The following is a 57,671-nucleotide window of genomic DNA, read 5'->3' on the forward strand; positions in this document are numbered from 1 at the left end:
GTTTCGCCGCAGCCGAGTTTTCGTTCGGCTGACGCTTCTTCTTCAGAAAGCGGCGCGGCGGCCGAGATCACTGACGAACGCAGGCGAGCGATCGTCGCGGAGATCCCACGGCTGCGTGGTTATGCGCGCGCGCTGTTGCGAGACCGCGATGCCGCCGACGACCTTGTGCAGGACAGCCTCGAACGGGCGCTGTCGAGGATGGCGAACTGGACGGCCGGCGATACGCCACGCCGCTGGCTGCTCACGATCATGCACAATCTGTTCGTCGACCAGTTGCGGCGCGCCAAACGCCATGCCCAGGCAGTGATCACGATCTCAGAAACGATAGATGCGATCGCGACGTCGCCACAGGCCGACAGGCTCGTATTCGTGGACGTATTCTCGGCGCTTCAGCAGATCAATCCCGAACGACGCGCAGCACTCGTGCTAGTCGCGGTCGAAGGCCTCTCCTATGCCGATGCCAGGAAGGCGCTGGGCATTCCCGTGGGGACACTGACGTCGCGGATCGCCAGGGGCAGAGAGGAGCTGCGATCGATCCTCGAAGGTGTCTCGCAGCCAGGCCAACCAGGGTGAGCAAAGAATGAACCGTCACCGTTTTCAATGATGAACCAAGGCCCCTGCCGTCCACACCGGCGCTGCGTCACGGGGTCATATCCGCCGAACGGCGGAGGGTCGAGAACCGCTGGAGCGAGCGGGCGGAATCGATAGATTTTCGCGCGATACCGGATGACGACTTTGCCATAGCTATTGATTTGCGCTTCGAAGGCCCAACCGTTCTGCAATCCGTACCAGGTCGGGCAAGGTCCGCACCGCCATCTTCCGCATGAGATGCCCGCGATGGATCTTGACTGTAATTTCGCTAAGGCCCATCTCGCCCGCGATCTGCTTGTTCATCAGGCCCTTGGTCACGAAGAACATGACTTCCTTTTCACGAGAGGTCAAAGTTTCGTACAGGGCTGATATCGTCGCCGCTTCCTGGTCGGATTCCCACCTTATGCGGTCGTTTTCGAGCGCGCCGAAGACCGCATCAAGCATGTCCTGGTCCCGGAACGGTTTGGTCAGAAAATCGATCGCTCCGGCTTTCATCGCGCGCACCGACATCGGGACATCCCCGTGTCCAGTCATGAAGACGACGGGCATTTGAATGTTCGACTTTGCAAGGTGAGCCTGGAAATCGAGGCCGCTCACGCCGGGCAACCGGATATCGAGCACGAGGCAGCTTGGCGTTTCCGGCAGCTTGCCCTGCAGGAATTGGCTGGCGGAGGCGAACAGTTCGACATGCAGCCCCACGGATCTGAACAGCCCACTCAGGGCATCGCGCACAGCGTCGTCATCATCGATGACATAGACTGTCGGCGCAAAAGCGGTCGACGCGGTTTGGCCTGGATTGGAACCTGCTGTCACGATAGCAATCCGCTCTCACGATTCCTGCTCCGCACGGCCCAGGAATGGCACAACGCCATCTTAGCATATTAATTTGGCAACGAGCCCCGCCACTAGGCGAGACGTGGTCGCGACTGTCGGTAATGCCGAGGGGGCTGGGATGGCTTCCGCGCGCTACACCATCAATATCACCAATCCACCCATCGGCGCATGTGCGCTGATGTTTCTGCAGTCGCGCCCTCTTGTGCAGCGGGGCTAGGCAGGCGATCGCCGAAACCTGCCTGGAATTCAACCGCACAGGCTGACGGCAATCTTCCCGGAACGAACGCAAAATTCCGATTTGGAACGCACGCGACTTCGTTCCGAAAGCAATGGCGGTGGCAGCGCTCGGCTCATCACGAAGACGTCATTCCGGCTTGATTTCGCGTGGCCAGTTCAGCGCATCTTCGATGCACCGGATCATGGCGGCGGCGTCAAAAGGCTTGTAGAAGAAGCCTGCCGCCCCTGCAGCGAGGGCATTTTGCCGGGTCCGTTCGTCAGGATAGGCCGTGATAAGAATCACCGGAACGGTGTGGCCACGTGCCAAGAGCAACGTCTGCAGTTCCAACCCGTTCATTTCCGGCATCTGCACATCGGTAATGACACAGCAGGCGTCGGCGAGCCGTGGCGAACGCAAGAGTTCCTCGCCAGAAGCAAACAGGTTCGCGGCAAAGCCGCAGGAACGTATCAGATTCGCGGTGGACGTGCGGACCGCCTCGTCGTCGTCAACTATGGCAACCATCGGAATTTTCGACACATCGGTGTCCCCCGGAGACTGTGTCGCCCGGCGTCGCCCGGCGCGATCTCATCTCGGCGCCAGCATACGAACGTAGAGCCAAGACCGAAATCATACAGAGGTTTGACTAGCCTGAGGTTCGCAGGCAGCGATGCCGCGACCTGGCGACCGGTCGGAGAACCGTACGGCTACACAGCGGCGTCAACGTTCAACCGCACGGTGGGATCATTGTCGCACGGCACCGGCGACCTCCCTGCACAAGGTTGCCGACATCGCCAGACGCGCCCAAGGCGCCGCCGCCAATAGTAGATACCATCGTATACGCAGCATAGCTGATGATATGATTCATTCAGACGGCCATTCAATGGAGCAGATTTCCCACCCGTGTACCTTGACCAGCAAGCAGAAGAAAATTCTGAGGCTAGAGGAGCACGGGCCCAATGCAGTTCCACTCATTGTCTGCATCCGAATATTACGATCGGCAACCGAGAGAAGATCGGCCCGTCCTTCCTCGACGCGACGGCATGGTCCGAGCGATGCATGTCGCCGACCCGCCTCGAACGCCTGAGGTCGGCTCGTCATTGTTCGACCCATTCGACGCAGGCAACGGCGCCTACCCGGTGGCGCCAGACTGCCGCATGATTTCGATCCCCCTCACTCATATGAATGTGGTTCTCTCGGTGTCCGCTGCAGCGATGCCGCAACCCCGTCGCGGCGGTCTAACGATGCATGCAAATGCGGCGACAGACCCTGATCCTACGGCGGCGCCCAGTGGGGCCATGGCGCAATTTGCCCAAGCAGGCCAAAGCGCGATCGACGGTCTGAATGTTTTCCACGCGCCTCGGGACCTAGGCCTTGCCGAACTGGTCCCGGAACGGCACTCCTCTGATCCGGTCGTCCAGCGTCTTTCCAGGGCGCTCGAGGCGGCAGAAGACAGCCATGATGGATTTGGCAACCTCTATGCCGATGCAGTCCGCCTTGCCATCGTAACCCGCTTGCTCACGCTGCGCTCAGATCCGCAGCCAGACCCGGATGAGCCGGCGGCACGCTCTACGGCCGCCCTGTCCAAATGGCGATGGAAGCGCGTCGTCGAATACGTCGATTCACATCTAGATGAGACGATTACGCTCGCCGACATGGCAGCAGTGGCGGGGCTCAGCCGAATGTATTTCGCCGCACAGTTCCGGGCGGCCACCGGCATTCGCCCGCATGAATTCCTGCTGCGGCGACGGATTGACCGTGCCAAGCAGATGCTCATCGAGACCGAGATGACCCTGGTCGACGTGGCGCTGAGCGTGGGCTTTCAGAACCAGGCCCATTTCACCACGGTCTTCGGACGTTTCGTTGGCGAGACACCCTATCGCTGGCGTTGCGGCAATCGCAGGGATGTCGCAGATCGCCCTTTCGACAGCGATCCCGTCGGTTGGCGCCACCCGCCACGTGGGTCGGACACGCGGCCCATTCAGCTGGCAGCTCTGGGAGAGTTGCCGCCCCGCAGCTCTGCCGGTGCAACATAGTCGACAGCGCTGGCGGCAGCACTGCGATGGAAAGATGTTGCTTGCCGGAAGGCTTCTTGCCCACACAGGATTCTTCAGCTCTTCGTAGAGGCGTCTCCAATGGCCAATGACATTCGTCCTTACAATGCCCCGGCCGGCGGATGGGGAGCGCTCAAGTCGCTAGGCGAACACCTTGTCGAGCAGGGAATCCCGATCAAGGGGGCGGCCACTCTGGGGCGCATGAACCAGCCGGAGGGATTTGATTGCCCCGGCTGCGCCTGGCCGGACCCCAAGCACACTTCATCCTTCGAATTTTGCGAGAACGGGGGCAAGGCGGTTGCCTGGGAAGCCACGGCGAAACGCTGCACGCCGGAGTTTTTCGCCGCCCATACCGTTGCCGAGCTTTCAAGCTGGAGCGATTTCGATCTCGAGATGGTCGGACGCCTAACCCATCCGATGGCCTACGATGCCGCATCCGACCATTACGTGCGGGTCGGTTGGGACGAGGCCTTTGCAACCATTGCCCGCCACCTCAACGGATTGCCGGATCCCAACATGGCCGAGTTCTACACATCCGGCCGCACCTCGAACGAGGCAGCGTTCCTCTACCAGCTCTTCGTGCGAGAGTTCGGCACCAACAATTTCCCCGATTGCTCGAACATGTGCCACGAGGCTACCAGCGTCGGCCTGCCGCACTCGCTCGGCGTCGGCAAGGGTACCTGCCTGCTTTCCGATTTTGACAAGACGGACTGCATCTTCATCTTTGGACAAAATCCGGGCACGAACAGCCCTCGCATGATGACGAGCCTGCGCAACGCCTCGCGGCGCGGCGCAACCATCATGTCCTTCAATCCGTTCCGCGAGCGCGCCCTGGAGCGCTTCCAGTCGCCCCAGAGCCCGGTCGAAATGGCAACGCTTACGTCGACACCGATCAGCGCCAAGCTTTATCAGGTGCGTGTCGGCGGCGACGTCGCCGTCGTCAAGGGGCTCATGAAAGTGCTCATGGAAGCAGACGATGCGGCGCGGGCGGGCGAGCTGCCGGCGATCCTCGACTGGGATTTCATCAAGGGCCATACGACGGGTATCGAGGCTCTCACCGCCGACCTGCGAGCGACGCGATGGGACGACATCGTCTCTCAGTCAGGGCTCGCTAGCGAGGACATCGAATACGCCGCTCGCGCCTATATGCAGGCCGAACGAGCGATCATTGTCTATGGCATGGGCATCACGCAGCACCGGCGGGGAGCACAAAACGTGCAGCAGCTGGCCAATCTCGCGCTGCTGCGCGGTCATATCGGCCGCGAGGGCGCCGGACTTTGCCCGGTACGCGGCCATTCCAACGTCCAGGGCGATCGCACGGTCGGCATCACCGAAACGCCGACAAAGGAATTTCTCGATCGGCTTGAGCACCGCTTCGGCTTCAAGCCGCCGTCCGAACATGGCCACAATGTCGTGACCGCGCTGGAGGCCATGAAAGACGGGAAGGTGAAAGTGTTCTTCGCCATCGGCGGCAACTTCGTGTCAGCCATCCCGGACTGGGAGGTAACCCGCGCTGCCTTGCGCAAGCTCGACCTGACGGTCCAAGTGTCAACCAAGCTCAATCGCAGCCATCTGGTACACGGGCGCGATGCGCTGATCCTGCCTTGCCTCGGGCGCACCGAAATCGACGTCCAGGCAACGGGGCCGCAGTCGATCACGGTCGAGGATTCGATGTCGATGGTGCACGCGTCGGCGGGCCGCAATGTTCCGGCGTCGGAGCACCTGATGAGCGAACCTGCAATCGTCGCCGGCATTGCACGGGCGACGCTGGGTGCAGGTTCCGTCGTCGACTGGGAAAGCTTCACCGCCGACTACGACCTTGTCCGCGACGCGATCGAAGACGTGTTCCCGATCTTCCAGGGTTACAATGCCCGCATTCGCATCCCGGGCGGCTTCCATCTGACATCGAACGCGCGCGAACGCATCTGGGCGACAGTTTCCGGCAAGGCGAATTTCCTCGTCTTCGACGGCCTCGGCGAGGATCCGCCCCTGGACAGTCTCGACGCTCTATGGCTGACGACGGTGCGCAGCCATGATCAGTACAACACCACGATATATTCGATGTCCGACCGCTATCGCGGTGTCTTCGGTCAGCGCGACGTGATCTTCCTAAACGAACAGGAGATGGAAAGGCGTGGCCTCCAGGCCGACGACCGCGTCGACTTGATCACTCTGTCCACCGACGGCGTTGAACGCCGCCTGTCCAATTTTCGGATCGTCCCGTATGCCTTCCCGAATGGCAGCTGTGCGGCCTACTATCCCGAGGCAAACCCCCTCGTGCCGCTCTATGCGCACGATCCGATCAGTTTCACGCCCTCCTTCAAAGCAATTCCGATTCGCATTTCGCGGTCGCGTACCGAGGCGGTTTGATCATGGGTGAGGTCGAACTCGCGCGCCTTCATGACCAATGCCGATCCTATCCCTGGCGGCTAGACCGCGGCGATCTTCAGGCCGCGTCGCGCTGGGTCGCAGGCAAGTGGTCGGACGGGTTCGGTCGCGACACCGAAGGCGCGAGCGGCAGTGTCGAACTGGCGCAGTTTGGGGTTCTGGAACCCTATCTTGCCGAAGCAATCGTGCTTGAGCGGGGAGCAGACTTCATGTTTGCGAGATGGGGCGCGGCGCTGGACGCGCTTTGTGGCGGGGACCGTGGTGGTCACAGGCTGTCTGCGCTCCCCCAACCCAGCCGCGGGCAGCTGCGCCGGCTGTGTGTGCGGGCCGCTGCGGAGCAGCTGCCGCAGGCAAGACAAGCGACCTGGGCGCTCGATGGACGGATTTGGCAGTGTGCGATGCTGGCGCTGCCGACGGCCGGCGACGAGCTTTCCGCCACGCGACTTCTCGTGGCCCTGCTCTTTGCCCCTCACTCAATGTTTGCCGCCCAGCCTCTTCCACGTGGCGAAGCGTTGCGTTGGAGGCGAAGCTCCCACGCACTCCGCGCACGCGCCATTCTGCCGAACTCCTAAGGCGCCCGTCCCCTCCTCCCGCGGGCGCCTGAACTGGCGGTGGGTCGCATCAGCGATCCGCCGCCCCTTTTTTGGTGACCTTTCGGTCGTTGCCGACGGCGGGCGCGCCCATCACATCGCCATCGGACCTGCCCGTTCGTGCGCGACGAGAAAGGCAGGGGTGTTTCTGAAAGACGCCGAACCGCGAAATCGGGATTGTCGCAACGAGCTGCCTCCGCAAACGCCTAGGCCACGGAGCCGGCCCGCAGGATTTGCTACCGCATCGCTGGCCCTCATCTCGGTCATCGGCGCATTCGATTGTTTGAAAAAGGGAAGGAAGAGACCCGTGCGCGAGATCGTCAATGCCATCGCAATTGCCCTCACTCTTGGCCTGTCGGGAGTCGCCGTGGCGGCTGACAATCCCACGCCCAAGCCCGCGCATACCGTGGCGCGCAACGTCGTGCTCGTGCACGGAGCGTGGGCGGACGGATCGAGCTGGGCCGAGGTGATCCCGCTCCTTCAGGCAGCCGGCCTTAGAGTAACCGCGGTGCAGAATCCGCTGACGTCGCTGGCAGACTCGGTCGCGGAGACGCGACGGGCGCTGGCGCTGCAGGATGGGCCAACCGTGCTGGTAGCGCATTCCTGGGCCGGCACCGTCATCAGCGAAACGGGGACTGATCCCAAGGTCACATCGCTGGTCTATGTGGCTGCACGAGCACCGGATGCAGGTGAGGACTTCGTCGCTCTTTCGGCAAAGTTTCCCGCAGGACCCGTTCGAGCCGGCATCCAGGTGAATGATGGCTTCACCAGATTGTCCGAAGACTCATTCCTGAAATACTTCGCGAACGGCGTCGCGCCCCGGCAAGCCAAGATCCTGTATGCGGTTCAGGAGCCCACCGCTGCGACCATCTTCGGCGGACGAACCACCGAGGCTGCATGGCATTCCAAGCCATCGTTCTATGCGGTGTCGAAGCAGGACAAGACGATCAACCCTGATCTCGAACGGTTTCTCGCCAAACGCATGCACGCGACGACGGTGGAGATCGATGCGGGCCACCTGTCGCTGGTTTCCCATCCCAAGGAGGTCGCCGACCTCATTCTGGCTGCGGCGGGCCGATGACATTGGATTTGCCCCGGCGAAGCTATGCGGACGGGCCTGACGGCCTGGGCGGGCCGTCCCGGCGACGGCCCGCCCGCCGCGCGCAGCATCCACATGCTGCTCGCAATGGTCTCGCCCACTGCACTGATGTTGCCCAAACCAGCCCGCCATCGGGCGCCCGGCGATGAGCTTGGCGACGTCACCGGGCAACGCTCGGCGCCAACGCCTTTTGGGCGCAAGGACCGGACATTCGAGGCAATGGGCGCAAAGTCATTTCGGAGACACTGAAAGAAAATCCGGCAATACGGCGACGTTCATCGCTCGAGCCGTTCCGACTAACGTTGCCAGGAAGGTCATCGGCTGAGGCATGGGTATCGTTCGGTTCGCGTTGCGATTTCCGCACACGTTCTATGTGCTGGCTGCCTTGATTCTCTTTCTCGGCGGCGTCGCAAGTCGCGAGATGCGGTTGGACGTCTTTCCGGAAATCAACATTCCGGTGGTGACTGTAATCTGGAGCTATGGCGGCCTCAGCACGCCGGAGATGGAACAGCGTGTAACCACGTACAGCCAGTATGCGATCAGCTCCAACGTCAATGGCATCAAGAACATCGAGGCGCAGACCTTAGGGGGGCTGTCGGTCCAGAAGATCTATTTTCAACAGGATGTGAATCTCGATCTCGCGATCGCGCAGATCGTTTCGGCCACAAACGCCATTCGTGCCCTCCTGCCGCCGGGTATCCAGGCACCGCTCGTGGTGCAGTTCAATGCCTCAAGCGTGCCGGTCCTGCAGATCAGCCTGAGCTCGGACACCCTCAACGAACAGCAGCTCTACGACTACGGCATCTATCGGATCCGCCAGCAGCTGGCCCCGATCCCGGGCGTCACCCTGCCAACACCCGCGGGCGGAAAATATCGCCAGATCATGGTCGACCTCGACCCGTCGAAGCTCCTGGCCAAGGGTCTGACACCGCTCGACGTCGTCAACGCGGTCAACGCCCAGAACCTGACCTTGCCGTCGGGCACGGCCAAGATCGGCAACACACAGTATGTCGTGCGCACCAACGCCACGCCAGCAACCATCGATGAGCTCAACGATATTCCGATCAAGGTCGTGAATGGCGCTACGGTGTTCGTCAAGGATGTCGGCCAAGTCCATGACGGATGGCTCGTTCAGCAGAACATCGTTCGCGAGAACGGCCGGCATTCGGTGCTGCTCAGCATCATCAAGAACGGCAATGCCTCGACGCTGGAGGTGGTCAATGCCGTTCGGGATGCCTTGAAGACGGCGCGCGCCGCGGCGCCTCCCGGCATGGAAATCAAAGAGCTCTTCGACCAGTCGGTGTTCGTCAAGCAATCGATCGCCGGCGTGCTGCGGGAGGGCGTGATCGCGGCCGCACTCACCGCTCTGATGATCCTGCTGTTTCTGGGATCGTGGCGATCGACGCTGGTCGTCATGATCTCGATCCCGCTGGCGATCCTGTCGTCGGTCGTGGCGCTGTATTTCCTGGGCGAAACGCTCAATACGATGACGCTGGGGGGCCTGGCGCTGGCGATTGGCATCCTCGTCGACGATTCGACGGTGACGCTCGAGAACACCCATCGCCTGCTCACCGAGGAAAGACAGACGCTGCCGCAGGCGACGCTGCATGGAGCCGCCGGTATCGCCGTGCCGACCCTGGTGTCGACGCTGGCCATAAGCTGCGTGTTCACATCAGTGGTCTTTCTGGAAGGTCCGGCAAAATATCTGTTCACGCCGCTCGGTCTTGCCGTGGTGTTCGCGATGCTCGCATCCTATGGCCTTTCGCGAACGCTCACTCCGATCACCATCGGATTGCTGCTCAAAAGCGAGCGCCACGGCGCCTCGACGGGCTGGTTCGGCAGGTTTCACGCCAGGTTCGAACGTGGTTTCGAGGCCATGCGCCTGCACTATGCCGAGCTGCTGGCCGTACTCCTCAGGCGCCGGTTCATCGTTCCCGTCATTGCAGCCCTGGTGCTCGCATTGGGCGCTGTACTGACGATGCTCGTCGGTCGCGATTTCTTTCCTGCGATCGACGGCGGCCAGATCCAACTCCATGTTCGCGCCCCCGCGGGAACCCGGATCGAGGAGACGGAGAAGATCTTCCAGGCTGTCGAGGACAAGATCCGCGAGATCGTTCCTGATCGCGACCTCCAGCTTGTCGTCGACAACATCGGCCTGCCGGCGCGTTCCTACAATTTGGCGTTCACGGATGGATCGACCATCGGCGTGAATGACGGTGTGATCCAGGTCGCATTGAAAGACGGCCACGCGCCGACTGCCGACTATGTGCGCAAGCTGCGCACGGCGCTGCCAAGCGCCTTTCCAGACGTTCTGTTCTACTTCCAGTCGGCCGACATCGTCACGCAGATCCTCAATTTTGGACTGCCGGCGCAGATCGATGTCCGTACGGTCGGCTATGACCGCGTCACCAATCTGCGGGTTGCATCGGAGTTGCGGCGCCGCATCGCCGCCATTCCCGGCGTGGTCGACGCACACCTGCAGCAGGAAGTCGACGCGCCGGCGTTCTATGCCGATATCGATCGCACGCGGGCGGCGCAGCTCGGCCTCAATGCCAGCACGATCGCCAACAACATCAATGTGAGCCTGAGTTCCTCCGAGCAGGTGTCGCCTAACTTCTGGACCGACCCGACCACGGGCATTCCCTACTACCTCGCCGTTCAGACACCGGAAAACAAGATCGCGTCATTGAACGATCTCGGCAACACGCCTGTGTCCTCAACCATCAACACCGCCGGCGCACAGGTTCCCGGGCAACTCAGCAACGTCGCGACGTTCAAGCGCGACAGTCTCCCGACAAACGCCAACCAGGCGAACGTCCAGCCAGTCTACGAAGTCTATGCAAGCGTCCAGGGTCGCGATCTGGGAGGTGTCTCCAGCCAGATCAGCACGATCGTCGCCGACCTGCAGAAGCAGCTTTCGCCCGGAAACACCATCCAGGTCATAGGGCAGATCCAGAGCATGAACGATGCCTTCTGGGATCTCGGCATCGGCATCCTGTTCGCCGCCGTGTTCGTCTATCTGCTGATGGTCGTGAACTATCAGAACTTCGGCGACCCCTTCGTCGTCATCCTTGGCTTGCCGGCGACCTTTTGCGGCATCGTGACGATGTTGTTCATCACGGGCACCACGCTCAACGTGCCCTCACTGATGGGTGCGATCATGGCGGTCGGGGTTGCTTCGGCCAATTCCATCCTGCTCGTGACCTTTGCCCGGGACCAGCAGTTGGCAGGCAAGTCCGCGTTCGACGCGGCGATCGACGCCGGTCATACCCGGATCAGACCTGTGCTTATGACCGCGGCCGCGATGATCGTCGGCATGGTTCCCATGGCGATCGGCGGAGCGGGCGAAGAGCAGAATGCCGCTCTGGCGCGCGCGGTCATCGGAGGACTTTTATTTGCAACGCCCACGACGCTCCTCGTCGTGCCGTACCTGTTCGCGATGCTGCGTAGCGGACAGGACGGCAAGACGGCTCACGGCGTCTTCGAAGAGGAAATCGCATGAAACCGAGGCACCGTTTGGATCAGGACGACGACACGGTGATGGATGATGCAATGAAGCGGCCGCCGCGCCGAGGCGGAGGCCGGCTGCTTGCGTTGGGCGCGCTCGCTCTGCTGATGACGGGATTGGCCTATGGCGCCCAAGGGTACTATTCGCGCAACCAGGAACTCGCGGCTTCGGCCAAACAGGCGCGTGACTTCATTCCGCTGGTGCGTGTTGCGGCGGTAAGGCCGAGCGACGACATCGTGAAAGTCAGTCTGCCCGCCACCACAACTGCCTTCGACGTCGCCGACATCTTCGCGCGAGCCAGCGGCTATATCGAGACGCGCGAGGCCGATATCGGGGACAAGGTCAAGAAGGGACAGTTGCTAGCCAAGATTGCCGTGCCGGAACTCGATGACCAGATTTTGCAGGCCCAGGCAACCTTGGGACAGTTCAAGGCGGCGCTGCAACAAGCACAAGCCAATCTCGATCTCGCCAAGGTGACGTGGCAACGAGACAAACCCCTGGTGGACCAGGGCTGGATCACCAAGGAACAGGGTACGATCGACGTCCAAACCCTCAAGGCACAGGAGGCGGCTGTCGGCGTTGCGCAGGCCAACGTGAATGCGCAGCAGGACCAGTTGCGCGTTCTCGACCAGCAACAGGCCTACCAGCAGGTGGTCGCCCCGTTCGACGGCGTCATCACTCAACGCAACGTCGATATCGGCAGCCTGGTGCAGGCCGACACGACCAACAGCACTTTCCTGTTCGCCATCATGCAGGGGGATGTGATCCGTGCCCAGGTCTTCGTCCCCCAGGACCAGGCCTTTGGACTGACCCCGGGGGTCAAGGCCGTGCTCCAGGTCCCCGAAATCCCCAGCCGTTCCTTCCCCGGCACGGTGACGCGGATTGCCGATGCGCTGGCACCGGGCACACGGACCTTGCTGACCGAAATCGACATTCCGAACCCTGACGGTGTTCTCACGCCCGGCACCTATTGTACTGTCGAGCTCCAGATCCCGCGCAAGACACCCAGCTTTTCCGTGTCCGCAGATGCGATCATCTTCAACGCGGATGGTTTGCAGGTTGCCGTGGTCGAGAACGGCATTGCGCATATCCGGAAAATATCGGTGGCGCGCGATCTCGGAACGGAGGTCGAGGTCCGTGACGGCGTCAAACAGGGCGACCTTGTGATCCTGAATCCGCCGGTCGAACTTGCCGAGGGCAGCAAGGTGCAGATCAGCCCTGCAGCCGTCGGGCCAGCTTAGTTCAGTTCCGGACGCCCGGGGTGCAAATGAAGCCCATTTCCCCCTTGGTGCCGTACATGCATCGCGAATTGGCGGTCCATACTATGTCATACATCGATGATACCTTGATATACTACATATTACTTCCACCACTTGCTAGTTAAGTAATGCAGGACGAGAACGGAAGCGGCGAGATCAACTTCGCAACCCGAAAGTTCCCGAGTGCCTGTGGCTCGGAATGCGCGGTGAACAAATCGCCGCCATCCTCATCGAAAAGGATATCTAATCATGCGTTCTATCCCTCTGAAGGCGGTGCTTGCCGCGATGATCGTCACCGTTCCGCTCACCGGGGCCTTTGCCGCCTCGTCGCACGGGGGAGACCGCGATAGCGGTCGCGACCGTGGCGATCACAGCAGCAATTACAGCGACTTCTCCCAGAATGGGTGGTTTGACGGCATCCATTCGTTCAAGGCCCATCCGGCTGCAGGCAAGGACTTCCTCCAGCAGCTCAAGGGTGAATGAGAGTATCCACCGTCTCGCCGCAGCCCCGCCGTCTCTCAGGAGCGGCGGGGGTCTGCGGTGTGAAGCCTTATGGACATGTCACAGGCGCGCCGCCTGTCGATCAAGGTAGGCATGTTGCTCGAGGCAGGCATGTTTTCGACTTCTCATGCCGCCGAAAGAGATCATCATAATGGAGCGCCGCGAAAAAGCCCTTCGACCTGGCGGTTCGTTCGCATCGTCCGCCGGCATCGACTCGATCCGACTGAGTTTGGCTCAGCTGTCTTTGGGATGACGAATTGGAAAATGCTGCCATGCGGAACATCGGGTGTGGCCCAGAGCCGACCGCCGTGGGCTGCGACGATAGAGCGGCATATCCACAGCCCCAATCCCATGCCCTCGCGCTTGGTCGTAAACAGGGGATCGAAGATGCGATCGATAAGTGCTGGATCGAGCCCTGTGCCCGAGTCCCCGACTGCAACCATCACATCGCCATTCTTGTCGAGTTGGGTGACGATGCGCAGCTTTCGCTGCCGGTCCTGCACCATGCTCATCGCCTCGATGCCGTTCGCGACGAGGTTGGCGACGACCCGCTCCAGTTGACAGCGATCGCCCCTGATCGGCTCCAGGTTCTCAGCGAGGTCCACCTCGACCGCGATGCGATGATGGCGCAGATCGAGGCTCACGAGATTGAGGAGACCTCTGATCAAGTCGTTGATGTCGAGGTTGTTCGGTATGGGCGGGGATTTTCGAGCAAGATCCCGAACGCCTCTGACGACATCGGCGGCGCGAAGGCTGTTGCCGATGATCCGTTCAATGGCCCGTTTCACCTCATCGAGGTTCGCTGGGTCTCTCGTCAACCACCGCAAGGCGGTTTCCGCGTTTGTCAGTATTGCGGTAAGTGGCTGATTCACTTCATGCGCAATGCACACCGCGCGCTCGCCTATCGTTGTCGATTGGGTGCTAAACATAAGCTGCGGACTCCTGCGCCAAGAGGGTTCGATTTGGTCGTGGGCGGTACCTAGGGCTGCGGGCGATCGATCCGCCTGACCTTGCAAACGCGCGCGCCAAGACTATTCCGCTGCCGGGGAGGAAATGTTCCGGAGCGTTCGGTGTGAGGAAGCCACGCGAATGTCCCAATGCTGACTCCCTCCAGCGTGCCGATTGCCTGGTACTCCATGCCTTGGAACTATCCGCTCTATGAGCTGTGAGGCGAGTTCAGCGTTGCAAATAGCTGTAAATATTCGCGCCTAAGACAGGCTGTGAATAGGCACATGCGTGGGGCATCGCTCCAGGCGCCTGGCGCGAGCACGAAAGAGCCACTGGGTTGAAGGCGGACCGCGACTGGCTTGCAGAACTCAGTTGGTCAAGCTCAGTTCGTCGAGAAGTCGGCGCGCGGCAACCAGATCTTGGGTTCCAAATCCCTCTTTGAACCGCTGATAGATGTGGTCGAGCATGGAGCGGGCGTCCCCGCTCCGGCCGTGTTCCCGCCACACACGTGCCAGAGGAATTGCAGCTCTCAACTCCCAGCCCAGGGCGGATTGCTTGCGGGCACGATCGATCGAGCGGAGCAGCGAACCCTCTGCTGCAGGAAGGTCCGGTCTCGGCCGCGCCAGCAGGATTTCGCCTCGGGCTCGCAGCAGGTCGGGCAACCAGAGTATCTCTCCGACTTGCTCCGCATGCGCCACAGCCTCGTCTATGGTGGCCAGCGCTTCCTCCGGCCGACCGGAAAGGGCCAGGCCCTCGGCCAAGGCACGCGATGCCGGCAACGTCACGATGCGGTACCGATTGGCATCCATCGCTTTCAGTCCTGCCCGCAGGATTTCGACGCCCGATGCCGCATCGCCGCGCGCGACCATGAATTCACCTTTCAGCGCGAGGCCAACGGCGTGATAGGGGGCAAGGGAGTATTTGATAGCCTGCTCGATTACGATTTCGGTATGCTCTTCCGCTGCTTTAAGATCGCCACTCCAGTGGAGAACAGGGATGAGATAGATGAGAGCAATGCAAGATGAGACGGGGTGATCGTAGCCTTGCGCAGTCTTGATTCCCTGACGTGCAATTTTGCAACCCTGATCCGCGAAGCCGCACAGCCACAAAGACCTGGCGAGCGTTGCGAGCCCTGATGCACGGTGGTCGTGGCCAAAGAAGCTCACCCTCCCCAGCTTGAAATCTGACGCAAGCCTCATGCCTTGTTTGCAGTGACGCAGGGCAGCCGCCTGATTGCCGGTTAGATGATACGATCCACCCAAGATCCATTCGGTCATTGCGTTTTCGGTCGGGCCGCCGCTCGCCTTGGCAACGGTGTCGCTTCGTTTGGCCGCCGCCAACGCGCCGCTGAAGTCGCCCTGGCGCGTGAGAAAAATGTAGAGTCCAGAAAGCAACTGGAGTTGACGTCCTCCATCCCGCAAAGTCTCGGAGAGGTCCAGGCCGCGCTCGATGCCGGCCCTGACTTCCAAGCTGTTGCCGCGGGCGTACATGGCTGACATCGCCAGAGCTCCCTGGAGCTCCAGTTCCAGTTGCATCCCGTGATCCGTCTCGTGCAGCGAGCCCAGTGCTCGCCGGCACCATTGTTGACACTCGTCCAGCAGTGAAAGCCCCAGGAATAACGCCGCCCCATGCGCAGCCAGCTTAATGGCGATGGAACGGTCGCCCGAGCTTGAAAAACTCCACGCGAGCGCTTTGCGGACGTTGCCAATGTGCGGAGCGTAGGCGGCTACGTTGTGGGCATCAAAAGCCGACCCTTTGGCCAAGCCATGCTCCAGCAAGTCGACGAAGTGGCAAGCGTGACGTCTTTCGGCCGCATCCGCCTCCCCGCCTTCCGCGAGCTTGGCCGCGGCATAGGCGCGTGTTGTGTCCAGGAGCCTGTAGTAAGCAGGCCCGCTTGTCGACAATACCCCCATGAGAGACTTGTCGATCAGGCTGGCGATCGTGTTGGTGACCATTTGCGTCTCGCCATCGCCCCCGGCGACTGCATGCGCCGCCGCCAGCGTGAATTGGCCAACGAATACGGACAGCCTGCAGAGGGTTCTCTGCTCATCCGCTGACAGGAGCCTGAAGCTCCAGTCGAGCATGGCCTGCAGCGTCTGATGCCGGGGCGACGCGCATCGCCGGCCCTGCAGGAACAGCCCGGCGCCGCTGTCCAGGAGATCGGCGGTTCCTTGAATACCGTTGGTGCCCACACGACTGGCAACCAGCTCGATCGCCAGAGCAATTCCATCAAGCCGGCGGCAGATATTCGCAACGATTGGAGCTTCGGTGTCGCTGAGCTCGGCACGGTGCCCGCTCGATCCCGCCCGCTCCATGAAAAGCTGGACGGCGGGCGAAGCCAGCGCCTGAACGGCAGATGGCGTGTCGTTAGGCGGACTGTCGAGATGCATCAGCAAATGCACATACTCGCCCTCAACGCGCAACGACTCGCGACTGGTCGTCAACAAGTGCAGCGACGGCACTGCGCGAAAGAGGCGTTCGCACAGCGGCGCAGCCGTCTCGATCACATGTTCGCAATTGTCAAGAACGACAAGGGTCCGCTTATCGGCCAGGAAGGCGCTTATGTACAGCTCGGGGTCGGGCCCCTGGACAAAGCAGCCGAGTGCCGACGCGACGGCAGCGGGAACGTCTGCTGGAGCGGTGAGCGAACCGAGATCAACGAAGCAAACCGCATCGTCGCCTAATTCCCGACGCAGCGCGTGGCCGACCGCGACGGCGACGGTCGTCTTTCCTATTCCGCCTGGCCCGACCACACTGACGAAGCGTCGCGACAACAGCAGCGAGGAAAGGGTGGCGACGGTCTCGTCCCGTCCGACCAGCAGTTGCAAGGGCGCCGGGAGACTCGGAGGCAGCACGGGACCGGCAGGAGCGACAATCAGGTCGGTGCCGTCCGCGTTTGAGCGCCGAACCGGTGCAACGAAAGTGTAGCCCCGGCCGGGAACATTGACGATGTATCGAGACCCGTCTTTGCCGTCTGCCAGCACTCTGCGAATGGCGGCGATGTGCACACGAAGATTGGCTTCCTCGACGAAGACGCCCGGCCAAACGAGATCGATCAGTTCTCGCCCGCTCACGATCTCCCCCGCTCGGTCGGTCAACGCAATCAGAACGTCAAGCGCGCGGCCGCCAATAGCGACCGGTGTGCCATCCTTGACCAGCAATCGCTCAGCCCCGATCAAGCGGTACGAGCCGAAAGACAGGATTTCGCCGATCCCTAATTCACCGCCACTTGCCATGACAGTCGTCCTGGGCGCTGCCAGCCTCATGCTCGAAGATCCGGGCGATCTTCTTTGCATCTTTTTGCGACCTTTAACTCGCCGGGACCGGCGCTCCGGGATCATATTGGGCCGTGTCCGAAAGACGTGGCGAAACGGAGGCGCCAGCGCATCTTGGTGCCGTGCTCTGCGCGAAGCGAAGAAACCGCAATTCTCTCGGCGGCAGCATGTGCAATGTCATTGTGCCTAGTTCCTTGTTGATGGACTCCATTCGAGGCTGAAAGGCGCGACCGGCGGCAAGGGATCTTGCTCCGGCACGTCTGCATTGGACCGATCCTGTCGCTGGCAGGTCCACTTTCTGACGATGTCTTCGGCGGAAGTATAGGCATTGAGCTTGCCGCGATCGACAAGGATCATGGCAGCGGTCGCGAAAATCGATGTCGATATCGAGAAAATACGGAAAAGCGCGTCCTCCGTGGCCCTGCCCAGCGGAGACGCTTCACTGGCTGAGCCGGAGCAGCGAACGCCGTTTCGGTCACCCACCAAGCCGAAAACGAAGGGCAAATCTCCTTCGGCCACGCTCCAGTCGAGAATGTCCTGCAACATCGACACCGATGATACCGCTCCCAGCCCCCCCTCTATTGCGATCGGGCAGAATGTCTTTCTGCGCGCTGCCGCGGAGAGAAGCGCAAGGATAAAGGAAGCGTGTCCGAGCCTCCATTCTGGCTTGGTACAGTTTCGTATTCGTTCGGCGGGTTGGACCACTACTTAGGTCTATCCAAAATAGCCCTGAGGCTAGTTGTGGGAGCAGGTGCCGAGCGCAGCAACTCGGCCATTCTGACTAAATCGGCCAGGGATTGCGCGCCCATCCTTCTCATGACTTGAGCACGATAAATCTTAACCGTGGATTCTACCACGCCAATCCTTCCAGCAACCTGCTTGTTCATCAATCCTGCTGTCACCAGATCCATCACCTCGCGTTCGCGCTCGCTCAGCGTCTGAAATCGGGTGAACGTCTCGATCGCCCGCCGATTGCTATCGAGGCGCATGCCGTCCAGCTCGATGGCCCTTGTGACGGCATCCAGCATTTCCTGTTCGCGAAACGGCTTCGTCAGAAAGTCGACTGCACCAGCCTTCATGGCTCTCACCGCCATCGGAACGTCGGCGTGGCCGGTCATGAATATGATTGGTATACGGACGCCGGCTGCGACAAGGCGAGCCTGAAAGTCGAGACCGCTGATGCCGGGCATACGAATGTCCAGCACGAAGCAGCTCGCAAGGTCGGGCAGTTCCATGTTCAACAGCTCGGTCGGAGACGAGAAGGCTTGGCTCTGCAAACCGACGGATTCCAACAAGTCGACCAGCCCTTCGCGCATCGCAACATCGTCTTCGACGATGAAGACGAATGCATTTTGGGTAGTCCCGGCATAGATGGGGGCAGCCACCGGACGGGCATATGACTGCGTCGGCTCCAGCAGCAGGCGTTCATAATCTCTGGTCATTAGATCACTTGTCATCATTACTCCCCTTGCGATGAGGCCAAAACGGCCAGGGCGACCGCCGCAAGCAATGCTGAAGCATCGAAGGGCTTTCGAAAGAACCCATGATGACCTTCAGCAGCCGCGCGCCTTTGGTCTGCGGCTTCATGGCGCGCCGTTATGAAAATGACGGGCAAGTCGGGGCGCACAATTCGCGCACGCCGGCGAAGCTCGAAGCCGTCGACAACTGGCATGCCGATATCGGCAATCAGGCAATCTATCTTACGCAACTCGTCGCGTTCGAGGAAAGACTGAGGGGATGAGAACAGACGCACCGAGTGCCCCGCCGACTCCAGGAGATCCTCGATCGACTCGAGGACCCGAACGTCGTCATCGACAACCGCGATCGTTGATTTCCGTACAGTTTTCATTTCGAAGATATTCCTGCGCGCCGAGAATGAGTTACTGGTACTTGCAGCCTTTGGGCGATCCTCACGAGATCGGCCAGCGATGCTGCCTGCATCTTGTGCATGATCTTGCCGCGGTGGATTTGCAGCGTCACCTCACTGATCCCAAGTTCGGCAGCTGCCTGCTTATTGAGCAGACCGCTGACGACCAGTGGCAGAACCTGGCGTTCGCGAGAGGTCAGGGAGGAAAGGCGGCGCTGTAGCGCCACAAGCTCGGCCCGCTCCAGGCGGACGCCGCAATCCCGATCGATTGCCGTGTGGATGGACTTCATCAACTCGGTTTCGCTGAACGGCTTGGTGAGGAAGTCCACGGCGCCGCGCTGGATGGCGCGTACAGAAGATGGAATGTCGCCGTGTCCGGTGATGAAGACGATAGGCGGATGTTGCTCGTGGCCGGTCTGTTTCTGGAATTCCAGCCCGTTGATGTCCGGCAGTTCGACATCGAGGATCAGGCAACCGGGCAGGTCCGGCCGGGGAAAAGCTAGATATTCGGCAATCGAGTTGAAGGCAACGGAAGCCAGGCCTCTTGCCGCCAGAAGGTCGCACAGCGCCACGCATATGCGCTTGTCGTCATCAACGATGAAAATGATACAGTCGTCCTGGGTCATGCCGCATCGCCCGATTGGATCGGCAGCGTAAACGAGAACACCGTTCCCCTTGGCTCGATGCTCTCTGCCCAAAGCCGGCCGTCGTGTGATTCCAGTATCGAGCGACAGATTGCCAGGCCCATGCCCATCCCCTCCGCCTTCGTGGTGAAGAACGGTTCGAAAATTCGTTCTGGTTCGGCAATTCCGTCGCCGTTGTCGCGGACGTCGACCAGGATCGCGTTCTCCCCATAGCGACGTGATCCAAACTTCAGTGATTTCGACACGTCGGTTGTCGACTTCATTGCCTCGATCCCGTTGCGGACCAGATTGACCAGCACCTGCTGCATCTGCACGCGGTCGGCGAGCACCAGCGGCAGCGCCGGATCGAGATCCGTCCCAACGAAGATGTCCTGCGAGACTATTTCGTCGAACAAAAGCTGACGCACCTCGCCGATCACCTCGTTGAGATTGATTGAAGTTCTGGACGAGGCGGTCTGTGTGAAGAGTGCTCGTATTCGGCTGACGACCGCGGCCGCGGCCATGGAATCGCGAACGATTCGCTCCGCGGTAATGCGTGCCCGCTGCAGGTTTGGAGGATCCGCCGACAGCCAGCGTTGGCAGGCATGACTGTCGGTGATGACAGCCGCCAAGGGCTGATTGACCTCATGCGCGATCGAGGCCGACAGCTCGGCGAGGCTCGCAAGCTGCGAAGCGCGCGAAAGCTTTTCCTGGGTCGCACGAACGGCGTCATGTGCTCTCATCTCGTCATCGATGTCGATGATGACGCCGTACCATTTCACGATGCGGCCATCGTCGTCCCGAAGTGGCAGGGCGCGATTGTCAACCCAGCGATAGACGCTGTCGCCCCGGCGGTTGCGGTACCGCATGGCGAAAGGCTCCCCGGTCTTCAATGAGTGCATCAGGTTTCTCTTTACAGCCTCCAAGTCGTCGGGATGCATAAGGCGTCCAAGTGCCCCATCCAGCCTGGAACCCTCCTTGGGCTGACTGGGGTCGATCTTGCGGCCGTAGTAGGTTTCCAACTGCTTGTTGATGTAGGCTGGTTCGCCCTCGGGAGTGACGGACCAGACGAGCGTCGGTATGGTGTCGATAAGTTGCTGGAGTTCATACTGTCTGGCTCGCAATGCCTCCTCGGTCCGCTTGCGATCGTCGATGTCGGTGTTGCTCCCGAACCACTGGACCACAGTGCCGGAGCCATCGCGCACTGGTTCGCCTTGGAAAAGGAACCAGCGGTACTGGCCATCGAAGCGGCGTAGCCGGGCCTCGATCTCGCCCGCCGCACCAGTTGCCAGGAGAGATCGCCAGTATTCGACAAGCCGGTCTCGATCGTCCGAATGTATGGCGGCAGTCCAACCCCAGCCGGCTGCCTGCTCCTGAGACAGCGCCGTGTATTCGTGCCATCTCCGGCTCAGGAATTCGGTGGAACCGTCTGGGCGGGCGGACCAGACCAGTGTCGGAAGGGTGTCGATCAGCCGCTGGAGCTGGAACTCTCTGGCCTCCAAAGCCTGTTCCACTTTCTTCAAGTCATCGATATCGAGCAGGACACCATACCACCCGATGAACTTGCCGTTCCGATCGTGCCTGGGGCGACCCGCGACACGGAACCAGCGATAAGTCCCATCGTGGCAACGAAGCCGGCATGCGCCATGAAATTCCTGGCCATTCTCCAGGCATTGCGACATGAGGCCTGCATTTCGGTCGAAGTCCTCCGGATGAATAACCTGCCGGCAAGGGAGATTGCTGGTGTCGACGGTGCCGAGATAGGCCCGAAGGCTCGTGCTCACCTCGGTTAACCGGCCTTCCGTGTCGACGATCCATGCCGGTCCGGGAATGCTCTCCAAGAACTCATGCGCGTCATACCCAGTGCGATCCAACGCACCCTGCCCTTGCGGCCCTTGAATGAGAAAGCCGGTCAAGATCGCAGTCGCGGCGAGGAGGGTCAAACTCACGTAAATATTGGGTCCGGCGGTCTCAACCAATTCGCTGGACAGCCAGAATACCGACAAGCCGGCGCCGGAAATGGCTATTGTCGAGCCATACTTCCGCAGCGGCGGCTTTGCTTTCATTTTTGGACACCTCCGGACGCAGCTACTGCTGCCGCGTAAATCGGCATCAGGACCTCGCCCTGCCAGAAGACGACACGATCGGTCCCCCGAGATATCGGACTTCTACCACACTATATCAGAACAGCATGCCACCCAGGCATAATGGAAAGATGTGATAGACGGCCGGTCGCCCGCCGCTGCCGTAGGGGTGATAACCGCAAGGAAGGGCCAGCCGCCGCAAAGCAGACAAAGCCGTCCACAAACCAGCGGGTATGCTGCTGTCGAACGCGATGGAAGGCGGCCCAAGAATGGCACGTAGATGAATGTCGGGCTGGCGGCGACCTGTCGGAGTCGGTCACGATGTGAACGTCGACGACTGACGTCTTCCAAGATCGAAGCCACCAATTTTCTGCGGTAGCGGTTGCCGGCGGAATACGAAGAGGAGACTACACAAATGGGCTGCAATCGAGCGCTGGTGCAGATTTCATCCATTGGCGCCGGCGTTTTCTTGTCGATCTGTCTCGCCGGCACCGTAGCGACCGCTGCAGCCAAAGACCAGGACACCGTGGCAAGCGTGGTTGCCGACCAGGTGCGAAGCCAAGGCTTCCCTTGCAGAAATCCAAGTTCTGCCAAGCGCATTGCGGCCGAGTCCGTACCAAATCAGACCGCCTACCTGCTCCGATGCGAAGGGACAACCTACCGGGTGCTCTTGATTCCAGATCAGGCAGCTGAAGTGGCCAGAGTTGACTGAAGCCTTACGCGGGCCTCCCGCGAGGTGACATGTCGACAATCGACGTGGTCGATCTCGAAAGACACTGCGTCGCGCCGCTAGTAGCCTTCGCAGTCTTGCCGACAAAGGCACAAACCGGAAGCAACAAGTACCAGCCTAGTAAATCGGCTTGATCGGAAGCTAATCAGCGAGGCTAGCGCATCCGATCGGCCGTACGCCGGATAGACGGTTCCGCTCGAGGAACACGCCACGGCGCCAGGACCAAAGCCTCGCACGGGTCGCGACCATGTCAACTTTCAACATCCTCCGCAGGCACCGCGCCGTGCTGCTTTTCTCCGCCGTCCTCGTAGCGCCGCTCGTCGCTGGGGTCGCTCTGAACGCGAGTTTGGCCGATACGAAAATGGCCTCCTCCCCGGATGCCTCCGCCAATCGCGCTCCGGCCACCTCCTATGCTCCGATCGTTGCGGCCGACAAACCGGCAGTGGTGACGATCACGTCGATCATGAAAACTTCATCGGCGCCCGATGGCCAAGCCCAGCCCTCGGACAGCGGTCTGTCGTCCGATGAACGGCTGCCTCGATTCTTCAGCAATCGAGGGATTCCGGCGCCCAAGGCACCACCGCAGGGAGCGACGCAACTGGCAGAGGCCCTCGGCTCCGGCTTCATCATCAGTTCAGACGGCACCATCGTCACCAACAACCATGTCATCGACGGAGCTTCGGATATCATGGTGACGCTGGACGATGGAACCGAGCTGCCGGCAACCCTTGTCGGCCGCGACGCAAAATCAGACCTTGCGGTCCTGAAAATAAGGGCTGGGAAGCCTCTTCCCACTGTTGCCTGGGGCGATTCCGACAGACTCAGGGCAGGCGACCCGATTCTGGCGATTGGCAATCCGTTCGGCATCGGAACGACAGTCACTGCGGGAATCGTTTCCGCCCGCGGGCGCGACCTCAACAGTGGTCCCTACGACGATTTCCTTCAGATCGACGCGCCGATCAACCACGGCAATTCGGGTGGACCTCTCGTCGACACCAACGGCACTGTCGTCGGTATCAACACCGCGATCTACTCGCCCAATGGCGGCAGTGTCGGCGTCGGATTTGCGATCCCTTCCAATGAGGCCGAAAAGATCGTCGCCAAGCTGGTGAAGAACGGTTCGATCGAACATGGGCTGCTCGGCATCGAGATGCAGCCGGTCACAACGGACCTCGCCAACGCCCTCGGCCTGCCGACGCCTGAAGGTGCTTTGGTCGCGGATGTCGGCGACGGATCGCCCGCCGCTCATGCCGGCATCGAGACCGGCGACGTCATCACCGGATTTGCCGGTCAAACCATCAACGAGCCCAAGACCCTGTCTCGAGCCGTGGCGGATCTCGTGCCGGGAAAAAGGGAGGTACTGTCCGTTTGGCGCAATGGGAAGACAGTTGCGTTGTCGGTGGTCATCGGCGGCAATGACGCCAGCGTCAAACCGGTGGCCACAATCAACTCTGCACAGCCGCTGCATTCCAGTTTTCCAACACTTGGTCTAGCGCTTGGTGACCTCGATCGAACCGTTCGCCAGGCCTTGAATGTGCCTTCACAGGTTTATGGCGCCGTGGTCGAGGGTGTCGATCCGGACCAGCCGGCAGCCACCTCCGGCATCGAATTGGGCGACATCATCATCTCGGTCAATGGCGTGCCGGTGAAGACGGCGAAGGACACCAGCCAAGCCATTAGTGTCGCAGCAAAATCCAGCAAGAAGTCGGCGCTGCTGCTGGTCAAGCGCGGCGACCAGCAGACGTTCATCGCTGTGCCATGCGGCAATGGTTGAAATGTGCGGATGCCAAAACCGCCGGAATGGTACGTCATATTGACGCGAAACGATTTCAGTCTCCTGAGGGGACGAAATGCGGTCACCGAGTTGCTCGGCGAGAGCGATCAAGCGGAAGTGGCGGATCGGGCGGAGAAAACTCGCCCGTCAATTGCGCCAAGAACCCAGATCTCCGATCAAGGCCGGGGAAGGTGACAGCCAGGACGAAGTCTCGATCGAAGAGCGCCGACTTCAGGGTCGAATTTCAAGAACTGCGCAATTCCCAGCCAGGCCGGGTCCAGCCAGCCGGGCCGTCTGGGGCCTATCCGAGGCTCCGCTGGTAAGCACTCGGCGTCAGGCCGGTCGCCTTGCGAAAAGCGGCCGTGAATGAGCTGGTTTCGCTGTATCCGACAGTCAATCCGATGTCCGTCACCGAATGAGCCCGCGTCGCAAGGAGACCTTTGGCATGCTCGATTCGACGGTTGATATGATACCGATGCGGAGGCATCCCAAAAGAAAGCTTGAAGGCGCGGCAAAAATAACATGGGCTCAACCGGGAAAGCTCCGCGAGAGTGGCGAGCGGTACCGGTTCGCCCAAATGGGCCTCGATATGGGCCTTTACTACCCGCTCCTGCCAAGCCGCAAGTCCCCCTCGAAGCTGAGGTTCGGCTCTCGGCGTCCTCTCGTGGAAACGGACCAACTCATGAGCCAGGACGATGCCCAGTGCTTCCAGGTAACGCCAATTCTCCAGGTTTGGACTTTCGAGCGACCTCATCAGTTTAAGGGCGGTGCCCAAAAGCGTTGCGTCCTCAAAGAAGAGCTTCGCGACGAACGTCACATCGGTCATGCCAGCGTTGAACGGAACTTGCAGCTTGGCAGGATCAAGATAGACAAACATGAGACGCGCAGCCGTCCGCGGCGCATGCCATTCGAGATATTCGCGACCGGCGGGCACCAAGGTAAGCCGGCGACCAAAATCCCGCAGTTTCGACCGGGGCAAACCTTCGACGAAGGTGTCACCGTCGCGGCGCGTGCCCTGCTCGTAGACCACCAGCAAGTGCATGGGCGCGCGAAACCGGAATTCGAATTTGTCATGACCGGCGGCTTGGACCACCTCGGCAACTATCCCATCCGAAATCACCGTGCGACTGCTCACCGCGTCGCCTGAAGATATCTCGACACGGCAATCGGCCCCATCGGCGCTCCGGCGCCCGAACTGCGCATGCGCCACGGAGTTGGTACGCTGTGCCTTTCCGCCGTTGAACGGAGCGCGCCAATCCGCCGACAAGAATGGGTCCGTTTGCTCCGGTCGCCGAGCATTGGCCGCGAAGGCAGCAATCGCGGGTAAATCGATGTCGCGGGAGGCAGGATTCATCAACATGGCTTGGCGCACATCCTTCGGGTTATCCCATCTGATGTCAGGGTAGAGCGCCGGTGATGATTTACTCCATTCTACATCCGTAGGTGGACTTAGAGTATTGGTCTGAACTGCTCATACTTTGGTTTGTGATTGGACGTCGCGATCGATTGTAATGGTGCATGTACCGAGCGGACCAATGGGCCGGTTCTTCAATTGCGGCCGATCCCAGGTGATTGGTCGATTTGGCGCGCGTGTGCGTCAGGTCTTGATGACCTTGAGCGGGGTCCCCTGCTTGGCCTGGGCCTTTTGACGTTCGCGCGAAATCCGCAAGCTGGATGCAAAGCCGGCAAGAACGACGAAGCACCGGCAGCAAAAAACACTAGGTTGTGGGTGGGCGTTGCGATCGGTGGTTTCGATCCGTTTTCGTCACCATCGTGGCAGCGCTCCAACTCGTGCCAGATTGGTTCTCCGGGCCCCCTCCCACGCCCGCCGATCGATTGTGAAGGCGCTCCGCCCCCCCGGGAGCGTTTCTCACCGCTCGAGTTCTTGGGCCGATGACATGTCGTCATCGGCCCATTTTTCCCTCCTGCCTTCGGAGCACGAACCGATTCACGGTCGATCGCCGGAGCGTTGCCGGCGTCGGGACCCTCGGCGATGCGGCTTGCTTGCGGCGCGATGCATCGCGCGGTTTCGGAGACAAGATCCGACGTCGCAACTGGCGCTCGTCTGTCGCAGGTGGGCCAACTCAAGTCGACGGCGCGGTCAAGTCAGCCTCTGCCGCAATCACCGTGTCGCGAGAGGCGCAACACCTCTCATCAAAACCGGTTCATGCCTGAAAAAAGATCGGTCGGGGGATACTTGTCCCCGTCGTTATCGAGCTGCGATGCCGGCTTCTTGGCCGATCTGGTTGTCGGTACTTCACCGTGCCTCGGCAACGAAGTGTGGTTGCCGTTCGTTTTTCGTTCGACACGATCGAACTTTGCCTGCATGCGTCCTGAAGGCGAAGCTGCGGCAGCGGCCCAAGCGGTTGACAGAAGGACTGCCGCGATTGCAGCCCCTATTGAAAGGGAACTCATGTGATTCACCTGTTGTGTGGTTCTGTTGCACAGCGCGGCAAATTCGAATGGGCGATAGAGATATCGCTCATGCCCGAAATCCTTATATAGGTTTCGAAATAAGTTCTGAACCATTATACAGAGCACATTAAACATTGATGCAATTGTTTAGTTACTTAATATTCAAGTATCATTCCACACATAAGAAATGATCTGGTACATAAGGCCAGCAGTTTATTCCTGCCGCCAGCTTTCGCCGATTGGCCCGCGGTCCTCGCGTGGCAGCTTCGTCCCTGGCCGCGGAGACCTGGACAGACTCATGCACGGCGCGGCGCGCGATCAGTCGAAGATCGGCTTTCCGATTCCGTTCGAAAAAATGTTACCGAGATAGAGGTGGAGTTGTGCACGCACGCCGATGTCGCGGCCCGAACTCGCATTGATCGGAACGATCGCCTCCACCCCGAGTTGGGCGTACTCGCCCACCCAGATAACGCCAGGATTGATCGTGCCCGTGGTCTGTCCAGCCGACGGCCCGTTCAGCGGCGTCTGCATTGCGAATTCCACCAGCGGCACCAAACCCTCGGCGAAGCGATGAGCATTACCCTTGTCAGCGGAATGCACATTGGTCAGCAGGCTGTATTCCAGGGCAAAGCCCCATTGCAAGATGTCTGGGTTGTCGACCGTGGTGGCGCCGGTCACCGTGGTGGATTCGGTTGGCAGTGCGACTCCTAGGGTCGCGGTGACGTTGACCGGACGCAGCCATGCCAGCGAATCCGACAGATCGCCGAAGCCCTTGCCGACGTAGAGGGTCGGTGTCAGCGTCGAGAACGACTTGGCACCGACGTCGGACGATCCGGTGCCGCCCAGCGCCAGCGTACCGCCTGCCGAGAACACGAACTCGTCCTCGGCACTGGAATAGAGTTCATATTGGGTGCCGAGCACCAAATCGTCGAAGCCCGAGCGCGTGCTCCCCCGATCGACCATGCGGTAGTTTGCGGTGAACGACACCGACCAATCCGGGGTGATGAGCTTGCTGTAGGAGAAAGGAAAGTCGATCTCGCGCGAGCCGGTGTCGGGCAACTGCATCAATTGGGGAAAATTGACGAAGTCAGCCGGGGTGGGAACCACGGTCGCAAGCGTTGAGGGGAAGAAACGGTCCCCAACGTAGGACGCCGATGCTTCCGAACATGCAACGAGAGGCACCAGGAAGCTGGGCACCACAAGGTACCACGCCCGGTTAGCCATCCCACTCTCCTGCTTGACGCGCCCGACGCCGGTCGCATCGTCGACTATGGGCTTCGCTTGCATCCACTGGCTGTAGGAACTGGGGATGATCATCCCTTTGGCCCTTCACGCATGGAACGATGCGCTTGGGGCGTGGATGAGACCGGGTCGGTTCAGTCCGGGCATCGTCTTTCTCCGCAAACCAAAGCAAGACGATCACCAGGTCTGAATAGATGGCGAAGAAAATCAGAAACGATCTGGCGACCACGTCCGCGGTTGAGCCCGCGAGCACGACGAAAAGGCAGAGCGGTCCCGTCATGGCGAGGAATTCGAACCAGTGCGTCTTACCGATACGGTCGCGCCACGACAACGCATCGATGATCGCCGAGTCGAGTGGGTCGATGCCGGCAGAGATCGCGGAGCCAGGCACCGAAGCATGCCGACGGCGGGCCAGAGGGAAGGAGCATCCGAGTTGGACAGTGCCCGTTGCTCTCGGCCTCCAGGCCGTCGCCTCGCGAGCTGCGGATCCGACTGGTCGAACTGCGATCGCCGTCCAGGGTGGCGTGAGATTCATGTGCAGCAGCGTCGTCGAGCCGCCAATGGCGATGCCCTGCCCAGTGAGGGCTGTTCCGGTCGCCAACAGCGCGCGCCCGCCTCCAGCGGCGGACTCGCAAGGCCGCATCGACTTCCTGGGTGCCATGCGTTCAAATCCTCGGTATTGAGCGCCGAATGTTGCGTCCAAGCAAAGAAATGTCTTTCGCAAACGCCACCCCAATTCGTGTTTCGCCCGTTGCGCCGATTGGCTTCTTCAATTGGTTTCAGGCGAAGCCGGGGACCAGCGTGCCAATTGCGGATCGCGCAGCGACCCCACTGTGTTCGTCGTTCTCGTCAAAAACGGCGTCCGTCAGACGCCTCCCGACAGATCCAAAGTAACTTCTTTGCCATTTGGGTTATGCAGCCATACCAATGGATTATTCATGCCAACGGCAAAATCTATGCATGCTTCCCCGACCGCGAAGGAGCAAAAGAATGAAATGCTTGAACTGCGTAGGCGCGGTGAAAATACCCCACCAGTACTACTTCTGCTCCCAGGAATGTTTCGGAGAGACAACCCGTAACACCAATTGGAGGATGTTGAGCGATGGCCTTCCGCCTACTGGTTTTCCTGCTGGTGGCCAGCCCCGCACTGGCCCAGGACCACACTTCCCACGTCCCCATTGGCCCTCCCGAGGGCAATTACGGCCAGGGGCACGAGAAGTGGCACAGCATCTACATGGGGATGCATAACACGCTGGGTGGCTCATGCTGCAACGGCGGCGACTGTCGGCCAACGGTTGGCAAGTTCGAGGGGGGAAAGTGGTGGGGCAAACTCAACGGAGTATGGACGCCGATCGAGCCATCCAAAAGGGTGCCTGAACACCCGTACTCATGGAACGAAACGGCCCACATTTGCGCGACTGGGAACAGCGTCTACTGCTTCATACCCTCTGACAACGGGACCTGAACCTCTCCCCTAGCCGGCTGGGTGCCTCGTTTCGGAGAAGAGTTCGCCCTGCTCGGGTTCCACAGGCGGTGTTTTTGCGCCTCGCAAGCCACCCAGGAATTTGCCGAGCCGCTCAAGATACAAGTAGACCACCGGTGTCGTGTAGAGCGTGAGAATCTGCGACAGCGCCAAGCCGCCCACGATCGTGTAGCCGAGCGGCTGGCGGATTTCCGATCCGGCGCCAGTGCCCAGCATCATCGGCACGCCACCTAGCATCGCCGCCATGGTGGTCATCAGGATCGGCCTGAAACGTATGGTGCAAGCGCGGTAGATTGCCTCCTGTGGACTGAGACCTTCGTTCCTCTCGACCTCGAGCGCGAAGTCGACAAGCATGATGCCGTTCTTCTTGACGATGCCAATCAGCAGGATAACGCCGATCATGGCGATGACGCTGAAATCCATATGGACCGCCATCAGCAAGAACAAGGCGCCTATAGCGGCTGAAGGCAGCGTCGATAGAATGGTGATCGGATGGATCAGGCTCTCATAGAGCACGCCAAGGATGATGTAGATCACCACCAGCGCCACTCCGATCAAGATTGGTGTGCCTGACAGCGCCGATTGAAAGGCTTGCGCGTTGCCCTGGAGGCTGGTTGCAAGCGAAGCAGGCTTTCCGGCATCGCGTTCGAACAGCTGGATAGCTGCGACCGCATCTCCAAGCGCCGCCCCGGGCTTTAGATTGAAGGAGATCGTGACCGCCGGAAACATGCCTTGATGATTGATCACGATCGGCGCAGCCTTCGTCATGCTGGTCACCAGGGCGCTTAATGGCACCTGCTGCCCTGTCGAAGAATTCAGATAGATATCCTTGAGCGCCTCGGGACCGTACTGGAATTCCGGGCTGACCTCGAGAACAACGTGATACTGATTGAGTTGTGTAAACATTGTGGAGACGATGCGCTGGCCGAAAGCATCGTCGAGCGTGTTGTCGATCGTCGACGGGAGGATTCCGAAACTCGACGCGACTTCGCGATTGACGGTCACATCGAGCAGTGGTCCTGCATTCTCCTGATCGGTGGCCACGTCAACGATTCCCGGCATGGCTCTAAGCTTGTCGAGGAATATCGGTGCCCAATGGTTGAGCTCGTTGGAATCGGCATCGGTCAGAGTATATTGATACTGCGTTTTCGAAACCCGACCGCCGACAGTGATGTCCTGTGCCGCTTGCATGTAAAGCGTTATGCCTTGAATCTTGGCGAGTTGGGATGACAGCCGGCTGATCACCTGATCGGCGCTGACGTCACGTTGGTTGTTTGGCTTCAAGGCAATGTACATTGTCCCGCGATTGAGCGTGCTGCCGCCAGTTGCTCCTATCGAGGCTCCGACCGAAGCTACCGCCGGATCCTTAAGCACAATGTCGGTTACCGCCTGCTGACGCTCGGACATAGCCGGGAACGAAATATCCTGGTCGGCCTCGGTGACGCCGATAATCAAGCCGGTGTCTTGTTGCGGGAAGAAACCCTTCGGGATGATGACGTAGAGATAGCCGGTGACAGCAATCGTTCCGAGCATGACGAGCAGCGTCACGAAAGTGTGCCGCAGGACGATCCTTAGGCCCCGTTCATACAATCCAAGCAGCGCGTCGAAGCCGCTTTCGCAAATATTATAGAGCCGCCCGTGCCTGACGTTGGCCTCATTCTTGAGCAGACGCGCGCACATCATTGGCGTCAGCGTGAGCGAGACCACCAGCGACAGGATCAGTGAAACGCTCACCGTTACCGCGAATTCCTGGAAGAGTTCGCCGACATAGCCTCCCATCAGAAATAGTGGAATGAACACTGCGATGAGCGACAGCGTAATCGAAATGATGGTGAAGCCGATTTCGCTCGAGCCCTTCAGCGCAGCCTCCATCGGAGTGAGGCCATCTTCGATGTGACGGACGATGTTCTCGATCACGACGACTGCATCGTCGACGACGAAGCCGACCGCGATCGACAAGGCCATGAGTGACAGATTGTCGAGGCTGTAACCAAGCACATAGAGCACGGCAAAAGTGCCGACGAGCGAGAGGGGTACGGTTATTGCGGGAATGACCGTTGCCCAGAAATTGCGCAGGAACAGGAATATCACCATCACCACCAGGGCGACGGTCAGCATCAACGTGAACCGCACGTCTGCGACCGAGGCACGGATGGTTTGGGTGCGGTCTGAGACGACCGATACCTTGATGCCGGGCGGGATCGACGCTTGCAGCTGGGGCAGCAGAGCCTGAATGCGGCCAACCGTCTCGATCACATTGGCACCGGGCAGGCGCCGGATAGCCAGCAAGATGGCGGGCTTCTTGTCGTACCAGGCGGCGACAAAGTGGTTCTCCGGCCCGTCTATCGCGGTGCCGATGTCGCGGATGCGTACAGGGGAGCCATTGCGATAGGCGACGATAACATCATTGTAGGCGTCAGGTTTGAGCAGTTGGTCGTTTGTGTTGAGCGTGAAGGTTTGACGCGGGCTATTGAGCGTGCCCTTCGCAATATCGACATTGGCCTCGCCGAGCACGTTGCGAACATCTTCAAGGCCAATGCCGCGGGCCGCGGCCGCTTGCGGATTGACCTGCACACGGATCGCCGGCTTCTGCTGGCCGCCAATGCCAACAAGACCCACGCCGGAGATTTGCGAGATCTTCGGCAGCAGGATGTTTTCCGCGTAGGCATCGACCGTCGTCAGTGGAAGGGTGTCGGATGTCAGCGCGAGCACCAGGATCGGAGTATCCGCCGGATTAACCTTGCGGATGGTCGGCGGATAGGGGATGCCCAGCGGCAGATCTGGGCTTGCGGCATTGATCGCCGACAGCACGTCAACCGCGGCGCTGTCGACGCTGCGGCTGAGGTCGAACTGAACGGTGAGTTGTGTGCTGCCAAGCGCGCTGGTCGAAGACAGCTGGGTCACGCCAGGGAGTTGGCTTATCTGTTGCTCAAGCGGGGTGGCTACCGACGACGCCATGGTTTCGGGATCGGCACCGGGCAACTGCGCTGACACCTGGATCGTCGGAAAGTTGACGTTCGGCAATGATGCGACCGGCAGGAGCCGGTAGGTAGCCAGCCCACACAGCAGCAGACCCGCCATCAGCAGGCCTGTCGCGATCGGCCGGCGAATAAAAGGAGCCGAGACATTCACGGGATTGCCTGCTGCACGGCGCTTTGCAGGGCGGCTTCATCAGCGGCTTTGCCCCGCAGCACTTGAACGGGGACGCCCTCCACGAGCTTGTATTGCCCGTCGACCACGACCGTTTCGTTCGCCTCGAGACCCGAATCGATAAGGGCTTGTCCCTCGGTCAACTGGGCAACAGTGACAGGCCGTATCCGCGCGGTTCCATCAGGTGCGATCACGTAGACATAGGAGCCGTTTGGACCTTGCTGCACTGCCGACCCGGCTACCGTCAGCCCCCCAGTGCGGGTATCAAGAAGCAAACGTACATTCACCAGGGCACCCGGCCAGAGTTGGTTCCCAGCGTTCGGAAACGTGGCTCGGAGGCGGATCGTGCCCGTCGTCTGGACAATCTGGTTGTCGAGAAGCAAAAGTTTGCCTTCGTCGAGCTTGGTCTTGTCGTCCTGGCTGTACGCAAAGACCGTAAGCTGCCCCTTGGCCATCTGCTTCTGGATTTGCGGGAGCGTTTCCTCGGGCAGCGTAAAGATCAACGAGATCGGCTGGACCTGCGCAACGTCGACCAGACCAAAAGTATCGGTCGGGTGAATGATATTGCCTTCGTCGATCTGCCGGATACCCGTTACACCGTCGATCGGCGAGGTCAGACGGGTGTAGCTCAGATTGATCTGCTCGGCCTGTAGCAGAGCCTCGTCTGCCTTGATTGTCGCCTGGAGCTGGATCACTTCGGCCTTCTGCGTGGCTACCAGTTGGGAAGTGGCAAAGCCCTTCGCCAGCAGTGGCGTGTAACGGTCCAGGTCTGCCTGCGCATTGACGAGCAGCGCCTGGTCGCGATCGCGAGTGGCGGTTATCTGATCGATTTGTGCCTGATAGGGATCTGGGTCGATCTGCGCCAGCAGATCGCCTTTTTTCACGGTCTGGCCTTGCGTGAATGTGATCTTCGTAATCGGTCCTGAGATCAGGCTGTGCACGACCACGTTGTTGTAGGCGATCACCGTTCCTACACCGCGAAGGTAGATCGGCACATCGTGACTGGCTACCTTTCCGGCAATGACCGGAACCGCCGAGGCAGGAACGGAGACCGCCGCAGGTTCGGAATGGTCGTAGACGTGTTTGGCTGCAAGCCCAACGCCGCCGATCATGATCAGCAGCGCAGCAACAATGAAGGGTCGCTTGCGCATTGAGGGCTCCTACGACAGCGGCTCTTAAGGGATCAGTTCTTTCAGCAGCCGGATGTCGACGGCGTGCCGCTAATGCCCGTCAGCCCCGTGCTGCCACATGATGTGCCTGATACATTGAGCATAGGAATCGCTACCTGTGGATTTGTTACCGGATCGGCCAACGCGGGTGTTGGAATGCCAATTGGCGAACTCACTCCCAAATTGCTGAGTTCCGAAGACCCAAGCGGAATCCCAACTGCGGCCCCAAGACTCGTGGACGATGTCCCGGTGGTCATCGATGGTGTCGCTGTGGTGCCGAAAGACGACGCGCTCGACGCCGTCGAGTTGCAGGTGCCCGACGCTGTTGAAACCGTCGGGTTCACAAACGACGTCCCGCTCGTGGATGTGGTTGCGTTCATGCCTCCGCCGTCGAAAGTGGAAAGGGCGGAAGTCGCTGCCGCAACTTCGGAACTTGATGCCAAAACACTTGGCGCCAAGACATTGGTACACCCGGAGTTGTTGGAACTATCCCCGATGCCCACGGTGCTACCCGTCAAGCCACCCGGATCGAGCTCGACCGCGCCCAAGGGAATAGCAACCGGATTGAGGGGCGAACCAATTGCAGAAAGCGGCGATGTCAGTCCTGTCGCGGGCGTGGTGCTGATTTGCGCCAAGCTCGGCCCGCTGAACAAGAGAGCGACCGCAACGGTAATCAGCAAGATTGGCATCGCAACGTCATACTCATTTCGCATTGGAACTACCGTCGTTTCATGTGTCTAGGTAGGGGCGGAGAACATCGTACTAATCCCACCGCCCTGACTGCCTGAGGCCAAGGATTTCATATGTGCAGGCAGCACTTCCTCGTGTCGTTTGGGTCGGATTTCGCCCGGTCAGATCGAGATGATGCCAGATGGAGGGGAAGCGCTCTTCTCTAAAGGCGGCTGGATTTCCCTATTCGCACGCCGACTCCGAGCATTTGTGAGATTTGGACAAGGTCGCGCTCCTTGTCGGAATGGGCCTCGCCCTTTCATCAACCCGACGATGCGCTGGCTGCTCAATATGAACGTGCGTTAACCGCGACGGGGCGCGGGGTCGGACCATGGATTGGCGGTTGGAAAGGTCTACTAAAGTGGTGCCGGAGCCTGCCAGCATTCCTTCCGATATCGCGCGACGGTGCCCGGATATTCACGCGGCCACCGCCGACATCGGCGTGGCGGTGGCGGAATTCTATCGATTAAGTTGAATGGATCGGCCGCCTTCGACGCCCAAGGCTGGGAACCAGCTGACGGCCAATGCGATCACAACCAATCTCGGCCCGAGCATTTCGAGACCGATTTTCCAGGGCGGCCGGCTGAATTGGGTTACAGGCAAGAGTGCCAGATACCATTGGATCCGTAGTAACTCGGGTTCACAGCGTCGAACGAGCAGTAAGCAGTGTCGGTGTCGTCGTTCAACCAGAGCTGGTTATCATATTCCCGGTCGCCAGCTTCCCGACCGCCAAAAAGGACCTTGTGGTGCTGGCGGTTGCCAATGGCACCGCTGCTGAAGTGTACGGTAGGACCATCTCCGCCGCCGCTGCGCGCCATGGAGACCGTCGCCGAGCCGGTCGCCAGCATCACGCCCAAAGTAATCTTTGCCAATATTGTTGCTGATTTTCTCACGATAGACTCCTTCGGATTGAGAATTCATGGACTCTTTGAAAATATTTCCAGTCAGGCCGTAGTTCTGCAGACGTGCGAGCCAAAACCTTCAGTGTTCGAATCCGGTCCCCACTCGCACTGTGGAGTCCGGATTCGAAGAGGCCGTGGTGGTTCACGGACAAAATGGGTAAAGGGTGCGATACTCATTGTATGGGTACGGGTAACCGCAGTAGCCGTCGTCATAGAAATCACTGCCGAAACCGCGGTCCCTTCCGAACCTATGACCGTCGCCGACATGGACACCACGGACATGGCCGCCGCCGCCCAAGATTGCGACACGACCGCCATTGGCAAAGCCTACGCCGTGGCCACCGCCAAAGCCTTCGGCATGGCCGCCACCGCCCATGCTCATACCATGACCGCCGCCGCCAAAGCCGCCGCCACCGCCATGGCCGCCGCCACCGCCGTGCGCCATCGAGACCGTCGCTGAGCCAGCCGCCAGCATTGCGCCCATGACGATCGTCGCCAAGAATGATGTTGATCTTTTCATAATACGCTCCTGTAGTTGAAGCTTTCTTAGTTACTGAAAGCAATATTAATATAGATACGGGAGACGCTCTTCAGCATGATACGCTTGTTTGATTTTTGTATATCTTATAACTACAAACAATCTCTCTTGATTGCATGGGAAGCCGTCAGTGCGCTCTGCGGGCAGTCCTTCGCGGCCTAGGATGCAAGGTGTCCTGCGCACTTTTGGGCGACAGGAATTTGGTGCCGGCTTGATTGGCATTGCTCAGCGCCGATTTGCGCTCCGCAGCCGACCCCTCTCCCGTCGTGTCATTTCACACCGACAGCGACCTGGGGGCGTCCCGTTTCGCATAGGTAACCTTCACTGCGTTTTGCAATTTTTCGAAGGCGCGCATCTCAATCTGGCGCACACGCTCGCGCGAAACGCCGAATTCGCTGGAGAGATCTGCCAGACTCCTCGGATCATCCGCAAGACGACGCGCCTCGAGGATGCGCCGTTCGCGTGTGTTGAGCACGCCAAGCGAGTCGATCAGCGCCCTGTGCCGGCCGGAAGCTTCCTCGAACTGAACGAACTTGTACTCCTGGCTGTCCTCGCCCTCGACCAGCAAATCCTGCCATTGGCCCTCAGCCTGGCCTCGCAGGGGCGCATTGAGCGACCTGTCCCCGTCCATGCGACTGTTCATGTAAACAACTTCTTGCTCCGTCACGCCAAGGTTGCTTGCGATGAATTCCACGTGCTCTGGACGCAGGTCACCGTCGTCCAGTGCCGAGAGACGAGCCTTGAGTCGCCGCAAGTTGAAGAACAGCTTTTTTTGATTGGGGGTCGTACCGACCTTCACCAGTGACCAGGAGCGCAGGACATATTCGCGAATGGACGCCTTGATCCACCAGATCGCATAGGTAGCCAAACGAAAGCCGCGCTCCGGTTCGAAGCGATTGACCGCCTTGATCAGGCCGATGCTGCCCTCTGATATCACCTCTGACATCGGCAGCCCGTACCCACGATAGCGCATGGCAATTTTGGCAACGAGGCGAAGATGCGACAACACCAGTTGGTGAGCGGCCTCCGGATCGTTGTCGTCGCGCCAGCGTTTTGCCAGCGCTTGTTCCTGCCCAAGCGTCAGCATGGGGAGATGTTTGATCTCGCCGAGATAACGGCGAAGCCCGTCTTCGTTTGCCAAATTTGTTATTGCTGCGCGCGCCATGAAGCACTCCTTGCCTACCTCGCAGGGGATCAATAGTTTCTCGACGCCCATAGACGTTCGATGTTGACTTCTCTGTTCAGCGCTGCCGCTGCTTGCGGCGTTGTTCGCCTGAAACGCGAAGGTGCATCAGGTGCTGCTAACGCGCGTCATGAAGCGCAGAATCGATACAGTTGATCATGGCCTGGCTGTCCAACGGCTTGCCGAAGAAGCCGATGGCGCCCGTTTCCCGAGCGCGTTTGCGGACACGCTCCTCTGGATAGGCGGTGATCAAAATTGTCGGTATGTGATAGCCATGTTCGATCAAATGATCCTGCAGCTCTATTCCTGTCATTCCGGGCATCTGGATATCGCAGATCAGGCACGACGTAGTTTCCAGATTAGATGACATCAGGAACTCCTCGGCCGATTCGAATGCAAATGCGATGAAACCCAACGATCTGACGAGGCTTGCAGTGGCAAGTCGAACGGACTCATCGTCATCGACGATCGAGATCATCGCGCTGCGGGTCAATTCACTATTCCTCCGTGCTTGCCGATGACCCAAACATTGCTGCTTCAACGACTGTTTCTCGGCGAGATATTGCACCCGCGCTTGCGAAAGCGAAAGTTATACAGAGGTGTAACAAGCTTATTTACCGGGAGCGTCTATCCCCAGGGCGCCGGCCATCTTCACCAGGTCGGCCAGAGTTCTGGCGCCCATTTTCTTCATCAGGCGACCGCGGTGGATTTTCACCGTGATTTCACTGAGTTGCATCTCGCCAGCGATTTGCTTGTTCATCAATCCAGTCGCGACAAATGCCATCACCTGGCGTTCCCGAGGGGTCAGGGTGCTCAGAAGGCTCTGCAGCTCCGACAGCGCCCGGTCTTTGTCTCGCCGTTGCCTGTCGCGCTCCAGAGCGCCGGCGACTGCATCCAGAATATCCTGATCTCGGAAGGGCTTGGTGAGGAAATCGACCGCTCCGGCCTTCATGGCTCGCACGGACATGGGAATGTCGCCGTGACCGGTCATGAAAATGATCGGCAAGTGAATGCCTGCCTTGCTCAATTGCGTTTGAAATTCGAGTCCGCTCACCTCCGGCAGTCGGATATCGAGCACAAGGCAGCTTGGACCGTCGGGAAGCCGACTGTTCAGCAGTTCGGGAGCAGAACCGAAAAGCTCGACACGCGTTCCAACAGATCGGAAGAGGCTGCTTAAAGCTTCACGCAACGACGGATCGTCGTCCACGACCAGAACAGTCGGAGGCATGGCGCCGTTGCCGACTTGTGGTTGAGAGGAAGAGGCGGGGCGTTGGATCATGAGCCGGCATCCTTTTCGACGCGTGGCAGAGAAAATTGGAATATCGCGCCGCCGCCTGGATTGGGCTCGATCCACACACGGCCTCCATGTGACTCGACGATCGACCGGCAGATCGACAGTCCCATGCCCAATCCCTCTGCCTTGGTGGTGAAGAAGGCCTTGAACAACTGACGCGCACTATCGGGATCGATGCCTGGTCCCGTATCCTGGACCCTCACATTTGCCTGGTTCGATTCATCGATCGAAGTCGTAACGAGAATTTCGCGCAAGTCGCTGTTGCCAGAGGCCATTGCCTGAATCGCGTTGATCAAAAGATTGATCAGGAGCTGTTGAAGCTGGATACGGTCGCCAAGTGCGGGCAGCGCCCGGTTGGCTAGATTCAGTTTCAGGGTGATGCGATTTGCAACGAACTCACGATGCACCAACGTGAGCGATTCGTTGACGATCTCGTTCACGTCGACAAGCGCCATCTGGATGTCGCCCTTCTTGGACAACGCCCGGATTCGATGGACAATATCGCTGGCGCGTTGGGCGTCAGCGATGCTCCGCTTGACCGCGCTGCGGACCTCATCCAGATCGGGCTTGTCCCGATCCATCCATCGCAGGCACGCCTCGCCGTTCATAACGATGCCGGCAAGCGGCTGATTGACCTCGTGCGCGATCGAGGCCGTCAATTCACCCAATGTGGTGAGGCGTGTCACATGGGCGAGTTCCGCCTGGGCCTTCAGGACCTCGGTTTCGGCTCGCCTGCGCTCTGATATGTCCGTATTCGTTTCGAGAACCGCCAACGGTCTGCCGTCGGCATCCGTCTTCAGCGACCACCGGCTGGAAACGACAACGACGGATCCGTCGCGTTTCGTGTGCAAGAGCTCACCTTCCCAGCGGTTGGAGCTGAGCAGTTCCCGATTGATCTCGTCGAGCCTGGCTGGAAAGACCGTCTGCAGGAGCTGATGGGTGGACTTTCCCGCCGTGTGTTCGGCCGACCAGCCGTAGATGGCTTCTGCACCACGATTCCAATAGGAGATCAGACCGCCCATGCTGCGAACGAAAATCGCGTCATGCGTCAAATCGAGCAGTTCAGCCTTTTCGGATAGATCGGTCGAGGTCGACTGGTTTTTGAGCACCAGAAGGGCGGTAATGACAATGGTCGCGATGCTCATGACGCAGCGGCTGAGGGCGCCACCACTGGCTTCGTGTCCGTGAACAAGCCAGAAGCTCAGCACGGTGAGCCCAACACAGGCGAGCGAACACAAGACGATGCCACGCCTGCGAAACGCGGTGGACGCAAGCAAAACAACGACCACATAGAGGACCGAGACAGATCCCGCAAATGGATCAAGAGTATCGACGGCGAATATTCCGGCGGCAAGAAGGTTGGCAAGAGGCGCCACCAGCCGCGAATTGCTCGATGTTCGCGGAAATAGTCTATGCCGCATAAGATCTTTGCCCAGCTTCTGGTCGACGCTTGCGTGCTGATCGACCTCCGTGTCGCACCGATGTCCAGGTCCACCTTAAGCAGCGAAATCCTTTCTGCTTGTTCGAAATTGCGGTCGTCGGTGCCTGATTGCACCTTTGTCACGGCAAGCGCGTCGCGAACCAATCCAGGGGATCGAGCGATCCGTCAGCGCCACAGGCTTGAGAGCGAGCCTACAGCATCCGATCCGGCGGAAAGCATGCAGGCAAAACGCAACGCCCAAGCTCTGGCGGCGACACGATGGGTATGACGACACAGGCTCGGGTGAGCCACGGCCACGATCATCGTGCGATTCAGCTATACCATGCGTCAACAGGAAAGACCGCGTCAGCGCCCGATCAATATCGTGTGCCGTGCGTGCCAAGCGGACACTCATGCGGTCCGTGGCCGAACCAATTCGCGCAGTCGAGAAGCCCACCGCAGCAAGGAATGAAGCAAAATGAGCATAGCCACCGATAAGATATCCCGTCGAACCATGTTGGCTGCGACAGCTGCTGGCGGCTTGCTCACGACGGCGACACTGGCCCAGGCGCAAAACGGTGACCCGCTAGCCAACGGCCGCGGAGGCACCAACCCCGGTCCGATGAATCCTTCCCGAATAGCCCAGAATCCGGACCTGATGATCCCACCGAGCACGGATGCGGGCAGCCTGCCGAACCTGCGTTTCTCGTTCGACGATGCCCATATCCGACTGTCTGGCGGCGGCTGGACCCGACAGGTGACCGCACGCGAGCTCGGCGTCTCCAAGGACATTGCCGGCGTGAACATGCGCCTGAATGCCGGCGGCGTGCGCGAGTTGCATTGGCACAAGGCCGCCGAGTGGGCCTATGTCCTCTACGGGAAAGCACGCATCACGGCAGTCGATGCCAATGGCCACAATTTCGTCGACGACGTCGGCGCGGGTGACCTTTGGTATTTCCCGCCGGGCATTCCACATTCGATCCAGGGCCTTGATCCAGACGGGACGGAATTCTTGCTGGTGTTCGATGACGGCGACTTCGACGAGGATAACACCTTCCTGCTGAGCGACTTTCTGAAGCACACTCCTCCCGAAGTGCTCGCCAAGAATTTCGGCGTCCCGGCATCGAGTCTTGCGAACGTCCCCGATCCCAGCGAGCTTTACATGTTTCCCGCGCCGGTTCCGGGGCCGCTCAGCGCAGACAAGATCGCGGGCGCGGTCGAGGTCCCGCAGAGCTTCAGCCACCGCATGACGGCACAGGCTCCGATGAGGATGAAACACGGAACGGTGCGAATTACCGACAGCGCCGTGTTTCCTGTTTCCAAAGCAATCGCCGCGGCCCTTGTCGAGGTCGAACCGGGCGGGATGCGCGAGCTGCATTGGCATCCGAATACAAACGAATGGCAGTACTACATCCAGGGCCAGGCCCGCATGGGCGTGTTCGCGGCGTCGGGCGAGGCCCGAACATTCGATTTCCAGGCCAACGACGTCGGCTACGTACCCTTCGCCATGGGGCACTACATCGAGAACACAGGCAATACGACGCTGCGATATTTGGAGGTATTCAAGAGCACCTACTTCGCCGATGTGTCACTAAATCAGTGGCTCGCCCTCACACCGCCGGAATTGGTCCGCGTCAGTTTGCGCGCCGACCCGCAGTTTCTGCAGGCCTTGCGTAAGGGGAAGTCTCCCATCGTGCCGACCTAAAGCGCGTCGCGTTGAACGGATCCAATCGACGCATCGTCCCAAAACCGCTGCGCACCCCGGTTCGAGAGCGAGCGTATGCTTTTGTGGTCCCTGCAAGTTGATGGCGAGGTAGCCGCCCAGCACCGTCAAAATAGCTGCGCCATGGCACACCGACGTCTCGATATTCACTTGCTTGAGTGATCTTTAAGCCAAGCGTGGGCGCCCTGAAGAGTTCTGAAGTCTTCCAGGCTTCGTGCTGGGATGTCGCGATACGCGCCGACTGCCATTTCGCTCAGCGCCCGCCCGGGCCCGAGTTCGAGGAAGGCCGTTGCGCCGCCTTCGACGCAACCCTGCAGGCAATCGGCCCATTGCACCGTTTGCGATATTTGCGCCGCCAGCTTGTCGAAACCTGCCTTGGTGTCGATGACAGGAGAGCCGTCGACTCCGCTCAAGACACGCGCGCCGTCAGTCGGAGAGCGCATCAGGCGAACATGGCACAGGCTCGCGCGAAACGCGGCAGACGCCCCGGCGAGTCGCCTCGTATGGGAAGCAACCTCCACAGGTAACCCGACAACCCTGGCTGCGTCCGCCTTCGCTTCGTCGGCAAGGGCTTCCAAAGTCGCGCGGCTCCCGCCGAGGACGAAGGCGTTACCCGGATTGACGATAGCGATTGCGGCATTGTGCCGTTCGCATAGTCTCTCGATGGATTTGCGGGAAAGGCCACGGACGAAAAGCAGCCCGTCTCCACCGGGGGAAGCAGCATCCATGGCTTCCGCCCGACGCGCGACGAGGTCCAGCGTATCGGTCGCGCTGAACAGACCTGCAACACCCCAAGCCGCCACTTCGCCGACGCTATAGCCGGCGACGGTCGGCCGGTCGGGCAGCGTGTCCCGCAGCGCCGCCGCGGCTGCCAGCGCCTGCAGCGAGCAGAGGATTTGCCCAATGCGGTTGCGGTGCAGGGCGTCGCCCGATCCGGTCCGCACGATCTCGCGCGGATCCCTGTCGCCGAGCAACGTTGCGGCATGGGCAAATAAACCGGCAGCTTGCGGCGCACCGGCGGTCAGGGCGAACATGTCCGGATGCTGCCGCCCCTGTCCGGAGCAGAGAATTGCAAGGACCATCGCCGCTATGGAAACATAATGGCGATGGCGATCGCCATCGTCACGATGCTCACGATGGTGCTGCCAATGACCATGGAGCCGACCGTCGAAGAGTCGAGCCGATAGCTCACGGCGAAAAAGATGCCGAAGAACCCTGCCGGCAGGGCAGCGAACAGGATCGCCGTCCTGGCGATCTCAAAGGGAACCGGTAGCAGGAGCACGATCGCGACCATCAGGAGAGGTCGAACGATGTCGGCCAATGCGGTCGCGCCCACGATCTTCCAGTTGAACTCGAACGATTGAGCCGACAAGACCAAGCCGGTCAGGAACAGCGCTACGCCGGCTGCGGCCTGCCCTATCACCATCAGACAGGCTTCGATGACAGGATTGAGCGTCACGCTGCATAGCGAGAGCAGGATTCCAAGCGCGGGGCCGACAACAATGGGTTTTGTCAGTGCGCGCCTCAGCGCGTCGAACATCTGAGCGCCTGGCGTCTTGACGGCGCCGTCCTCCTTCAGGCTGCCCATTTCGGCGACAACAAGTGTGATCGGAGTGACCAGGATCGAACCCGCGGCCATGGCAACGGCGACCGAGACCGGCCCCGTCGCTCCGAGCAGCGAGGATGCAATCGGAAGTCCGACACCGCCAAGGTTTGGGAAGGCAACGGTCAGAGCCTGCACCGAAGCGCCCACCTTGCCCGTCGCCAGAAAAAGCCGCGCGATGGAGTACCAGGCGAAATAGATGAGCAGCATGACCCCGCCGAAAATGGCGAAGAGCGGCGCCTGGACAAGCAGCTCGCCACGCGGGGCCGACGCGGTCGCCGCGAACAGCGATGCCGGCAGCGCGAAGCTCATGACGAGCGTGTTGAAGCCGTCGACATGATGGTTTTCGACGATGCCGAATCTTCCGGCTCCATAGCCGAGGGCCATCACGAAAAAGACCGGAGCGAGCGCCAGCAGGATTGTATTGGCCATCAGGCAAGCATCCTTTCCTGCGCGTCGACGAACAAGGTCATGGCAAGGAGGTCCGCTGAGCCCCCGGGACTGAGCCGACGGGCAACGAAGCTCCTATGCACAAAATGGGCGCGGTCTCGCCAGCCGGGTGCGCCGACGCCGCCCTGGTCGAGAAAGCGGCGCGCGGCTCGACGCGCAAAGCCGAGACCGGAGAGGCCGCCGCGGTGCAGCAGAGTGGTGTCCTCGACAACCGCAATGAGCGCGAAACATGTTTCGATGCGTTGGGCTTCGGCGTCGTCGGGAGCCTCAAGGACGCTCTTTCGCAGGGTGGGCAGGCCGACATGATAAATGCTGGGGAATCCGAGGGCAGCCTCGATCCGCGCACCACCCGCGCCGAAGCGGCGACGGGCCAACTGACCGTGGCTCTGCGGAACCATCGGTCCTTCGAATATGCCGCGGGCCCATAGCCGCAGGACCACAGTTCCCAACGACAGCGTGGGATCCACCTGCCCGCCGATCCTGGCGCCGGCGGCCGCGCATAGCAGGCCCAATCCGAATATGGCGCCGCGATGGGTGTTGACCCCCGACGTCGCCGCAAGCATAGCTGCCTCGGCATCGAGACCGATTTCCCTCAAGGCGACCATCGCGCGGCCGGCGGCGCCTGCTTCCGCCAAGGCCTGGAAGTACGGCCCGATGGCCGCGGCGCTGGCGCGAAATGTGCCGGCATCCATGTCTTCATGGCTGCCGGAATCGATGTGGCTGACAAGGCCCGGCTTGGGCCACGTCTCCAGCTCGTCGAGAAGGCAACGCACCGCGCTCGCGGCGATGGCCCCGGCATCCGGAAAACGTGGTACCAGCACCTTTGACGCAAGCGGCCGCTCCGTGCCGAAAGCAAGGGCGACGGTCACGATGGCATCCCTTCAGAAAGAAAAAGCTGGGCGTCGAGCAACGCCACATCGCTGAGGGTCTTGACCAGAACCTCGCGCGGGCCGGCGTGAAGCTCCCGCCAGTTCGCGGCCGCGCCGTCATGGCGGATCAGCTCACCATCCAGCCGCATCGGCGCGGCCGCCTCGATCCGCGCCAGATCGGCGGTCAGGCGGCTAAGATCCGTGTCGCGATTGACCTGCAGCAGGAGGTCGAGATCGGAGCGGTCGGTCAGATAGTCCAATCCTGTGACGACAGCCAAGGCAAGGCTGCCGAACACCCTGGCTTCCACACCATGCCGTGAGGCGAGATCCTCAAGCTTGGCGAGCGTGGGTCGCCAGGCGCGTGGCGCCGACGGGCCGGCGGACCGCAGCGAGGGCGGCGGAGACGTCGACAGGATATCCTCGTGCCGCATGAGAAACGAAAATCGCTTCTTTCCGGCGAAGTACGGCAGCGCAAAGCCCAAAGGCACGCCATGCTCTTCGCCCGGCATGGCACGTCGTCTAATGAGCGGCCAGCCTCTATCGACCCAACATGAGACGAGCGCGTTCGCGGCGACATCGCTGCGTGTCAGCAACAGCGAATGCCACGCCGCCGGCCTGACGAATATCAGATCGTGACGCCGCATCGGCAGTTCACAGAGCTTGAAGTGCGAGTTCACGGACGCGCTCCGCGATGGCGTATGCCTTCGGCCGACCGCCGCGCTCCAAGCCGAGCGCATCTCGGCGGTCGCGCGCATCCGGCATGTTCGCCAGAAGTGTGTCCAGCTGCTCAGCCAGCGGGGTGGCCTCGTCCCAGGTGAGATGAACCGCGCCTGTCTGAGCAAGATTTCGCAAGCCCGGAGCAAACACCGGCGTGGACTTCGCCTTTTCCTGCAAAACCTCGATCGACAACTTCGTCACCCTGGCCATGGATGGCAGATCCATCACCGCCGGATCGGCGGACGGCAGCCCTACCAGCACGCGGGTGGCCAGCGCCGTGGCGAGAAGGGCGCCGGCTGCGGAGTGGCCGTAGAGAAGACCGATGGCGGGTCGCCCGTGCATATCCGCATAGATGAGGGACTTGGCGAGATGAGCTAGGAACTCGTTCAAACCCAAAAGCTCGTCCCGCTTGCTCATGCGCTGGCTGTCACTGTCCGCCAGGACGAGGATCGGGGCGTTTCCGCTTTCAACCGACGCCAGGACGTAGTTCGAAAGGCGGATGGCCTCGTCCACGCCGAGCGCGGTCCGGTCCGCGACGCCGATGACGAGCGCCCGGCCACCCGATCGCAGTGCGCCCGAACCTGACAGAACTCCGCCGCTGTTTTTCACGTCGTGGCCGTCGGGAAACAGCGAGGCGAGAATGTCATCGAGCGTCACGGCTGGACCTCCGGACTTTGTCAGCGAGAGCAATGAACTGGTCAGCGGGCAGCGCAGGAATGGAAGCGGCGTCAGGAATGCCCTCTGCCGTCCAGATATCGACCGCATCCGGACAGGCGCCGAAGCGCTGCAACCGATCTTCAAGGCGAGATTGCTCGGCCTTCAAAGTGTCGATGCCGAAGGCACGGATTGAACTGAGCAGCTCCAGCGCGGCGTCGCGAAAGTCCTGGACAGTATCATCGACGAAAACTTCGGCGCCGCCGAGGAGCCGGCGATGCTTGCCGCCCATGGTCCGCCAGACCAGCGCATGGTCACGGGAGTCGAACTCCTCGACACCGCGATTGGTCTCGATCACCTCGGGACCAGACACCGAAATGCGACCCTGCTCGGAGACCGCCAACGCCGAACAGCAGCCAGCGATCAAACCGCCGCCGCCATAGCATCCAGACCGGCCGCCGATCAGCCCGATCACTTTCACACCCGCGGTTCGCGCCTCGATCACTGCGCGCATGATTTCGGCAATCGCAAGCTCGCCTGCATTGGCCTCCTGGAGGCGCACGCCACCCGTATCGAACAGGATCAGCACCGGAACAGACCCAATATCGCGCGCGGCGCGCAACAGGCCGGTCAGCTTCGCACCGTGAACTTCGCCGAAAGCACCGCCCATGAAACGGCCCTCCTGTGCTGCGACAAACACCGGCGAACCGTCGAGCCTGCCGAGTCCCACAACGATGCCATCGTCGAACTGCTCGGGAAGATCGAAGAGCTTGAGATGCGGACTGACCTCGCGCTTCTCCGGTCCGATGAACTCGACAACGCTTCCGGGATCGAGCAGCAGCCGGACCCGTGTCCGCGCCGAGGACTCGTACCAGCTTGCGGTGCGATCCAGTTCCACCGAAGACTTGGTTCTCTGTGTGTGAGAGGCGCTCATTGGTCGTCCTCCTCCATCAGCCGGGCCGCTTGCGCCAGCCTAAGGGACACGGTGTCGGGACGCGCTCCGCCGTCATTGATGGAGAACCGGAGCCCGCCAGGCGAATAGCCTTTGACGAAGTCTGCGATCACGGCATCCCACACTTCGCCGAAGCCCGCGGCAGCAGTCCTGATCTCCACCAGGCATTCGGAGTCGGGCAGCACGCGTTCGGCCAGAACTTCGAGATTGCCAGACGCAACAACGCCGATGATGGCCAATTTCCTCGTGCCGGCCCCCCGCTGGCGGGTGGTGTGGCGGAAGCTCAGGTCCTCCATGGCGGCTGTCCTTCTCACCAGTTGCGGAATCTTGAGGGCGGCGCGTAGAGCCCGCCCGACCAATGGACAAGATCCTTGATGGAGCGCGCCGCCAGCATGCTCCGGTCGGCGTCGAGCGGATTGATACCGATATCTTCAGGACGGCGGATGGCACCGCGCTCGCGCAGATGCTGGACCATCTTAGCGTCGCGGCCACGGCCGACATCGGTGTATCCTGCCACCCCGCGGATCGCCTGCTCGCGCTCCCTGGCATCACGACAGAGCAGCAGATTGGCGATGCCTTCCTCGGTGACGATGTGCGTTACGTCGTCGCCGTAGATCATCACCGGCGCCAGCTCGAGATTCAGCCTTTCGGCGAGTTCGAGAGCATCGAGCCTCTCGACAAACAGCGGCACGTTCTTTTCGCCGAAGGTCTCGCCGATCTGCACGACCAGCTTGCGGCCGCGGCGCAGCAGCGTTGACCCCTCGGGATCGGCTTCCCTGCCGGCCTGCAGCCAGGGCTCGCTCGGATGTCGCCGCCCGCGCGCATCAGAGCCCATGTTCGGCGCCCCGCCAAAGCCGGCGATGCGCGACGTGGTGACGGTGGAGGAATTGCCCTGAAGATCGATCTGCAGCGTCGAGCCTATGAACATGTCACAGGCATAAAGTCCGGCCGTCTGGCAGAGGGCCCGGTTAGAACGCAGCGAACCGTCGGACCCGGTGAAGAAGACGTCGGATCGGGCGCGGATGTACTCATCCATGCCGACCTCGGACCCGAAGCAGTGGATCTGCTCGACCCAGCCGGATTCGATGGCCGGGATCAACGCAGGGTGAGGGTTTAGCGCGAAATGGCTCGCCACCTTGCGCTTCAGTCCGAGTTTCTCGCCATAGGTCGGCAAGAGGAGTTCGATCGCGGCGGTGTTGAAGCCGATCCCGTGGTTCAATCGCCTGACGCCATAGGGTGCGTAGATGCCCTTGATTGCCAGCATGCCGGTCAGGATCTGCGACTCGGTGATAGCAGCGGGATCGCGCGTGAACAGCGGTTCGACGAAGAACGGCTTGTCGGCCTCGACAACGAAATGCACCCGGTCCCCCGGTATGTCGACGCGCGGAACCTTGTCGACGATCTCGTTCACTTGGGCGATAACGACGCCGTTCTTGAAGGCTGTGGCCTCCACGACGGTCGGCGTATCTTCGGTGTTAGGCCCGGTGTACAGGTTGCCGTCACGATCGGCGCTGACTGCAGCGATCAGCGCGACGTTCGGCGTGAGGTCGATGAAATAGCGCGCGAATAGCTCGAGATAAGTGTGGACCGCACCGAGCTCGATCTTGCCGCCGAACAGCATCTTCGCAATGCGCGCCGACTGCGGGCCGGAATAGGCATAGTCGAGCTTCTTCGCCACGCCGCGGTCGAATAGGTCGAGATGCTCCGGCAGCACGACGCCGGACTGCACCATGTGCAGGTCACGCACCATGGCTGGATCGACAGCAAGGAGGGCGGCGCAGAGCAGATCGGCCTGCTTCTGGTTGTCACCCTCCAGGCAGACGCGATCGCCAGGGCGGACCACCGCTTCCATCAGTTTGGTGGCGTCGCGCGCATCGACGACCTTGCCCTTTGCCAGCCTCGCGCCGGCTTGGATACGGGCGTCGCGCGCTTCCCGGCCACGCTGCCAGGTCGTCATCGTCTTTGCTCCTCCAGCAGGCTCCGGATTGCTGGCCGAAATTAGTCGCGGAGCTCCCTGGAGTATTTCGTCAAGCAACCATGTTTTCGACTTCGCACGCTACCGAACCCGGCAATTGCATGACAGCTCGAACGTTGTCCGGTTCCTCCACTTCGCAACCGTCTTCTGATCGATGCCGCAGCGCTTGGCGATAGGACTGAAGGCCGATCAAAATGCCCTTGTTAGCCTGAGTGGAGCGATCACGGTGGAACCGGCAGCGCTTTCGTCTTGCCTGACAGTCTGGCTCCGATCGCCAGACTTTCGGGAAACCAACTGACGAAAGCCCTCATCGCCGCAGCGGATTGAGGTAGGGCTGCAATGCGTGCCAAAACGGCGGCGGTGCGAATGCGGGTTGCGAATTGTCTGTTCCAGGCCTTTGAGTAGCGGCTGCCGGCGGCAACGCGCGCCTCGCGATCCCACCGGTCAAACCTGGCCAATTCGGTGGCCAACAGCCAGCCGGACTGCAAGGCCATGGAGATGCCTTCGGCGATGATGGGATGGGACTCGCCGGCAATGTTGCCGACCCGAAATATGTCGTCGGCAAAACGCGGACGAATGCCAGGGCGTATAGGCCCAGCGGCCAGCCATTCGCCATCGAGCGTTGCGCTGCCGATGGCGGAAACCGTACCCGGACAGGATGCCACGATGTGCGCGTGAACGGCATGGCCTGCCGACAAGGCACCACTTTTCTCACGCAACCTGGCCAATACGTCGCGGCGTATGCAGCAGGACAGCGACATCCTGTCCTGGTCCGTCCACACCATGCCGCCATAGCCGCCCGGAAACACCAGGAGAGGCATGAGGTCTCGGGCGAGCGAAGCTCCTTTGAAATGAGCCTTGAAGCCAAACAGATCGTGGGGCGCACTGCTTTTTGGGAGGTTGGTTGAAAGCTTTCCCTGCTCCCAAGAGCCATGCGCGGCTATCACGACTGGCGCAGCGAGAACCTTCTGATCGTCTTTGCCGCTGATCCGGACCGCGGCGTTCTCCCCATCGCTGATAATCGTCACCGCACGGCAAGGCTGAAAAACATCGGCTCCGGCATGGCGAGCGGCGTCCAAAAGGATGCCATCCAGAACGTCGCGTCCAAGTGCACGCCCAAAAGCGTCTCCTGCCGCCCGGGGCATGCCCGCGTCTATGCCCGGGCCCGACGCAAACAATGCTACTCGCCTGACTTCCGGGCCTGCCTTGGCGCGAATCGCAGCGCCCGCCCCCAAACGGTCCAACAGCTCCAGATTGACTGCCGACATGAACTCGCCGCAGACTTTTCGGCGCGGGAATTCGCTTCGTTCGATGATGGCAACCGCGCGCCCCTGGCCGCACAAAGCCAAGGCCACCGACGCGCCACTTGGCCCGGCACCTATGACAATGGCATCGTACATCGCGGGAGCGCTTCCTTGGGGATGACGCTGAAAGCGTGGGTAAACGGGCCAATCCTGCGTTCTTCGCAGTGCTGGCTGCAACCCGATGGCCACAGACTGGAAAGTTCATTGCCCGCGAACCCCGCGCGGACGCTCGCTGCTGCATCGTGCATGGTCACCTCGTTTGCGCCAATGATGCGTAGGAGCGAGCACATTCTCAAGGCACTGGCGTTTCGGCTTGGCTCGGTGGCGAGGAACACCGGTGCCCGTGAACGGAGCGCTGCAAACAGAACCTTCAAGTCCGCGTCGGAAAAATGGTGGAGGAACAGATTGGCCGAGACAACGTCGTATGCGCCGGCGCCGGGCTTTGCGATCCAGTCAAAGACGTCATCGGTGACGGTTTCAACTCGCCATCCGAGTGCGGTGAAGTCCGCGCGCCGTTTGTCTGAGATGAGGTTGACCTGGTCAAGCATGACCAGATCCACGTCGGTCCAACTCCCGGCCAAACGTTTCGCAACCGAGAGCATGAATGCCCCGTCGCCGGAACCGAGTTCCAGAATCCTGGTCGGCGTTCTGCGCACGTTCGCCTTGAAGAGACCAGCCATGATCGCGCTCTGAAACATCAGCGCGTTTATCCAAGCGAGGTCGCGCCGGGAGCCGATTGCCCTGGGATCGTCGGGGGGCAGGATATCGAGCAGTTCCGGCTCGATCCGACGGCGGTCGAGATATTTGGTCAACTCAGGCATTGCCGGCCGTATGGAACATCATCGTCTCAGCCGTCAGGCCGGGTCCGAATGCCATGGCACAACCCACGCGGTCTTCCGTGAACCCGCGCAGCATTCGCTCAAGCACGAACATGACCGTGGCTGAAGACATGTTTCCGTTTTCGCGAAGGACCTCGCGCGACATCGACAAAGCACAGGGATGGAGATTCAGCGCGCGCTCCACGGCATCGAGTATCGAGCGCCCGCCTGGGTGGACAGCCCAAAGATCAACGCTTCCGACGCTGCTGGCTCCCAGAATGCTGGCGATACCTGCGGCGAGCACACCTTGAATTGCGCCAGGGACTTGTCCCGACAAAACCATGTCGAAACCGTCGTCGCGAATGCCCCAGGTCATCAGGTCGCGGCTGTCGGCGGCGACGATCGCGTGAAAACTATCCAGGCCGATCCCGAATGGGCGGGCAGTCACCGACGCGGCCGCGCAACCGTCACCCCAGAGGCAGAAGGACAGCAGTTTTTCGAGATCGTTGGTCTCCCTGAGATGGAGCGTACAGAGTTCAATACAGACGATTACAACGTGAGCCTCGGGTTCGGACCGGATGATGTGCCGTGCTAGCTTGAGCGCGTTGATTGCCGCGTAGCATCCCATGAAGCCGATGATCGTGCGCTCAACGGTGGTCGGCAAATTGCATCGAGCAATTATCTCCAGATCGATACCTGGGGCGGAGAAACCGGTGCACGTTGTCACGATCAAATGCGTGACGCTCGTCCTGTCCTTATCCTGGAGGAGCCGCTCCACGGCTTGCTGGGCCAGAACCGGCGCAGCGGCAGCAAACATCTCCATGCGTGTCGCCGTTCCTGGAAATGCACCCCGCTTGAAAACGCCCGCCATGTCCACACTCGGACCCTCGGGATCTTCGGCAGGCGCAAAGCACGAATAGCGATGCTCGATCCCGCCCTTGTCTGCCATGCGATTGAAAATCGCGCGGCGACGGGGGTCTGCCGTCAACTGAGAGCCAGCAAACTGCAGGAAGAACCTGTGAACGCTGTGGTCAGGGACGGCCGTCGCAATTCGGTTGATGAAAGCTTGAGCGCACATTTTCTTCCTTGGCTTGCCGCCGCAAGCCTGTGGTCCCCGAGGAAAGCGCCACGTGTTGGAGGCTCGCAGCGGATCTGCGCCTTCGACGGCAATGGCAAACTCTATTGTGGTAAACGCTCAGAACAGGAAATGCTTCCCTTGGACCCCTGCCCTTCGCCAAATTTCAGGCCCATGCGGTTGGACCGCAACCGAAACCTCGCTGGACAACGAATGTTTTGCGCCGCTTGCCCACAAGCACCGTGAAGCCCGGCAGGTTGGTGAGTGCGCGATGTTCGATCTGGCTCGATCGGTTGGTTTGTCTACGCCATCATAGCCGCGCAGTACGAAAGCGAAGGGCTCCGATCTTTGTACTAAAGCCTTTACCCGCCTTTTTGAAATTGTCCTCAACGCGGCCCGCGCCTTTCAGGACGGGAACACCAATTTCCAGTCCTGCTTCATGTCCACGACGGTCCAGCGTTCCTTCATCGCTTCGTCCCAAGCTTTGTCGAGCTTTCCGACTGAGGATTTGCGATCGTACGCATATTCACGATCGGCGTCGGTATGATGCAGGATCCCCATGAAGCGCGCGCCGCTTCCAGCGGCGGTCCATTGCAACATCTCCAGATCGCCGTCGGAATTCCCGAACGCAAAGATGGGTCGGCGGCCTATGAACTTGTTGATGCCGACAGGTTTGCCCGGTCCGTCGTCGACGAAATCGATCTTGGCTTCCTTGATCAAGGCCGGCTTGCCGTCGGCACCCACCACGTATTTGGTTGCTCCCGATGACCCGACGACCCTCTCCGGCGGGATGCCGTAGACGGCTTCCATCCAGGGGCGCATGAAATCGATACCGCCGCCCGACACCACAAATATCTTGAAGTCGTTTTGCCGCAAGAACTCCAGCAATTCCAACATCGGCTGGTAAACAAGTTCGGTATAGGCACGATGGTAGCGGGGATGACGCGCCGTCCTGGTCCAGTTGATGACCGCGCTGTTGAATTCGTCGGTTGTCATGCCGGCGTGCGTCACAGCCAGGATCTTGAATATTCCCTGCTCGCCCGAGCGAACCAGACCTGACACGTCGTTTGACAGGACAGATTTGAACGGTTCCTGCGTCTGCCACTCCGGATGGGTTGGGGCGAGCTGCTTCACCTGGTCCAATGCGAAGGCGAGTTGCGAGTAGATCGGCTGTTCGCACCAGAGCGTTCCGTCATTGTCGAAAACAGCGATACGCTCGTTGGCCATGACGAAATCCTGGCCGTCCGGCGTCGTGACCTTTGCAACGAAGTCCATGATCGAAGCTTTGGCAGGTCCCTCATGCCACGAAGCGAGAGGCGCAGCTTGAGCACGCGCGGACACGATGCTGGAAAGCGGCAGGCTGGTGGCCAGCATGCCGGCGAGCACCATGCGTCTGTCCACGACCGGACTCATCTATCGAACCACGACTTCGACGTACACGCCGCCTGTTCTTGTATAATGGATCCTGGATAGGGCGCCGGACGAATAACGCCCTTGGAAATAGGATATCTTGGCATCGCGAACTCCAACGGTTGGTGTGTCGCGCCGGCACGGACTTCAACCTGCGAAGTCGATGACTGCGGTTGGATGCGCTGGTTGATGAGGGATGCAGGCCGCGGAGAGGCCCCATTCGATTGACCGAGCGCGTCAGGCAGTCAGAATAGGAGCTGGCCTTGCAGGCACAAGACTTGGCGGCCGCACATACCGATACGAAACGGTAACAGCCCACCGATTGAACCGATGGGGGCGCCGCTGGAGCTTATGCCGGTCCCTTGGTAGCAGCCAAATCGCGCCGTCGAACGCCAAGGCGGTGACGCTTGCAGGCCCCGGATAGAACCCGGCTGTAACAGTAAAGTGCTGGCGCGCCTCCCCTCACTGTGACGATGCTTGCTGGAATGCTTCCGTACGAGGTCATTCATTCGGTTTGAAACATATGGCCATGCCTTCCGAAACCGCCCACGACCGTCGGGGCTTGCTAAGGCTCATGTTGAAGATGCCGGCCTTGCGCGGCACGCTTCAAATCCTCAGCGCGACGAATTCCGATCTGCTCGGCCTGTGCGGCGCCTACGAGGATGCCAGCACGGCCCTTGAGCGCTTGAGAAAGGAAAGAGGAAACGCGAACCGCGCCGCGATTGCTGAATACGAAGAGCTTTGCACCGATCTGGAGACCGACATTATCCGCATGTGCCAGTGACACCCGGCGGCACGTGAGCGTGTCCGGCCTTTGTAACTGTAACGTACTTCGCTTTCCAGCATTCCGATTCAATTGTGCGACGCGCCGAAAGCTTCGGGCGCGCAGCAGAGGGTCGTGACCAGGGATGTTCATGGGACGCGTTCGCCCTGGCGTAGGTGCATTCCCGCTGACTGGCACCTTCCGCCCTCAGGGGCCTGAAGCAGCAGCTCCACCGTCCGCCTCAAAGTCTGTTTCGGTACCCCTTGTCAGCGGCGCCGAGGCCCAGGAGGCCAAGGATACTTCGGGGACGAACCCTGCCGTGCTGACAAGGACCCTGTCATTCTCGAACGAGTATCGATTCCTGCCGGGGGACGAGTACTACGATATTACGAATGTCCGTTACACCGAGCCGTTTTTCGACGGAAAGGCTTCGTCTCGTCTGACCTTGCCGCTCGATGCAACCAATCTGACTGGCGACGACGAATTCGGCCTCGGCGACATTGCCGCGAAGTTCAGTTGGATCCCCTATTTGAGCAGGCGACAGGCATTTATTCTCAGCACCGAGATTTATGCGCCGACCGCCTCCGAGGATGTGCTTGGCACCGGCAAATGGGTCGCCGCGCCCGGGCTGACCTGGGCCTATTTTGCCAGTCCGGAGGTCATCATCGCCCCCGCCTACATCCAAAATTTTTCATTCGCCGGCGACGGCGACCGAGCCAATGTCAATCGCGGCGATTTCGATCTCTACGTCGTCTACAAACCTCACGCCAAACGCTGGTGGCTCACATCCGACTTGACCGCAAGTTACGATTTCGAAGCCGAGACAGCACCCATGTCCTGGGAGGTTGCCTTGGGCTTCAATCTGGGCAAACTGGCAAACGGCGGCGCCATCAATGGCTACATCAGGCCAGGTATCGGCATCGGCAACGACCGGCCCTACGACTACAACATGGAGGTCGGCGTTTCGTTGGTCAGTTTTTAGCGACCAATGAGACCTTGGTACAGAGAGGGAGACGATGACTGAATCAAGATCATCTGCCTGGCTATTTACCGCGACAGCTGTTCTTGTGGCATTCGCTCCCACAGGACAAGCAAATGCCACAGAGGCCGTTGCCGGACGCTATATCCCCGGCGCCCTCGCGGGTCCCGGTGCGGGTATTGTGCCGCCCACGCCGGGCGCCGGCTATTGGGCAATGTCCAACATCTACTACCATGGCGAAGCAGATGGCCAGGTTCCATTCGGCAAAGGCTCGGTCGCGGTGGGTCTCACCGGCGATATTTATGCCGCCATTCTGGCAGGGGTTTACGTGCCCGAGTTGCACCTGCCAGGCAACTGGACCTACGCCGTCCAGCTTGCCGTCCCCCTGGGCTGGACCGGGGCCACTGCCGCGGTCGGCCCGCTGGGGGCGGATCAGCATGTCACCGGGCTCGGCGACATCGCTTTCGCGCCGCTCGTGTTTGGGTGGCACAACGATGCCATGAACACCTGGCTGTCGGCATCCCTGACGATCACCGCACCGACCGGCGAATGGAAGGAAGGGGACCTTGCCTTCATCGGCCTCAACTACTGGACGTTCACGCCGGCGATCGGATTCACCTATCTCATCCCGCAACACGGGCTGGACCTTTCCGCCAAATTCGGCGTGGACATCAACACCACGAACCCGGACACCGATTACTACAGCGGTGCGATGGCCCACCTCGATCTTTCGGTCACAAAGGCCGTAACGGAGAACCTGTCCGTGGGGGCGATCGCGGGCTTCCTGGACCAAATCGAAGACGATCGGGGCGCGTTCGCCGACACCCACGATGGATTCAGGGGCCGCTCGATCGCGCTCGGGCCGCTGGTCAAATACAAGGCCAAGTTCGGAGAGAAAACCGAGGTCGATTTCACCTTGAGATGGGCCCACGAGGTCGAGGTCGAAAACCGCATGAAGGGCGACGCTGTGTTCTTCGACGTTTCCGGCAAGTTTTGAGCGGCGGGACAAACCAAGTGCTGATGCGCAAGCGGGTTGGCAAGATTGTCGCGGCTTTGTACCTGCTCACGCTGACGGCGTGCGGAGGGGGACCGGAAGGCGTTTTGGCACCGGTAGCCGTTAATATGCGGTCAGCGTCGGCATCTGACGTAACGATGTTGGTGGCGACCAGCCGCAAACCGTCGGGCGATCCTGCAACGCTGTTCACGGGCGAGCGCAGCCCGACTCTTTCCTTGACCGACCTGACCATTTCAATTCCGCCGGACCGTGCATCCGGCACGGTCGAGTGGCCGAAAAAACTGCCGCCGAATCCCCAAAAGGAGTTTGCTGTCGTCGCCGCGAAGAACCTTTCGATCCCGCAGGCCGGCGACTGGCTGCACTCTCACAATCCGAGCGGCCATGTGCTCGTCTTCGTCCATGGCTTCAACAACCGCTATGAGGATTCTGTTTTTCGCTTCGCCCAATTTGTCCATGACTCGGGGGCGAAGGTCACGCCCATCCTTTTCACCTGGCCATCGCGCGCCAGCGTCCTCGACTACAATTACGACAAGGAAAGCACCAACTTTTCCCGCACCGCCTTCGAACGAACATTGAAGGCTTTGGCCAATGATCGCACCGTCACGGACATTACCGTCATGGCCCATTCGATGGGAACCTGGCTCGCCATGGAGGGGCTGAGGCAAATGGCCCTGCAGGACGGCCAGGTCTCTCCCAAGATCAGGAATGTAATTCTTGCATCTCCCGACCTTGATGTGGATGTCTTCGGGCGGCAGTGGACAGAACTCGGGCCCAAGAAGCCGAAATTCACCATCATGATCTCGCGCGACGACCGGGCGCTTGCGATCTCGCGCCTGATTTCAGGCGACGTCGACCGCGTTGGCCAGATTGATCCGTCAAAAGAGCCGTACAAGTCGAAGCTGCAAGCGGCGGGAATAACAGTCATCGACCTGACCAATGTGAAGACTGACGACCGCCTGAACCACAGCAAGTTTGCCGAGAGTCCTGAAATCGTGGCGTTGCTGGGATCTCAATTGGCCTCCGGCCAGATCCTGACCGACTCGAGAACAGGCCTTGGCGACGGGCTGGGGATGATGATTGCGGGCACGGTGGGGACGGTCGGCAAGGTCGCGGCAACGACGGTCACCGCTCCCATTGCGATGATGGAGGGAAAGGGGAAAACCCCGGCACCCGATCAGCTCGGAACGATCCTGAAGGCCGATCCGACGGCGGAGTGATCGGAGGCTCTGCCTGAACAATCAGAAATCCAGCAGTTCGGCCCTTCCCGCACATATCGTTACCGTAACGTACTTCGAAATCCTGCGCCGCGACCCGAGAGTGCTGGTCGACTTCGACACTGCCCCGTTCGCAGGACCCTGCAATGAGCGTTGCACCCGTAACCGGTAAATCCGGCTCCGATAGCATCTCCGTCGAGCTGTCGTCACGCCGAACCGGCATGTCGTTCCAGCGCACCCGCATGAGCGCCGATCGCACGCTGATGTCGGTGATCCGCACCGCGCT

The 57,671-nt window shown here is 60.5% G+C and carries 48 protein-coding genes (2 of these 48 cut by a window edge); 18 read left to right on the forward strand and 30 right to left on the reverse strand.

All coding sequences use genetic code 11. The annotated features are described in order from the left end of the window. On the forward strand, positions 1-573 hold the 3' portion of the coding sequence (locus tag AC1DZP_RS00835) for a sigma-70 family RNA polymerase sigma factor (RefSeq protein WP_477300177.1). Its footprint begins 27 nt before the window's first position; only the last 573 of its 600 coding nucleotides appear in the window; its start codon lies off the left edge, out of view; it ends in the stop codon at positions 571-573. Positions 574-744: 171 nt separating this feature from the next. On the opposite strand, the gene AC1DZP_RS00840 is transcribed toward AC1DZP_RS00835, so the two are convergent. Both AC1DZP_RS00840 and AC1DZP_RS00845 read right to left on the reverse strand, forming a co-directional pair. Beyond that, positions 745-1,407 (reverse strand): response regulator transcription factor, encoded by a 663-nt coding sequence (locus AC1DZP_RS00840; protein WP_477228453.1) that lies wholly within the window; start codon positions 1,405-1,407, stop codon positions 745-747. Between the two features lie 382 nt (positions 1,408-1,789). Then, a complete protein-coding gene (locus AC1DZP_RS00845; RefSeq protein WP_477299828.1) occupies positions 1,790-2,179 on the reverse strand; it encodes a response regulator transcription factor in 390 nt (129 codons plus the stop codon). Between the two features lie 419 nt (positions 2,180-2,598). Between AC1DZP_RS00845 and AC1DZP_RS00850 the strand changes: the two genes are divergently transcribed. The 7 genes from AC1DZP_RS00850 to AC1DZP_RS00880 all read left to right on the forward strand — a co-directional run bounded on the left by AC1DZP_RS00850 (position 2,599) and on the right by AC1DZP_RS00880 (position 13,020). Beyond that, positions 2,599-3,675: a helix-turn-helix transcriptional regulator gene (locus AC1DZP_RS00850; RefSeq protein ID WP_477299829.1), complete on the forward strand. Its 1,077-nt coding sequence runs from the start codon at positions 2,599-2,601 to the stop codon at positions 3,673-3,675. Between the two features lie 99 nt (positions 3,676-3,774). Further along, positions 3,775-6,063, forward strand: coding sequence for an FdhF/YdeP family oxidoreductase (locus AC1DZP_RS00855; RefSeq protein ID WP_477299830.1), 2,289 nt, complete (start codon positions 3,775-3,777; stop codon positions 6,061-6,063). 2 nt (positions 6,064-6,065) lie between these two features. Beyond that, a complete protein-coding gene (locus tag AC1DZP_RS00860) occupies positions 6,066-6,653 on the forward strand; it encodes a hypothetical protein (protein ID WP_477299831.1) in 588 nt (195 codons plus the stop codon). A gap of 370 nt (positions 6,654-7,023) precedes the next feature. Then, positions 7,024-7,752 (forward strand): alpha/beta fold hydrolase, encoded by a 729-nt coding sequence (locus tag AC1DZP_RS00865; protein ID WP_477300178.1) that lies wholly within the window; start codon positions 7,024-7,026, stop codon positions 7,750-7,752. Between the two features lie 346 nt (positions 7,753-8,098). Further along, on the forward strand, positions 8,099-11,272 hold the full coding sequence (locus AC1DZP_RS00870) for an efflux RND transporter permease subunit (protein ID WP_477299832.1): 3,174 nt from the start codon (positions 8,099-8,101) through the stop codon (positions 11,270-11,272). Next, positions 11,269-12,519 carry an efflux RND transporter periplasmic adaptor subunit gene (locus tag AC1DZP_RS00875; protein WP_477299833.1) on the forward strand — a complete coding sequence of 417 codons (1,251 nt, stop codon included), beginning with the start codon at positions 11,269-11,271 and terminating at the stop codon, positions 12,517-12,519. Before AC1DZP_RS00870 ends, AC1DZP_RS00875 begins: the two co-directional genes overlap by 4 nt. 267 nt (positions 12,520-12,786) lie before the next feature. Further along, complete coding sequence (locus AC1DZP_RS00880; RefSeq protein WP_143748849.1) at positions 12,787-13,020, forward strand: hypothetical protein; 234 nt, start codon at positions 12,787-12,789, stop codon at positions 13,018-13,020. 164 nt (positions 13,021-13,184) lie between these two features. Here AC1DZP_RS00880 and AC1DZP_RS00885 read toward each other — a convergent pair whose 3' ends face one another. From AC1DZP_RS00885 to AC1DZP_RS00915, 7 genes are all read right to left on the reverse strand, one after another. Next, positions 13,185-13,967 carry a sensor histidine kinase gene (locus tag AC1DZP_RS00885; protein WP_477299834.1) on the reverse strand — a complete coding sequence of 261 codons (783 nt, stop codon included), beginning with the start codon at positions 13,965-13,967 and terminating at the stop codon, positions 13,185-13,187. A gap of 387 nt (positions 13,968-14,354) precedes the next feature. Then, positions 14,355-17,222, reverse strand: a complete 2,868-nt coding sequence (locus AC1DZP_RS00890) for an ATP-binding protein (RefSeq protein ID WP_477299835.1) — start codon at positions 17,220-17,222, stop codon at positions 14,355-14,357. A gap of 225 nt (positions 17,223-17,447) precedes the next feature. Further along, positions 17,448-17,813 (reverse strand): hypothetical protein, encoded by a 366-nt coding sequence (locus tag AC1DZP_RS00895; RefSeq protein WP_457154227.1) that lies wholly within the window; start codon positions 17,811-17,813, stop codon positions 17,448-17,450. A gap of 152 nt (positions 17,814-17,965) precedes the next feature. Then, complete coding sequence (locus AC1DZP_RS00900; RefSeq protein ID WP_477299836.1) at positions 17,966-18,703, reverse strand: response regulator transcription factor; 738 nt, start codon at positions 18,701-18,703, stop codon at positions 17,966-17,968. A 17-nt stretch (positions 18,704-18,720) separates the two neighbouring features. Then, entirely contained in the window at positions 18,721-19,110 is a 390-nt protein-coding gene (locus AC1DZP_RS00905) for a response regulator (RefSeq protein WP_477299837.1), read from the reverse strand. Then, positions 19,107-19,754, reverse strand: a complete 648-nt coding sequence (locus AC1DZP_RS00910; RefSeq protein WP_477228362.1) for a response regulator transcription factor — start codon at positions 19,752-19,754, stop codon at positions 19,107-19,109. The genes AC1DZP_RS00905 and AC1DZP_RS00910 overlap by 4 nt, the downstream gene beginning before the upstream one ends. Then, on the reverse strand, positions 19,751-21,817 hold the full coding sequence (locus AC1DZP_RS00915) for a PAS domain-containing sensor histidine kinase (RefSeq protein WP_477299838.1): 2,067 nt from the start codon (positions 21,815-21,817) through the stop codon (positions 19,751-19,753). Before AC1DZP_RS00915 ends, AC1DZP_RS00910 begins: the two co-directional genes overlap by 4 nt. Positions 21,818-22,250: 433 nt before the next feature. On the opposite strand from AC1DZP_RS00915, the gene AC1DZP_RS00920 reads away from it, so the two are divergent. Both AC1DZP_RS00920 and AC1DZP_RS00925 read left to right on the forward strand, forming a co-directional pair. Continuing rightward, positions 22,251-22,547, forward strand: a complete 297-nt coding sequence (locus tag AC1DZP_RS00920; RefSeq protein WP_457155554.1) for a hypothetical protein — start codon at positions 22,251-22,253, stop codon at positions 22,545-22,547. Between the two features lie 265 nt (positions 22,548-22,812). Next, positions 22,813-24,339: a DegQ family serine endoprotease gene (locus tag AC1DZP_RS00925; protein WP_477228360.1), complete on the forward strand. Its 1,527-nt coding sequence runs from the start codon at positions 22,813-22,815 to the stop codon at positions 24,337-24,339. 301 nt (positions 24,340-24,640) lie between these two features. Here AC1DZP_RS00925 and AC1DZP_RS00930 read toward each other — a convergent pair whose 3' ends face one another. The 5 genes from AC1DZP_RS00930 to AC1DZP_RS00950 all read right to left on the reverse strand — a co-directional run bounded on the left by AC1DZP_RS00930 (position 24,641) and on the right by AC1DZP_RS00950 (position 33,780). Continuing rightward, entirely contained in the window at positions 24,641-25,699 is a 1,059-nt protein-coding gene (locus AC1DZP_RS00930; RefSeq protein WP_477299839.1) for a helix-turn-helix domain-containing protein, read from the reverse strand. Between the two features lie 1,373 nt (positions 25,700-27,072). Then, positions 27,073-27,978 (reverse strand): hypothetical protein, encoded by a 906-nt coding sequence (locus AC1DZP_RS00935; RefSeq protein WP_477299840.1) that lies wholly within the window; start codon positions 27,976-27,978, stop codon positions 27,073-27,075. Further along, on the reverse strand, positions 27,971-28,657 hold the full coding sequence (locus AC1DZP_RS00940; RefSeq protein ID WP_477299841.1) for a hypothetical protein: 687 nt from the start codon (positions 28,655-28,657) through the stop codon (positions 27,971-27,973). Before AC1DZP_RS00940 ends, AC1DZP_RS00935 begins: the two co-directional genes overlap by 8 nt. A gap of 813 nt (positions 28,658-29,470) precedes the next feature. Continuing rightward, complete coding sequence (locus tag AC1DZP_RS00945; protein WP_477299842.1) at positions 29,471-32,611, reverse strand: efflux RND transporter permease subunit; 3,141 nt, start codon at positions 32,609-32,611, stop codon at positions 29,471-29,473. Further along, complete coding sequence (locus tag AC1DZP_RS00950) at positions 32,608-33,780, reverse strand: efflux RND transporter periplasmic adaptor subunit (RefSeq protein WP_477228355.1); 1,173 nt, start codon at positions 33,778-33,780, stop codon at positions 32,608-32,610. Before AC1DZP_RS00950 ends, AC1DZP_RS00945 begins: the two co-directional genes overlap by 4 nt. Positions 33,781-33,852: 72 nt before the next feature. Here AC1DZP_RS00950 and AC1DZP_RS00955 point away from each other — a divergent pair, with 72 nt between their 5' ends. Both AC1DZP_RS00955 and AC1DZP_RS00960 read left to right on the forward strand, forming a co-directional pair. Further along, complete coding sequence (locus tag AC1DZP_RS00955) at positions 33,853-34,539, forward strand: hypothetical protein (protein ID WP_477299843.1); 687 nt, start codon at positions 33,853-33,855, stop codon at positions 34,537-34,539. A gap of 750 nt (positions 34,540-35,289) precedes the next feature. Beyond that, positions 35,290-35,889, forward strand: a complete 600-nt coding sequence (locus AC1DZP_RS00960; RefSeq protein WP_477299844.1) for a hypothetical protein — start codon at positions 35,290-35,292, stop codon at positions 35,887-35,889. Between the two features lie 352 nt (positions 35,890-36,241). On the opposite strand, the gene rpoH is transcribed toward AC1DZP_RS00960, so the two are convergent. The 4 genes from rpoH to AC1DZP_RS00980 all read right to left on the reverse strand — a co-directional run bounded on the left by rpoH (position 36,242) and on the right by AC1DZP_RS00980 (position 39,589). Then, on the reverse strand, positions 36,242-37,132 hold the full coding sequence (rpoH, locus tag AC1DZP_RS00965; RefSeq protein ID WP_477228353.1) for an RNA polymerase sigma factor RpoH: 891 nt from the start codon (positions 37,130-37,132) through the stop codon (positions 36,242-36,244). A gap of 136 nt (positions 37,133-37,268) precedes the next feature. Next, positions 37,269-37,643, reverse strand: a complete 375-nt coding sequence (locus tag AC1DZP_RS00970) for a response regulator transcription factor (RefSeq protein ID WP_457155772.1) — start codon at positions 37,641-37,643, stop codon at positions 37,269-37,271. Positions 37,644-37,760: 117 nt separating this feature from the next. Beyond that, complete coding sequence (locus AC1DZP_RS00975; RefSeq protein WP_477228352.1) at positions 37,761-38,429, reverse strand: response regulator transcription factor; 669 nt, start codon at positions 38,427-38,429, stop codon at positions 37,761-37,763. Further along, positions 38,426-39,589, reverse strand: coding sequence for a sensor histidine kinase (locus AC1DZP_RS00980; protein ID WP_477299845.1), 1,164 nt, complete (start codon positions 39,587-39,589; stop codon positions 38,426-38,428). Before AC1DZP_RS00980 ends, AC1DZP_RS00975 begins: the two co-directional genes overlap by 4 nt. A 753-nt stretch (positions 39,590-40,342) precedes the next feature. On the opposite strand from AC1DZP_RS00980, the gene AC1DZP_RS00985 reads away from it, so the two are divergent. Continuing rightward, positions 40,343-41,569 carry an oxalate decarboxylase family bicupin gene (locus AC1DZP_RS00985; RefSeq protein WP_457152904.1) on the forward strand — a complete coding sequence of 409 codons (1,227 nt, stop codon included), beginning with the start codon at positions 40,343-40,345 and terminating at the stop codon, positions 41,567-41,569. Between the two features lie 164 nt (positions 41,570-41,733). Here AC1DZP_RS00985 and AC1DZP_RS00990 read toward each other — a convergent pair whose 3' ends face one another. From AC1DZP_RS00990 to AC1DZP_RS01045, 12 genes are all read right to left on the reverse strand, one after another. Continuing rightward, positions 41,734-42,669, reverse strand: a complete 936-nt coding sequence (locus AC1DZP_RS00990) for an acyltransferase domain-containing protein (protein ID WP_477299846.1) — start codon at positions 42,667-42,669, stop codon at positions 41,734-41,736. 5 nt (positions 42,670-42,674) lie between these two features. Further along, positions 42,675-43,622, reverse strand: a complete 948-nt coding sequence (locus AC1DZP_RS00995) for an AEC family transporter (protein ID WP_457152902.1) — start codon at positions 43,620-43,622, stop codon at positions 42,675-42,677. Further along, positions 43,622-44,509 carry a triphosphoribosyl-dephospho-CoA synthase MdcB gene (mdcB, locus tag AC1DZP_RS01000; RefSeq protein ID WP_477299847.1) on the reverse strand — a complete coding sequence of 296 codons (888 nt, stop codon included), beginning with the start codon at positions 44,507-44,509 and terminating at the stop codon, positions 43,622-43,624. The genes AC1DZP_RS00995 and mdcB overlap by 1 nt, the downstream gene beginning before the upstream one ends. After that, complete coding sequence (gene mdcG / locus AC1DZP_RS01005; RefSeq protein ID WP_477299848.1) at positions 44,506-45,186, reverse strand: malonate decarboxylase holo-[acyl-carrier-protein] synthase; 681 nt, start codon at positions 45,184-45,186, stop codon at positions 44,506-44,508. Before mdcG ends, mdcB begins: the two co-directional genes overlap by 4 nt. Then, positions 45,161-45,883, reverse strand: a complete 723-nt coding sequence (gene mdcE, locus AC1DZP_RS01010) for a biotin-independent malonate decarboxylase subunit gamma (RefSeq protein ID WP_095089125.1) — start codon at positions 45,881-45,883, stop codon at positions 45,161-45,163. The genes mdcG and mdcE overlap by 26 nt, the downstream gene beginning before the upstream one ends. Then, positions 45,870-46,814, reverse strand: coding sequence for a biotin-independent malonate decarboxylase subunit beta (locus tag AC1DZP_RS01015; protein WP_477299849.1), 945 nt, complete (start codon positions 46,812-46,814; stop codon positions 45,870-45,872). Before AC1DZP_RS01015 ends, mdcE begins: the two co-directional genes overlap by 14 nt. Then, positions 46,811-47,128 carry a malonate decarboxylase acyl carrier protein gene (gene mdcC, locus AC1DZP_RS01020; RefSeq protein WP_477299850.1) on the reverse strand — a complete coding sequence of 106 codons (318 nt, stop codon included), beginning with the start codon at positions 47,126-47,128 and terminating at the stop codon, positions 46,811-46,813. Before mdcC ends, AC1DZP_RS01015 begins: the two co-directional genes overlap by 4 nt. Positions 47,129-47,142: 14 nt before the next feature. Beyond that, a complete protein-coding gene (gene mdcA / locus AC1DZP_RS01025; RefSeq protein WP_477299851.1) occupies positions 47,143-48,789 on the reverse strand; it encodes a malonate decarboxylase subunit alpha in 1,647 nt (548 codons plus the stop codon). A gap of 239 nt (positions 48,790-49,028) precedes the next feature. After that, positions 49,029-50,207 carry an NAD(P)/FAD-dependent oxidoreductase gene (locus AC1DZP_RS01030; protein ID WP_477299852.1) on the reverse strand — a complete coding sequence of 393 codons (1,179 nt, stop codon included), beginning with the start codon at positions 50,205-50,207 and terminating at the stop codon, positions 49,029-49,031. Continuing rightward, on the reverse strand, positions 50,186-50,923 hold the full coding sequence (locus AC1DZP_RS01035; RefSeq protein ID WP_477299853.1) for a methyltransferase domain-containing protein: 738 nt from the start codon (positions 50,921-50,923) through the stop codon (positions 50,186-50,188). Before AC1DZP_RS01035 ends, AC1DZP_RS01030 begins: the two co-directional genes overlap by 22 nt. 1 nt (position 50,924) lies before the next feature. After that, positions 50,925-52,007 (reverse strand): type III polyketide synthase, encoded by a 1,083-nt coding sequence (locus AC1DZP_RS01040; RefSeq protein WP_477299854.1) that lies wholly within the window; start codon positions 52,005-52,007, stop codon positions 50,925-50,927. A gap of 402 nt (positions 52,008-52,409) precedes the next feature. Next, positions 52,410-53,393, reverse strand: a complete 984-nt coding sequence (locus AC1DZP_RS01045; protein WP_477300179.1) for an HAD family hydrolase — start codon at positions 53,391-53,393, stop codon at positions 52,410-52,412. A gap of 544 nt (positions 53,394-53,937) precedes the next feature. Here AC1DZP_RS01045 and AC1DZP_RS01050 point away from each other — a divergent pair. The 5 genes from AC1DZP_RS01050 to AC1DZP_RS01070 form a co-directional block, all read left to right on the forward strand. Further along, positions 53,938-54,198 carry a hypothetical protein gene (locus AC1DZP_RS01050; protein WP_095089145.1) on the forward strand — a complete coding sequence of 87 codons (261 nt, stop codon included), beginning with the start codon at positions 53,938-53,940 and terminating at the stop codon, positions 54,196-54,198. A gap of 298 nt (positions 54,199-54,496) precedes the next feature. Continuing rightward, entirely contained in the window at positions 54,497-55,159 is a 663-nt protein-coding gene (locus AC1DZP_RS01055) for a transporter family protein (protein WP_477299855.1), read from the forward strand. Positions 55,160-55,370: 211 nt separating this feature from the next. Continuing rightward, positions 55,371-56,153: a SphA family protein gene (locus AC1DZP_RS01060; protein ID WP_477299856.1), complete on the forward strand. Its 783-nt coding sequence runs from the start codon at positions 55,371-55,373 to the stop codon at positions 56,151-56,153. A gap of 23 nt (positions 56,154-56,176) precedes the next feature. Further along, on the forward strand, positions 56,177-57,388 hold the full coding sequence (locus tag AC1DZP_RS01065) for an alpha/beta hydrolase (protein ID WP_477300180.1): 1,212 nt from the start codon (positions 56,177-56,179) through the stop codon (positions 57,386-57,388). Positions 57,389-57,531: 143 nt separating this feature from the next. Next, positions 57,532-57,671, forward strand: partial view of a YidH family protein gene (locus AC1DZP_RS01070; RefSeq protein WP_477299857.1) — the start only. Its footprint extends 340 nt past the window's final position; only the first 140 of its 480 coding nucleotides appear in the window; the start codon lies at positions 57,532-57,534; the stop codon falls past the right edge of the window.

This window comes from Mesorhizobium sp. P2_F8 (assembly GCF_056403655.1).

Bases quoted from the DNA above. Each gene is read 5' to 3' on its own strand.
- AC1DZP_RS00850 (WP_477299829.1), top strand. From the start codon at position 2,599: ATGCAGTTCCACTCATTGTCTGCATCCGAATATTACGATCGGCAACCG.
- AC1DZP_RS00855 (WP_477299830.1), top strand. From the start codon at position 3,775: ATGGCCAATGACATTCGTCCTTACAATGCCCCGGCCGGCGGATGGGGA.
- AC1DZP_RS00860 (WP_477299831.1), top strand. From the start codon at position 6,066: ATGGGTGAGGTCGAACTCGCGCGCCTTCATGACCAATGCCGATCCTAT.
- AC1DZP_RS00870 (WP_477299832.1), top strand. From the start codon at position 8,099: ATGGGTATCGTTCGGTTCGCGTTGCGATTTCCGCACACGTTCTATGTG.
- AC1DZP_RS00875 (WP_477299833.1), top strand. From the start codon at position 11,269: ATGAAACCGAGGCACCGTTTGGATCAGGACGACGACACGGTGATGGAT.
- AC1DZP_RS00880 (WP_143748849.1), top strand. From the start codon at position 12,787: ATGCGTTCTATCCCTCTGAAGGCGGTGCTTGCCGCGATGATCGTCACC.
- AC1DZP_RS00885 (WP_477299834.1), bottom strand. From the start codon at position 13,967: ATGTTTAGCACCCAATCGACAACGATAGGCGAGCGCGCGGTGTGCATT.
- AC1DZP_RS00890 (WP_477299835.1), bottom strand. From the start codon at position 17,222: ATGGCAAGTGGCGGTGAATTAGGGATCGGCGAAATCCTGTCTTTCGGC.
- AC1DZP_RS00900 (WP_477299836.1), bottom strand. From the start codon at position 18,703: ATGACCAGAGATTATGAACGCCTGCTGCTGGAGCCGACGCAGTCATAT.
- AC1DZP_RS00905 (WP_477299837.1), bottom strand. From the start codon at position 19,110: ATGAAAACTGTACGGAAATCAACGATCGCGGTTGTCGATGACGACGTT.
- AC1DZP_RS00910 (WP_477228362.1), bottom strand. From the start codon at position 19,754: ATGACCCAGGACGACTGTATCATTTTCATCGTTGATGACGACAAGCGC.
- AC1DZP_RS00915 (WP_477299838.1), bottom strand. From the start codon at position 21,817: ATGAAAGCAAAGCCGCCGCTGCGGAAGTATGGCTCGACAATAGCCATT.
- AC1DZP_RS00920 (WP_457155554.1), top strand. From the start codon at position 22,251: ATGGGCTGCAATCGAGCGCTGGTGCAGATTTCATCCATTGGCGCCGGC.
- AC1DZP_RS00925 (WP_477228360.1), top strand. From the start codon at position 22,813: ATGTCAACTTTCAACATCCTCCGCAGGCACCGCGCCGTGCTGCTTTTC.
- AC1DZP_RS00930 (WP_477299839.1), bottom strand. From the start codon at position 25,699: ATGTTGATGAATCCTGCCTCCCGCGACATCGATTTACCCGCGATTGCT.
- AC1DZP_RS00935 (WP_477299840.1), bottom strand. From the start codon at position 27,978: ATGGCTAACCGGGCGTGGTACCTTGTGGTGCCCAGCTTCCTGGTGCCT.
- AC1DZP_RS00940 (WP_477299841.1), bottom strand. From the start codon at position 28,657: ATGGCACCCAGGAAGTCGATGCGGCCTTGCGAGTCCGCCGCTGGAGGC.
- AC1DZP_RS00950 (WP_477228355.1), bottom strand. From the start codon at position 33,780: ATGCGCAAGCGACCCTTCATTGTTGCTGCGCTGCTGATCATGATCGGC.
- AC1DZP_RS00955 (WP_477299843.1), top strand. From the start codon at position 33,853: ATGCCCGTCAGCCCCGTGCTGCCACATGATGTGCCTGATACATTGAGC.
- AC1DZP_RS00960 (WP_477299844.1), top strand. From the start codon at position 35,290: ATGGCACCGCTGCTGAAGTGTACGGTAGGACCATCTCCGCCGCCGCTG.
- rpoH (WP_477228353.1), bottom strand. From the start codon at position 37,132: ATGGCGCGCGCAGCAATAACAAATTTGGCAAACGAAGACGGGCTTCGC.
- AC1DZP_RS00975 (WP_477228352.1), bottom strand. From the start codon at position 38,429: ATGATCCAACGCCCCGCCTCTTCCTCTCAACCACAAGTCGGCAACGGC.
- AC1DZP_RS00980 (WP_477299845.1), bottom strand. From the start codon at position 39,589: ATGAGCATCGCGACCATTGTCATTACCGCCCTTCTGGTGCTCAAAAAC.
- AC1DZP_RS00985 (WP_457152904.1), top strand. From the start codon at position 40,343: ATGAGCATAGCCACCGATAAGATATCCCGTCGAACCATGTTGGCTGCG.
- AC1DZP_RS00990 (WP_477299846.1), bottom strand. From the start codon at position 42,669: ATGGTCCTTGCAATTCTCTGCTCCGGACAGGGGCGGCAGCATCCGGAC.
- AC1DZP_RS00995 (WP_457152902.1), bottom strand. From the start codon at position 43,622: ATGGCCAATACAATCCTGCTGGCGCTCGCTCCGGTCTTTTTCGTGATG.
- AC1DZP_RS01015 (WP_477299849.1), bottom strand. From the start codon at position 46,814: ATGAGCGCCTCTCACACACAGAGAACCAAGTCTTCGGTGGAACTGGAT.
- mdcC (WP_477299850.1), bottom strand. From the start codon at position 47,128: ATGGAGGACCTGAGCTTCCGCCACACCACCCGCCAGCGGGGGGCCGGC.
- mdcA (WP_477299851.1), bottom strand. From the start codon at position 48,789: ATGACGACCTGGCAGCGTGGCCGGGAAGCGCGCGACGCCCGTATCCAA.
- AC1DZP_RS01030 (WP_477299852.1), bottom strand. From the start codon at position 50,207: ATGTACGATGCCATTGTCATAGGTGCCGGGCCAAGTGGCGCGTCGGTG.
- AC1DZP_RS01040 (WP_477299854.1), bottom strand. From the start codon at position 52,007: ATGTGCGCTCAAGCTTTCATCAACCGAATTGCGACGGCCGTCCCTGAC.
- AC1DZP_RS01045 (WP_477300179.1), bottom strand. From the start codon at position 53,393: ATGGTGCTCGCCGGCATGCTGGCCACCAGCCTGCCGCTTTCCAGCATC.
- AC1DZP_RS01050 (WP_095089145.1), top strand. From the start codon at position 53,938: ATGGCCATGCCTTCCGAAACCGCCCACGACCGTCGGGGCTTGCTAAGG.
- AC1DZP_RS01060 (WP_477299856.1), top strand. From the start codon at position 55,371: ATGTCCAACATCTACTACCATGGCGAAGCAGATGGCCAGGTTCCATTC.
- AC1DZP_RS01065 (WP_477300180.1), top strand. From the start codon at position 56,177: ATGCGCAAGCGGGTTGGCAAGATTGTCGCGGCTTTGTACCTGCTCACG.